Raw genomic sequence first — 45,413 nt, 5'->3', positions numbered from 1 at the left:
CTGGCTTATTATTGTGTTATTTGGATCTGATTTACTGTTTTCAAACAGTACGCTTGTTGTCATATATTACGTATCAATGATGCTCTTCTAACCATTTAAATGACTCTATTAGAAAGGCACGAGCATCCTGGAAAATACATTCTCCATGAGCCAGAATAATTGTTTTTATGTCCCAGCTTAATATTAAATCCAGAGATTGTAGGGCTTGTTGTTTACTACCAAAGGAAAAGCTCAGTCTCCAATCCGCTGGCATTTTGCCATGGGGAGCAAGTACCCCTGTAAATCGGGCAATGGCTCGCTGCCAACGGCTAAAATGATCAGGGTCAAAGTTCTCAATGAGATCTGTTACTATTAACGTTTTAGATGGTTTATGGTAGAAGACAGCTTCTTCCATTGCTGGGCTACCATGAAAGATTGTCTGGTCAATCTCTTGCTGCCAATGTGTTTCTGGAGTATCTGTTAGTTCAGCAGTGAAGCTAATATCATCTCTTTTTTTACAAACTTCATGTGTGCCAAACGTTAATGCTTTGGGATATGCGGCTACCCAGTCAGATAGAAATAAATGGTGTAGTTTATTGGGGGCAATTAAATAACGTACTTCGCCTAATTCTTTTAGTGCTTGTTGTAATGACTCATTTAAACGAATTGGTGAGTGAATCCATAGTTGATTATTGGGCAATCTGATAATAGTCATACGTGTGGAATAAGAAAACCCATAAAAATTAACGTCTTCCCCATCACAAAGCCAAATATTTTCTGCAATAGTAATTAAATTGTCTGAGTTGCTCATTGTTATTCCTCCTTGAACATTAGTGTTTATCTCTTTGGTGAAGGTTTTAGAAAAGGATTATTTGGTATTTGTCACCAAATAATCATGGTAACAGTCAAGTGATGAATACAAAATAGTTTTGTAGGCTACTCTTAGAATTTGAGCTAACTATTTAGAGGCTTTCTCGATATTACTTATACCCTTCACTATGGGTATATTACATCAAATAATACATTAAACGTGTAAAAAAAATGAAAGGATGCTGCATATGAAGGGATATTCAGGTATAGCGATTGTTGCACTATCAACACTTTTTTCTGGATGTTGGAATAATAGTGGAACGCCGGCACCGGCGACACCTCCTGCAGTTTTAGCAAACTGTGGGGCTATGACGGGAACCATGAAGGGGGTTGGAGCCGATGTCACAACAGGTATATCGATGGATGTAAACACAACGTTTTCTTTAACTAATAATCAGTTTGTCAGTATTGACTGGACAGTTAATGGTCAATCTCAACCTAGAGACCCTGTGAGTGGCCGTAAAGGTAGTGGGAGTTTAGTGACAATTAAACCAGGTCCTCCCCCTGAGTTTGATGTAAATGTGACGATACAACAAGATGGTTATTCCATTAACATTACTGGAACCATTGTGGGAGCACCAACATGTACGGGACATGGACGATGGACTGCAACAAAGGATAGCAGAAATGCAGGGAGTGGAACTTGGAGCATTCCATAAGGTGTAGTGTGTAACAGCCTTGCAGATGCTAAGTTGTCTAAAAAACGATAGTGATTGCTATCGTTTTTTATGCTTATAGATTAAGGTTTGAAGCCTCTTAGTTATTTTAAATAAGGTCAGCGGTATTAGCATTAGGATATGGAGCTATGAGTATTTTGGCTTTGAGTGTGTTAGATTGTAGTTAGGTAGTATGAGTCGAGTTGTAATAAATAATGTTAGTAAAAACGCTGTTTAGTTTTATTATAGGTGGCTGTTGTAGTGTGGTTTTAGGGAGTGTGCAAGTAGATAGCACATGTTATGGTACAACAGCAAAAGGACGTTTATTAAAAGGTGTGGCTTTACCTGATGAGGGGAAAAACTATGTAGCCTATAGTGATACAGCTATTGCTTTAGGGCGTACCTATGTCCATTCCACTGTGCGTGATGTAATTTTGGATGCGTATAAAGCACTTTCCCACACATTGCCAAAAACACAATTCAAATATGGTGAAGCAGGTTTTAAAGAGGGTGGGCGTTTTCGACCACATAAAACCCACCAAAATGGCTTATCTGTTGACTTTATGGTGCCTGTGAAAGATAAGTCTGGACAACCTGATATTTTGCCAACCCATATTTTTAATAAGTTTGATAATGCTGGTCGAACAGAAGATTACTATATCGATTTTCCTGCTGTAGCAGCACATTTAAAAGCGTTGCACCAGGCTGCAGCACAGCATGGTATTAAAATCTGGCGGGTAATTTTTGATCCCAAACTACAACCTTATCTTTGGCAAACTGCAGATGGTGCTTATTTACGCAGAAATTTAACGTTTTCCAAACGCCGCTCATGGGTCAGACATGATGAGCACTATCATGTAGATTTCATCGTACCTTGTAAGCCGTTAAGTTCATATGCAGATGATAGTCAGTAGACTATCATCTTTTCTGCTCTTCTTATGATGGTGATTAGGAATACTATTGGAGGATATTAGGCAAGTAACCAGTATCCCAAAATGATTCCAAAGCTTGTGTGTAAGGGGCTAAGTTAAATTGCTGATCCTTCAGCCATTGATCATTGTAATAAGTGTTTAAATAGCGATCACCTGAGTCACAAATTAAGGTGACAATACTTCCATGTACCCCACGTTGTTGCATCTCACTGATTATTTGCAAGGTTCCATAAAAGTTCGTGCCTGTGGAGCCACCTAGCTTCCGTCCCAATATCTTTTCAAGAAAGTGAATACTGGCAAATGACGCTGCATCAGGGATACGTTGCATACGGTCAACTACCGTTGCTATAAAGGAAGGTTCGACACGGGGGCGGCCAATGCCTTCAATGCGGGAGCACTGGTGGCTTGTTAAGCTCGAATCGCCACTGTTGAAGTAGTCAATAAATACAGAGTGCTCAGGGTCTACTACGGCTAACTGAGTATTATGGTGTCGTTGGGGATGATAACGAATGTAACGACCAATCGTTGCTGATGTACCACCAGTGCCAGCACTGACGACAATCCAATTAGGGACTGGATAACGTTCTGCACTCATTTGTCTGAAAATAGAATCGGCAATATTATTATTACCACGCCAGTCTGTGACCCGTTCAGCAAAGGTAAATTGATCCATATAGTGACCATTTAACTCTTGCGCAAGGCGTTCTGATTCAGCATATATTAGGTCAGGTGAAACCAAATGACACTGTCCACCATAAAACTCAATCTGTGCTATTTTTTGGGGTGCTGTGGTTTTAGGAATTACGGCAATAAAAGGAAGACCTAATAGCCGAGCAAAGTAAGCTTCTGAAATGGCTGTACTGCCTGAAGATGCTTCAATGATAGGTGTTCCTTCCTTTATCCAGCCGTTACAAAGGCCATAAAGAAAGAGTGAGCGAGCTAGGCGATGTTTCAGGCTTCCAGAAGGGTGAGTTGATTCATCTTTAAAATAGAGATCAATATTTGGAACGCTTGGAATATCTAGTTTAATCAGGTGAGTATCTGCAGAGCGTTTAAAGTCGGCCTCAATTTTTTGAATTGCAGTATTTACCCAGTGTCGTGCTTCTATTGTCATAATGACTCCAATGTTAGTCTGAGAAAAATACCCTTGGTTTTATAACCTTTACTGTGGTGGTATATCGTATGAGTGCAATCCTTAGCCGTAGGGTTCGCCACCGGTGTTGTAAATATGTATGTGGTGTTGTTTGTCGCCAAAACTCCCCAAAACAGTCAGTATATTGTGAACACTAAAGGTTATTCTATTTTGTTATAACAATATATCTTATTTTACTGTAGTGTGTTGTATAAGCAAAGCCTGAGCAGTTCGAGATATGTATTGATAGAATGGTTGGCAGTTATTATCTTGCCAGTAACACCTAATTTATCGCAAAAGGCACAGTTGGAGTGAGTATATAGGCTATATAGTATCCACTCATTGATTTCTAACAGCTCAATGCAGTCAGTTCGTTGTATAATTTTGATAAACCTTGTTTAGTTGAAGTATTTTTATGCAGATTACCATTACCACGCCAGGCTTATTATTCCCTGCAATATCATTGTTACTACTAGCCTACACGAACCGTTTTTTAGTGATTGCCCAACTCATCAGGGAGTTACGTAAACGCATCGACCAGGGAAAAGCCTGTAATTTAAAACGACAGATAACGAATTTACGAAAAAGGGTTAATCTGATTCGTAGTATGCAGTGGTTTGGGGTCTTTAGTTTCTTGTTATGTACCTTTTCTATGATAGCTATTTTGCTTGAATATTCTGGAACAGGTGAAGTTTTATTTGGGCTGAGTTTAGCATTTATTACATTATCATTATTATTTTCGTTATGGGAGATCCAGATTTCTGGTGAAGCACTCAATATTGAATTGGAAGGCATGGAGTGAGTAACAACGCTGCGAGTCATTTGCTATTGAACTTTATTCCTCCACGACTTAAAGGCAGAGACGCTTACTTAATTGAATTGGATCGACATGTTTTACCTTCACATGACGAGCTTATACATTATCTGACGCCTTCTGAAAAAAAACATGTTTCATCTATAAAGTATGCTCAATCATATGACCGTGTGGTTGTGAGTAGAGCTGTGCTTAGAATATTGTTGGGGTACTATTTATCTTGCTCTCCAAGCTCAGTTGATATTACGGTGGGAGGCCATGGTAAACCTATACTTAAAGAGGAGTCTTTATTTTTTAACGTATCTCACTCTAAAAATAAATATATGTATTTGCTTGCTAGGGAGGTTTCGGTAGGGGTTGATATTGAATACATTAACTCAAGGAAGCATTGGCAGGAAATTGCACGAGATTATTTTCACCCTGATGAATATAGCTTTCTTTCTAATGGTCTTGATCGTTCAGACCTGATTCGGCAGTTTTATCGTATCTGGGTAGGCAAAGAAGCGGTGATGAAATTCTCAGGACTCGGTATGGCATTACCCATTAATAGTTTTTGTATTTTCCCATATAAGGAATTACAAGAGGTTCATTATGAATTTAACAGCGAGCAATCATGTTGTAGTCTTCAATTGATAAATCGGCAAGATTTATTTACGTGTGCGACTGCTAGTCCTGCCAATAAAAAAATTGATATTAAGCATATTATCATTAATGAGTGAATCATCATTCTTATCGTATTTTTTGAAATTGCTCCCTATTATGTGAAATCTTTGTAAAGGTGGTATAATTAACTTTAACTAGGGCCTGTTAATAGACCCTAAAAGAAGGGGATAGCAAAAGGAATAGCGAATACTGAAAACGTTATGAGCAGGGCAGAGAATGATGAAAAAAATAATAGTGATTTTATCAACGTTATTGATGTTTAGTGACCTTACTCATGCAGCGAAGATTAAAGTATTACGTGCAGATTTTCGTGAGCGTCCTCCCCTTATGTTTTTGGTTAACGGCAAGCCAGGAGGGCCTTTAGTGGATGTCCTGAACTTGGTGGCAAAAGAAGGTGGCTATCGAATCACTTGGCGTAAGAGTCCCTTTCAACGGAGTATCAAAGATATTAAGTTTGGATCAGTCGACATTATCCCAAGGGTGTCTTTCAATGAAAAGAGAGCTAAATTTTTACATTTTTTAGGACCTGTGGGGTATCGGCTTGCCAATACGCTTTTTTTAACTGAGTCTGGACTTAAGTCTAAAATATCAAACTATAACAATTTGTATGGGCTAGTCGTAGGAGCAAAACGTGGATCATTCTATTTTAAAGAATTTAATAGTGATGACTCACTCAATAAAAAGCTATATGGGCATTATTCCGCAATGGCGCGAGCACTATCAAGTGGTGAGGTTAATGTATTAGCTGTAATAGAGTCTGACCGTAAAATGCAAGAAAAAGAACTTGGTAGTGCTGTGGGCAGTCAATATGTTTATGCTGATTATGTTCATGTCAGAAAAGAACCTGTATATTATGCGTTGTCCAAGAAGTCTCCTTACGCAGGTCAAAAAGATACATTGAATTCAATCATGCAATCATTAATCAACTCAGGACAGGTTAAAGCAATTTATAGCAGACATAATGTTACATTCACTGCAAAATGATTTCATGACGATAAGGAGTAATTGTTTAGTCAATTAATAGGTTATTTGTTTTTCTTTACAAGTTATTGTCAGCTTTAAGCTATTCTGTATCGCATTTATTCGTTCACACTTCCATACAATCCCTACCTGAAGACAGTAATATTCATATAGTGTATCTTATTATCAAAGCTCACTGATGTTGGGAAGGACGAATTATGCTTAGTTTGGAAAAGAAGCACTGGCATGACCTGACGGATAAAGAGAGTATTGATGCGTTAGAAACGGATGCAATACGTGGTTTAACGAGTGACCAGGTGTATGAACGTCAAAAATGCTTTGGTTTTAATCAGCTTTCAGTGAAGCAACAAAAAAGCAACTTTCGATTATTTTTTAGTCAGTTTAATCAGCCTCTTATTTATATTTTGTTAGCTGCAACCCTTATTACACTATTACTTAAAGAGTGGGTTGATGCTTCGGTTATTTTTGGTGTGGTTTTGGTAAATGCAATTATTGGCTTTATGCAAGAACGTAAGGCTATTAAGGCAATTGCCGCACTTGCTAATGCTATGAATTATGAGGCCACGGTTATTAGGAATGGACAAAAACGACAGATCGCTATCCAGCAGCTTGTTCCTGGAGATCTTGTATTACTACAGTCAGGGGATAAGGTTCCAGCGGATTTACGATTATTACACAGTAGGGATTTATATATCGATGAGTCTTCGCTAACGGGTGAGTCAGTACCCGTTGCTAAAAATACAGCACTTTTACCTACAGAGTCGATGTTGGTTGACCAACATAACATGGCTTTTTCAACATCGCTTGTGACCTATGGTGTTGGTAAGGGCGTTGTCGTGACTACGGGTGATGCGACTGAAATAGGGAAGATAAATGCGTTATTAGCCAGGACAACCAAGCTACAAACTCCGTTATTAAAAAAAATGGAAAAGTTTAGCCAAGCACTGCTTTGGGTAATTTTATTACTGGCTGGCATGACATTTCTATTTGGTATTATGCATGGTGAATCTTGGTTGGATATGTTTATGGCAGCAGTTGCCTTAGCTGTTGGAGCTATACCAGAGGGATTGCCTGCAGCGATGACAATTACATTAGGTATTGGTGTTGCGCGTATGGCTCAACGTAATGCCATTATTCGAAAATTGCCTGCGGTAGAAACATTAGGTAGCACCACTGTTATCTGCTCTGATAAAACAGGGACATTAACCCAGAACCAAATGACTGTAGCTAGAATTGTAGCTGCAGGAATAGAGTATGAAGTAACGGGTGCAGGATATACCCCCCATGGTAAGGTTCATTTTCAGGGTGAAACTGCAGATTTAACTAAAAATAAAGCGTTGTCTCAGTGCTTAAAAGCAGGGGTATTATGTAATGAGGCTAGGCTTTTTCAAAAAGAAAGCAGTTGGTGTATTGAGGGGGATCCGACAGAAGCTGCACTCATCGTATCTGCAAATAAAGGGGGATTAGATCATGAAGTTTTACATTCTGATCATCCTCGTTGTGATGCAATACCTTTTGAGTCTGAGTACCAGTATATGGCTACAGTTCATCACCATGAAAGTGAGGATACACATTTAGTTTATTTAAAGGGCTCTGTTGAAAGTATTTTGTCTCGTTGTCAGTCAATGCTTGATGATAGTGGTCATGAGCAACCATTAAACACTAAGTTAATAGAGCAGCAAATGAAACAGCTAGCTGCACAGGGGATGCGAGTTTTGGCATTTGCGTGTACTGAGCATGAGGTTGCGTTAGGGGCTATAGGCCATGATCATGTCGCTGAACAGTTAGTTTTTCTTGGTTTGCAAGGCATGATAGATCCACCAAGAAAAGAAGTGATCGAATCGATTCAACAGTGCCACACTGCTGGAATTTCAGTAAAAATGATTACAGGAGATCATGGTGTAACGGCATTGGCTATCGCCAAGCAAATTGGTTTATTTACTTCAGTATCACAACATAATGTGATGATGGGGACTGAAATACAACAACTGGATGATCAACAGCTGATAGCAAAAGTACAACAAGTGTCAGTGTTTGCTCGCATTGCTCCAGAACAAAAATTACGTCTCGTTGAAGCATTACAGGCGCAAGGCGAGGTTGTAGCGATGACTGGGGATGGGGTGAACGATGCACCAGCACTAAAGCAGGCCGATATTGGTGTGGCCATGGGACGAGAAGGCACTGAGGTTGCTAAAGAGGCTGCAGACATGGTGCTGACTGATGATAACTTTTCTTCTATCGTCTCTGCAGTACAAGAAGGACGGGGTATTTATGATAACCTGATTAAATTTATCTCATGGACGTTACCCACCAATGTAGGAGAAGGGTTAGTTATATTGATGGCGGTTTTGTTGGGCACCACATTGCCTATATTACCAGTGCAGATTTTATGGATTAATATGACAACAGCGATATGCCTGGGGTTAATGTTGGCATTTGAGCCTAAAGAACAAGGTATTATGATCAGGCCACCAAGGATACCAAATTCGCCTATTTTAGGGAAACAGCTTATTTTACGAATTATTATTGTTTCTGTGTTATTGGTATTAAGTGCCTTTTGGCTCTTTCACCAAACGTTAGCTGATTCAGGTAATGTGGCTAAAGCGCATACGATGGCTGTTAATGTGTTTGTATTTGGTGAGATGTTGTATTTATTTAACTGTCGTAAGCTGTATGTTTCACCTGTCTTTACAACATTACTTGGCAATCCATGGTTGATGTTTGGGGCACTGTTTATGACAGGACTGCAAGTACTTTACACTTATTGGGCACCAATGCAGATGATTTTCCATAGTGCCCCTTTAACATGGCTGGATTGGGGTTATATTATGTGTGCAGCCATAATTATTTTTTTAGCTGTGAGTTTAGAAAAACTATTATATAAGTCTGAAGTGGCAACTAAGTTTTGAAGAATAGACTTACCACTTATGTTGCACACTGGTAACTTTATCTGTCATGGATTGTTCTCGATCAGTTCGAGTACCGACTTTTAATGTTGTTGTGATACGAGGAGCTCCCATGGCATGAATAGTTTCATGGCAAGCTTTGATTGCTTTAAACACGGCATCCCATTCGCCTTCGATAATTGTGCCATATGCATGTAGTTCCCAATTTAGTCCGGCTTGATCAAGAATAGGCTTACAGGCTGCTATATAAGGAGATAATGAAACGCCAACACCTAAGGGAATAATGCAAAGATCAACCATAACTTTCATCATAATGCTCCTATTTATTGAGTTAAGGTGATTAAGCGCTTTTGTAAGCTTAGCAAAAAATTATGAGCATTAGACAGCAAAAGGTAAGTGTGAATTTTAGATTAAGTAAGGGGAATGAGGAAAAGATAGGGAAGTTCAGAGCTCTGTGGAAAGCTGATGATGATAATGTGATTGCTCACTTTTCCTATTTTATAAATGCTTAATTTATTACCATGGTTCTATTTTGTGGTGTTCATTTATTAGAAACACTGCTTCTTATTAGGTAGTTAAACTGAGCAATCACATTATCATTAGATATCACAGATCAATTAAGAGAGACGGAAGTCGTTTTGCTTTGTATTGCTCTAAACTTATCTAACTCTGCTAGTAGCCAGTCTTGAGCTCGTAAGGGGGCATGATTGGGACAAAGTACCTGGTAATCTTTGCCAGTAATAGTGCTGCGAGAGGCTGTCATTTGGATGAAGTCTTCGGTGTTATTGATTTCATCACGAAAATAATCATAGCGCTTCAAAATATGAGATGCAGCTTCGGTAGAGTTATGTTTTGCGCCATTTCGCTCCATGAGACAAGCAGAGTTTCGGACAAAGTCAACAAGATGGTTGATTTCCGTTTGTTGCTCAGGTGGAACGTCTGCGATCCCAGTATTTGCGAATAAAAACACAGTGAAGAAAAGTAACAACTGTTTATGCCAGCAATTTGTAGTGTTTGTGTGCATAGCCTTCCTCACATTTTTTAGTATTTAAGTTTTACTGCCGCTAGTTTGCTCATTCCTTAAACATCAATTTAGGATTATTAGCCTTATTATTATGACTGAGTCTGAGACTTAAAAGCTATGAAGTTAATAACATAACTAGCGGATATATTGACGGCGATGACCACATGTCTAAAAAACACGCTGTAATAGACATTTTGTCAAGAAAATAGTGTATCTATATTAGGATAACTACTTATTCTTGCTGAGTTGTGTGATAAAGCCGATTATAAAAGTGGGCTTTTGCCGTTTTTTTCAAACGGTAAAGTGCTGCTGGACGGTTACTTCCATAGCGTTTTTTCCCTGTATCTTCAAGTAAGTCTTCATGTAAAAAGCGATTTCGAATAGATCGCATTGGAGGAGCTTTTTTCAGAATAGCAGCAAATACGTCGCGTATATCGGCAAGGGTAAACTCTTCGGGTAATAAGTAGACAGGCAAAGAGGTATATTGAATTTTGTTACGAAGTCGTTCTAATGCTTGGGAAATAAGGTGGTTGTGGTCAAATGCTAACTGCTCTGTGACACTGTCTCCAAGTATATTACACCAACGTACATCTTCTGTTTGCTGTTGAATGTCAGTACCTGGTAACAGGGCATAATAGATAACCGTTACTGACCAACCTCGGGGGTCTCGCTGAGGGTTGCCAACGGTTCCAACCTGTTCTAGGTAAGGGGCCTTCATGCCTGTTTTTTCATGAAGTTTTCTATGAGCAGTGGCATCTAAGTCCCTGTCTTGATCAATATCAATAAAACCACCAGGTAGACCAAGTTGCCCTATATGAGGGTGCTGTTTACGTGCACAGGTAAGCACCTGTAACTGTTGATTGTGAAGTCGAAATATCACCACATCGACACTGCAGAGTGGAGTTGTGTAGTGGTTAATATTGTACTGTTGTAAGTATTCTTCTTCACTGATCATAGTGTGATCAATGGGCATCTAACTTCGCCTCCGCCTGTTATCAGCACCGTACAATGGATATTAATCGTGTTAAGCCATGTTTCATGTATATATAGCTTATGCTGTTGATCTGCAAATATTTTTAATTGATTATTCGGATGATACTTACATTAAAACCTGGTTTCTTCGGTTGTCACATCGTTTTTGAGTAGATAAATGGGATTTAACACAAGGCTTATCAGCCGGAGGCCAGTTTACGCTATGTAAGCACTTTAAACAAAGTCGAAAGTTATGAGATAAGCTTGACATGTAAGTGAATTTAGTTCATTAAGGAGGGTGTCATGTTCCTCGGTAAAAAACAGTTTGTCGCTAGTTTTGATGTAGATGCCCAACAAACATTTACCCCATTATGTCCTGATGAGTTACCCATACCTGGTGGACATACTATTGTGAAAGAACTCAATGCTCAGGCACAATTAGCGGGTTGGCGCCTTGGCTCCAAAGATGCACATAGCCCCCATGCCATTTGGGTAGCAGATGAGCATCACCCTCCATTACAGCCAGTTGAAGGCAAGCATGTGGATATACGCTGGCCTGTACATGCTGTACCTGGGACAAAGGGGTTTACGCTGCTATCCGGGTTACCAGAGCCTGCAGCATATGATTATTTTGTTTGGAAAGGGGTTGAGTTGGATATGCATCCTTATGGAGCATGTTTTCACGATTTATCAAATAAACTCAGTACGGGTGTTATCGAGTTCTTACATTTTCGCCAAATTCAATGGATTGTGCTGGGAGGACTGGCATTGGATTATTGTGTCAAAACGACTGCTTTACAACTTAGATCCGCAGGTTTCAAGGTTATTGTCAATTTAGCGGCGACACGAGGACTTGCGGTTGACTCCGTTGCTTGTGCTAAAGCTGAAATGGAAAACGCTGGTGTGATATTTATTACCCATTGTAGTGATTTGAAGGTTGAGTTGTAGAGGAGGGGTAACATGAGAGAACAAATTATTACCTCATTATTAGATACCGATTTATATAAATTCACCATGCAACAGGCTATGTTGCATCAATACCCGAATACTGATGTTGTTGCTAAGTTTAAATGTCGTAGCCCTATTGACTTAAAAGCGTTACTTCCTGAATTACGTGAACAAGTTATGGCTTTAGCAGGATTAACATTTAAACAGGATGAGATACGCTTTTTAAAGCAGTTGCCGTATTTGAAATCTGATTTTGTTGATTTTTTGGCGACCTTTAAATTACAGGCTCACTATATCAATGTGGGTATAGAAGATGATCAGCTTGCGGTTACTGTTGCTGGTCCTTGGGTGCAAGTCACGCATTTTGAGATTTACCTGTTGGCCATTATCAGTGAGTTATATAGTCGTAAGTATTACTCAACAGTATCTATTGATGAAGGTAGACAGAGACTTTATCAAAAAATAAAGCAAATTAAACAAGCGCAACCCGAAGCAGGTCGTTTTGGTTTTAAATTAGTTGACTTCGGAACGCGTAGGCGATTTAGCCGGAATTGGCATTATGAAGTTGTTGACGTGTTAAAGCACGAGTTGCCAGATCTTTTTGTTGGTACAAGTAATGTTTATCTTGCCAGAGAAATGGATATAGTTCCTATTGGCACGATGGCACATGAGTGGATTCAGGCACATCAAGGGTTAGATGTCAGGCTTGTGGATAGTCAAAAAGCAGCGCTTGAAGCATGGGTGAAAGAGTATCGAGGTGAACTCGGTATTGCTTTAACAGACACAATTAGCATGCAGGCTTTTTTACGAGATTTTGATCGTTATTTGGCAAAAGTGTTTGATGGTTTACGGCATGATTCTGGTGATCCAATACTTTGGGGAGAGCAGGCTTTAGCACATTATAAAGCACTTGATATTGATCCTAAAAGTAAACAGTTGGTTTTCAGTGATGGTTTGAATATTACTCAAGCCCTCAATATTTACAAACACTTCAAAGGACGGACACAAACCAGTTTTGGTGTTGGTACTCATTTAAGCCATGATTTAGGCGTACCTGCGATAAATATGGTATTAAAATTAGTGGAGTGTAATGGTCAGCCTGTTGCTAAGCTATCTGATAGTCCTGGAAAAGTTATGTGTCATGATGAGGCATTTGTGACTTATTTAAAACAGGTTTTTGCGGTAGCTGCCTAAAGGAGAATGATGATGAAAGTAACTTTAGCCCAGCTTAATTATCGTATTGGGGATTTGGCAGGAAACTGCAATAAAATTAGTGAAGTAATACAGCAGCAGGGAAATCAAACCGACTTAATTATTTTCTCAGAACTCTGTATTACAGGGTATTACCCCTTAGATTTATTGGATAAGCCTGAATTTATTGCTAATCAGGATGAGCACATCGAACGCATAAAAAAACTGTCTGAGCAATATTCAGCGGGTATTATTATAGGGGTTGTGGACCGTAATGCCTTTACTGGAAAGCCTTATCATAATGCATTGATGTTAATTGAAAAAGGCAATTGTCGTTTTATCTATCATAAGCAACTATTACCTACCTATAATATTTTTTCTGAAGCGCGCCATTTTGAACCTGGAAAAATACCTGGTGTTTGCTTATTTCGTGGACATCGGTTGGGTTTTTTGATTTGTGAAGATGGTTGGAATGATCAAGCGCCTTTTCATTATGATAATAACCCTGTGCAGGATCTTGCGCGGGAAAAACCTGATTTGGTGATTTCACTTAATAGTTCACCTTCAAATACAGGAAAACAGGAAGAGCGGGTTTTACGCTTTACACATATTGCAAAACACTGTCAGGCACCCTTGATTTATGTGAATCAAACAGGGGCTAATGATGATATTGTTTATGATGGTGCCAGTTTTGTGTGTGATGAAAAAGGGCAAGGGGTGCTGCAACTACCAGCATTTGAAGAGCATGTTACTACAATAACAGTGCTTAGTCCTGATGCTAAAAAATCACCTAGTGTTACTTTATTGGCTATGGATAATATCGCACTTTATTATCAGCAGCTTATTATGGGAATCAGAGATTATGTGGCTAAGTGTGGTTTTCCTGGCATTGTAATTGGTTCTTCAGGAGGCATCGATAGTGCTTTGACATTAGCGCTTGCGAAGCAAGCTATTGGTGCAGAAAAAGTAACGGCTATCACTATGCCATCGCGATTTTCTTCAGAGGGCAGTCGACACGACTCGGAAGCGCTTTGTTATAACTTAGGTGTTAAACTTTATACGTACTCTATTGATGATGAGTTTGCCTCATCTTTGCAATCTTTTTCGGGTGTTTTTAAAGAGCCAGCAAGAGGGATTACTGCTGAAAATATACAGGCTAGAATTCGTGGTCGTGTGTTAATGGAGTACAGTAATCAGACAGGCTATTTAGTGTTATCAACAGGTAATAAAAGTGAGCTTAGTGTTGGTTATGCCACCTTATATGGTGACATGTGTGGTGGATTAAATGTCTTGGGTGATTTATATAAAACACAAGTTTATGCGTTAGCAAACTATTATAACGAGCTTCACCCTGCAGCGGTTATTCCGCAGGAAATTATTGATAAAGCACCTTCTGCTGAGTTAGCTGAAGATCAAAAAGACAGTGACTCGTTACCAGACTATCCTGTCTTAGATGCCATTTTACAGCAATACATTGAAGGCGATTTAATTTCAGAACATGAGCGTCAACAGGCTAGTGCCATCTTACAGCGGGTGTCGACTGAAGTGATTGCTGAAGTTAAAAAGTTAGTTGACCGTACAGAGTTCAAACGCCGCCAGGCTCCACCTATCATACGTGTACAGCGTCGATCCTTTGGGGCTGGACGTCAGCTGCCTATTAGTGGGAGCTATGAGTATTGTTGAAAGTGTTTGCAGCTGCTTCATAATCAGTAGCTTAGGCAGGAAACGCGGTAAACAAAATTTGGGTATACAGTTGTTTAATTGAAGCCAGCTACTACCTGGTGAACGGAGGTAACTGGCTTTTAGGGTTGGTTAAATACCAAGTAAAGGCTTAACCTGCACTTTTATACTGTGTGCTTATTCTGCGTAATTCTTAGCCGCAAATTCCCAGTTTACCAAAGCCCAGAATGCTTTCAGGTAGTCAGGGCGAGAGTTACGATAGTCGATGTAGTAGGCATGTTCCCACAAATCAACCGTTAGCAGAGGTTTTTGGCTAGTTATCAAAGGGGTAGCGGCATTACTCGTGTTCACAATTTCTACGCTACCATCTTCATTTTTTACCAGCCATGTCCAGGAAGAACCAAAGTTATTAGCAGCGCGATCATTCCACTGTGCTTTGAACTCTTCAAATGAACCAAATGCTTTGTTGATTGCATCAGCCAGCTCACCTGTTGGCTCACCACCACCATTTGGGCTTAAGCAATGCCAGTAGAAAGTGTGGTTCCAAATTTGTGCTGCATTGTTGAACATACCGCCTTCAGCATGCTTAACAATGTATTCCAGATCTTTACCTTCTAGAGCTGTGCCTGGCAATAAACCGTTTAATTTATCAACATAAGTTTTATGGTGTTTACCATAATGGTAGTTGAGGGTTTCCTCAGAAATGTGAGGCTCAAGTGCATTGCGCTCATAAGGTAAAGCAGGTAGTTCGATAGCCATATGCTACTCCAATTATCTCATCATTAGGTGCTAATCAATTACGGATTGCCAAAACAGCAACAAAAATACGTTAACTGTAGTTTAGGCAATGAGGTTTTCCCTTTGAGAAAGTTATTATAGAGAGGTATTTTTATATTCCTCTTTACTCAGATACGTGTACACCTTTGCTTTGGGTATATTGTCGTATAGAAGGTCACATGATGTTACCCATAAAACATTCACTTAGGGAGTCAGTTTTTATGCAAACTTGTGTTGTTACTAATACCCCCTGGTTTGTGGGTATTAGTTAAAACGCTAAAGGCTAAGTTCAATATAATTGCTAAAAAAACCTATATTGTCTGAAAAATACACATTAAGCAGTACATTATAGTTTATGCAGCAATCTTAGCATTTTGCCTATTGCCTATCTACGTGATTCGTGTGTGGTTATTTGTACGCATCATTAAGTATTTCCCTGTCTGTTGGTATGGGGTTTAACATGCAATTTTTCAAGATAATGAATGAGTAGTAATACGAATATTTGAAGTATTGGGAAGACTTTCTACACAGTTTCGTCCCATAAGTTGTGAGGGGGTGAAATACCCTCCATCACCCGCATAATTCAATAGAAACTGCAGTGCGAGTAATACCCCTGCGACAGTTAAATCATAACCATCAGCTGCTTTCAACGATGCCCGCTTAACCAGCCCGGATGAGTTCTTAACCTCACCCCAGAAATAAGTGGCACTTTGCTGGCGTTCTATAGGGGTAGGTGTTTGAAAACGTGAAGATATAAGCAAATAAGCAAGTTTTTTAAGCCAAGGCAACTTGAGTAGCCCTCTAAACCAGCGTAAACGTTTCAACCAAGGCAGATGCTCAGGGTCGATAGGGTAAAGACACTCAATGTTAGGGATTTGGGTACTGAAATACGCTGAAGCTAAATCTCCCCATGGAATGGCTGTTACCATTTTTTCGCTTTGTTTCTCATCAAAGTGGCGCATATGATAGCCAAATGGTACTGGGGTAAGCAGGCCATTTTGTCTTATCTGGCAGCCATTAGCGACAACATTGTAAAGCGTTTTAACAGAGCCTGGGCTTAGTTTTCCATGTACTTCAAAACCTAAGGATAAGGAAACTGCATCAGGTAACGCATGCTTTAAGGTTGCAGCAATACAGTCGGTGGGGATGACATCAAAGCCAACACCAGGGCATAAGACAACACCTGTTTCCTGGGCTTTGGTATGAAAGCGTTGCACATTGACAAGTGTCGCTAAGTCTCCATTGATATCTAAATAATGTACAGTATTTGCCAGGCAGCTTTGGATTATTGCAGTAGTATCTTGTGGAAATGGACCTGCACAGTTGATTAAAACATCAACATCATTAAGTTGTTCACAGGCTTCTTCAGCTTTTAATATATTGAAAATACGATAAGAGCAGCCAAGTTCAGTGGCTAAAGGCACGATAAACTGCTCTTGTCGCCCGGCAAGAATGGGTGTTAATCCAAGTGCATGCGCTTTACGGGCCACTAAAGTTCCTGTATAGCCATTTGCTCCATACAACAAACACTTTCTACCACTCAGTAGTTCCTTAAAGTCGCTGTGCGACAATTGTTCCAGAGATTTTCGGAACACTGTGAAATCTCCTAAATTATCTTGTTGTGTCAGCTTGGAGCGAGTGCAAGCTTATGATTAATTTTGCTTTTCATCTTGGCACGTTACCAAGGATTCATTATCAAAGGTTTAGACAGCTAACGCCAGTACTTGGGTTAAGTACTGCATTACACTACAATCAGCGGTACAGTATTTATTGAGTAACTATTGAGCATCAACTGTATGAGTAGACACCTTGAAGACATCGATGACGATCTGCCAAGTATGGCAATTGCTAGGGACGATATTGCTGACCGTGCAATTCATCGACGCTCACCAGGTAAGGTTAATCAACCTGAGGTTAAGACACGCACCAATCCTTTTTGGGTATTACTCTTACTAGTATTAGTCGTGGTTGTATCAGGTGGTGGATTTTTGGGTTACCAGCAGCTGACACTATTGCAAGCTGAGTTGAGTACCACAAAGCAAGCTTATGACAAAGCGCTTCAGCAGTTGCAGGATGTTACAGGTAAAGTATCAGAGACTGATGCATCTATCACTGAGTCTGGCAGCAAAATTCAGCAGGCCATTGATAAAATTCAAATTGATTTAAAGCTTGCTCATTCAGAAATTCGTAAGCTATGGGACTTATCAAATAAGCTAAATAAGCCTGCTATTGCAAAAGTGACTGAGCAGCTGGCTCAGCAAGAAAAAAGCTTAGCAGAACTCAAGCCTGTATCAAATAAGCTAAAACAAACCAACAAGTCTTTGCAAACCTTGGAAAAACGCTATAAACAAATTTCTGCAGATGCCCAACAAGCTAAAAAGAGTGTTCAGCAGGTACAAGCTTTGCGAAAAACGCTTTCCAAACTGGAGCGTCAGTTGCAATCATTGTCTAGCCAAGTGTCTGTTGCCAGTACTGAGCAATTAGCAACCCAAGCGGCTTTACAAGAACAACTTGCTCAGCTCGACAAGCAGGTTTCTGGCAAGCAGTTACAGTCTGATGTAGCCGCCAAATTGAAAAGTGTAGATGAATCGATTCGCTCGATTGATGCTTTCCGCCGCCAGGTTAATAGTCAGTTGTTGGCACTCAAAAATGAAGTGCGACAGTTACGTAATCGTTAAAAGGGTCTGCATAAGGCCTTCTTTATAAGGGGGCCGTTAGCATATCGTCTTATTTTTTCTCATTATACCCTTCGTTATGGGTATATCTCGTGTTTTTCATTTGTACTATTTCTGACGTCTAGAAACTTGAAGTACTAAAATGCTAAATCAAGTCACAGTTCTTAGTCATAAGACATCACAGCATATCAATCGGATAGCGATATAATCCTCTGATAGCTCTATCACGCCAAGAGAGTCAACTTAAAGTGAATAGGGTAAGATCGAAGTTTTTAAGAAAAATGATAGAGTAACCCAGTGATAACGTTACAGTTTGCTAGTATTTTAGTGACAGAAAACAGTTTTCACTGGTAATTAGCTAACGGCACCAAGCGGTGTTGTATTATCCGGGGTAACAAGTTGCTAATTTTAGTGTTGCTGAGCAAGGTTGCTTGGGTATAGCGAAATGAATTGCTGTGCCTACAGCTTCATCAGTCATGAAGCAACATTCTGCTTCTTGTTGTATTAGCAGTAAATAATGAATGCTATTTGAGAGTGTGTTGCAATGCTGAAGTTGTCACAGAGTTGTTTGTTACTGCTGAGTGTGTTGTTGGTAGGGTGTGGCACACAAGGTACACGTTCTGGAGGTGGATTTTCCTCTGTGAGTCCTGAAGATGCCCCCTTTGATTATAAAGGTGATGATTACGCAAAACGCTTAGGTGCCTATGAAGCACAGTTTAAGCGACCTCATCAGTGGTTGACAGGGGAGAATGGCCAATATTACTTTGCTTTCTTTGATGCTGCAGGTCAACCAACAGGTTTAACATCCACACAACTGAGTCAAGCCAGTAGAGTTGTTAAGTCGCAACTTATTGCTAAGCCTTATGCTGTTGCTACTTTTTTCATACCATCTGGTGATCATCAGCTCATTAAACGTTTGTTAAAGCAGCAAAAAGGATTATTGACTCCAGCTTATAAATTAACCGATGAGCTGGAAATAATTCCTGATATTGACCGCACTACACGTTTATTTCACGAGTATAGAAATAATTACGGCTTACGGTTGGCATCCTTAAAAAATACCTTGAAATATCACGTTAGATTTGTTGCAAGTGTGGAAAGTCAGTGCCCTACACGAGAGTCCCAAGGCATTACCAGCTGTGTTATGCAAAGCTGGATGATGTCAAATAGTTTAAGTAATGTTTTTAATACAGATAACCCTTATAATGTTACATTGTTGAACCGACTGTTAAATCAAGAATGGCCTAAATTAGGTTACATTCTACTTAATGATCAACCTGTCGTAGAGTCACCTGCAGTGGTTAACATGAAGTTTGCAAACAGTTCCAAATCAATGAAGCAGACTATACCTGCTAAGCGTGCTCAAGAAATAAAACCTTATTGGAATCGAAGCCGTTGGGACATAGTTATTGTTAAAAACTCTGACCAGAGTAGGCGAGAACTTGCGGAAAAAATGACTGAAGAAAGTGCTTATTGTGAGGTTAAACTCCTCCCATTAGAAGCGCTTGATCAATATAATCCTGCTACAGCTCCCAACATTCATGTGCGAGAAAAAGCTAAGGAATTTACTGACAATATTGCACAGCAGTTTTGTGGTAAAGTGATTCAGCAGCTGGCTCGATAACATAAGAAAGGAATATGTGCTTGACTATCGTTTTAGCTCAAGCACAAGCCTAAAGCCAATTTGTTCATCCTTGTAAGCGGGAGTTCGCTTTGCTCTTCGAGCAATGCGTAGGTTTTCAATAGAATCAGTGAAACTGCCACCACGAATGACGCGATGACTGCAATGGGCTTTGTTTACTGGGCGACCATCGGCAGGGTGTTGACGATATGAGTTTTGGTAACAGTCTTGTGTCCACTCTGCAACGTTGCCAGCCATGTCAAATAACTGAAAGTCATTTGCTGAGTATTGCCCTACAGACATAGTTTGTGAACCTTTCAGTAAGCCTTTCAAGGGATTTGCCCAACATCCTTCTAAACAGTTAGCTTTGTTAGTACGAGGCTGGTTTCCCCAAACAAAGCGAGTGTATCCACCTGCTCTGGCGGCATATTCCCATTCTGCTTCACTGGGAAGGCGATATGTGTATCCTGTTTGTTTACTGATCCACTGAGCATACGCTTGCGCATCATGCCAAGATGTGTGGGTTATAGGCTTATGATGTTCTTTTTTGCTGATCTTTTCATGAAATTTGCTGATCTTTTCATGAAATACGTAACCTGTTTCTTCAATAAATTGGGCAAAATCTGCCTGTGTGATTTCGTATTGACTCATAGCAAAGTCGTCGGCGAAATTTACCCAATGCAGCGGCTTTTCACTTGCTGAACCCATGCCATCATTATCTCCCATCCTAAAACGACCATTGGGTATTACAACCATTTTCGGCCCGTAACCACCTTTTGCTAAAGGGTGTTGAAGAATTTTTCCTTGCTTCATAGCGGGAGACAGGCTGATGGTTTGCTCAATTGCAGAGGATGTTATTTCTAGCCATTGGCGTTTAGCTTGATAACCTGGGTGAGAAACCTCAACAAGGTAACGTCCGGGAGATAACTGCAAATTTTTTGTGTACTTGGGTTTTATGTTAATAATACGAATGGTGCTGCCTGGAGGATGAGCTTTTATATGTACAGAATAAAGAGCAGGAGAGAGCGTAAGGTTTAACTGGGTCGGTATTTGCTGATTATGGTGTATATTGACCTGTTGAGATTGATAACCAGATTTGGTGATGCTTAGAGAATAGTGACCAGGTGCAAGTAACATCCCTTGATGAAATGAATGGGCAGAGTGATTAAATTGGATAGTCGCATCTTTGGGGGTGACATTAATTATCAAAGGCATACTGATGGCGATATCACTAGTTTGATTCATCACTGAGCGTTCTTGCTCATTTGAACTATAGGGGGTATCGGACTTTAGCCCATTGTTATTAAGCAGTAATATGCTTGGAATTGTTAAGACCAGGCCTGCAATCAAATAGGATTTTCCCGCAGATTGTTTTTGAGGCTCATTGGGGGATGATAGTGCGTTGGCAACTATATAAGGGTTGGAAGCATTGTTCTCCGGGGGGGCTGCACGAAGGTGACCGTGTTCAAGAAATTGATACTGTAGCTGGCGTAAGGCAAATGAAACCTCTTTTGCAGTTTGAAAGCGATGTTGTGGATTTTTTGCTAATAACTGGTTAAGAAAAAGTTGTAATCCACGGTATTTTTCAGGGAGTTGAGGGATAGCTGAATTTAAATGTTTTAAGCTAATCCTAAGCGGGGTATCTCCTCGAAAAGGGGGAAAACCCAAAAGCATTTCATAACAGATAATACCCAGGCTGTATAAGTCGCTTCGAGTATCAAACGACACACGCCTTGCTTGCTCGGGGCTCATATATTCAGGGGTATAGCTACACGAAAAAAATGCTGCAGACTGTTGCTTTGTGATCGTATTGAGTGAGGTATTGTTAAAATCAGTGAGTACCACAGAGCCGTCACTACGAAATAAAATATTATTGGGTTTTAATTGACCATGAATAATATGTGCTTTATGAACAAAGGTAAGTGCATTAGCAATTTGTTGCAGTATTTGTAGCGTTTTGTCTAATGTTAAGCCTTCTTGAATTTTATCTGTGAGACTACCATTTTCACAGTATTCCATTGCTAAATAAGGGAAGTCACTAGAGGTAAGACCATAATCATAAATACTGATGATATGAGGGTGGATCAGATCTGATGTGAGTGCAGCATTTTTTTTAAATAATGTCGTATCTAATTTACTTTGATTACCATTTGCAGGGTTAATAATTTTAACGATAACATAACGTTGCTTTAAACGATCAATAGCATAATAAGCTTTTTTTCTATCGTTACCTGCAATAAGAGATAGTAAAGTGTAGTTATTTAGCTTGAGCATTCTGTAGATAGTATTAATAGACTGGAATATATCCTTTACGAATCACTTTTAGGCTTTGTTGTCGGTATTCTTGACCACCAAGGATGGTGGGAATGTAGTTTATGCAGGAGCATTTAACTGTTACCCCAGCCACTTAATAGTTATAAAACTCTTGGGACTTCATCACTTGACGGCCCAGCTAGCGCTTTTAAAACAACGATTGTTGCTATTGCTTGTCTTAACAGACCTGACTAGCCCCACTAAAAATACTTCGTTATGGGTATAGTCAGCGATTTATCAATAATGTCTAGAACTTTTGCAGGTTTTACTGTAAATGAACTATTATGACGCCAGCTTTGTTAACTGTTAAGTGCGTGTTTAGCAGACTGAGAAAAAAGTGGTGTTATTTATACTCTTCGCGATGAGTACCTGTTAAGAGCATACTTTTACTGAAGGCTAAACATCCTTCGTTGGAAAATCTATTCATGTTAAAACTGGGCTATAAATATCATACAAAACAATCGATGTGGCTGGTTTCCCAGCGCGTAACAATAGGCAGTCATGGTGATTGTGACTTTGTGATTAAAGACCCAAGTATTTTACCGGAACATGTCGACTTAATTGTTAAAGATAATCGTGTGACACTCGTTGAATTAACTCAACGGGGCACCACTTGGGTAAATGATGTACCTGTTGTATCAAGCTGTCAGCTGAATGTGGGCGATACAATTAGGTTGGGTCATGTAGAGTTGTTACTCAGTGATCCAAAACATATTCAACCTCCCATTGAACTTCCCAAAAAAGCGGTTAGTGGCTGGTTTTTAAAGGTCGTGGATCGCTCCTTACCTGAAAAGACATATCCTGTAAATGATACTTTACTTATTGGGCGTGCGATTGATTGTGATATTAAAATTAACTCTCCTTACTTATCTCGTCGTCATGCAGAATTATGCTTGTTGGAGGACGTCCTTTTTATTAAGGATCTTTCATCAATAAATGGTACTTTTGTCAATGATGAGCCTGTTGCTGAACAACGTTTGAAGTCAGGGGATCGCATTAGGCTGGATCAGTTAGAGTTCATGATAATTGGTCCACCAGATAATCAGCATAACACGCTAAGAAGATCACAAATTAAAATTGAACATAATCATAAAATGCAGGCATGTGGAGCTAACGAGGTCATCAGTCAAGAGGGTAATTATCAAGAGAAACGGCTTGGACAGCCCCAAAGTATACCTGTTGTTAAGATTGATCATAGACTAAAGAAAAGTGAAGTTAAAAATAATAGAGCATCAGGCTGGTCGATAGTGACTGTTATTATTGTTGGGGGTATTTTGGGTTATTGGTTTTTTAACTTAGTAAAACCATTTGTAGTGAGGTTTTTACATAGTTAGCTGTAAACTTTATCATAAATGCATTTGTGATAGTTCTTACTTTTTTAACACCTAACAACACGTGCTTAATATATTTATAGTGCCAAGCTTTAACTATACTCAAAGCGAAGGGTATATAACATGAATTCAACACAGTCTTTTAATAACTGAAGCTTTTATTTGTGTACGAGAGTTTTAGTGCTGGCCTGTTCAGGCCAGTGAAGATGACTTGGTGTTTTAAAAAAATCGCTATTTTTAGAGGTATACCCTTCACGAATCATTTTTATGGTTTGTTGTCAGCGTTCTTCACCCCAGTCACTTATTAATATAAGCTCCTGGGGCTTCATCACTTGACGGCCGCCCCTAAAAACCCTTCGTTATGGGTATATACTTTAGTTTGCTATTTCTTTGTGACTTGTTTTTGGTTTTATTAGTAGGTCACACCGCATTTTTTCAATTAATTTTTTTGTGATGTTTCCGTAGATAGCTTGTTGCCAGTGGCTATGTGAGTGATAGCCCAGTAGACAAATGTCTATGCTAAATTCTTCTGCCAGTTTAGGGATTACAATATCTGGTATCCCTTGCAGCATATGACACCTGCCGTGATTTACAATGGAAAACTGTTGTTGCAGTTTGGTAAGTGCTTCTTGCCGTTGTTGGAGTATATTTTCTGTATGCTTTTTGTATTCTGAAACAAGATCAGTTTCTAGCATAATTGCTTCAGGTAAGGGCGAATACGTATGTACGATATGAAAATGTACCGGTAAGTTATTAAAATAAGACTCAGCATACTCAATGAGTGTGCTATCAAAAGAAAACACATCATTATCAGGTAACGGATCTACACAAATGAGAACATTTAAGACTGACTGAATAGTTACTTCAGGCTCTTCTTCAAATGTTGATGTATCACAAATATAAATTGGGACCCTACACGTATTAAGTAGGTAGATGTCATTGTGATTCAGTACGTTGGCTTTCTGTTCATGGTAAGACGTTGGCTTTATATAAAGATCAACGTGCTGCTTTTGAATAAAGTCAATGAGTGCTTCTAGCGAATGTGCGTGTTCTCCGTAAATAATATGATGATGGTATTGATGCTGAATACACCAGTTTAGGATCGGTTTAATGTGTTGCTCAAGCTGTACTTTCCATTGTTGGTGCAGCTTTGTTTGAAGTGAGTCTGGTAGAAAGTGATTCACAAAAAAGTGATGTTGATAGTATTCCAAAAATAGAGTGACTTGTTTTATATTTTTTTTGGGAATGAGTGATAGCTTTGCTGTTGTAGATGCAATATTTGTATGTAAATCAATGAATAACAGCACATGCTGTGTTGTATGTTGCATTAAGTATTCTTGGGACACAGGCGTTCCATTCCTTAAACTGTAGTTTTAACTGTTGTAGTTTTTTTTTACAAAGTTTACGTTGTGTAAATTTAAGAAAAAAGTCTAATTATTACCATCAGGTTACATTATTTCACTGTTATTGTGCAGATTGATTAAATATAATTTTCCACAGAAACGTGATAGTACTGGAGAAGTTTTAAGCTTATGAAAAAATTATCCCTGTTTGCTACAGGCGTTATTTTTGCGCTAGCAAGCCACTCTGTTATGGCTGAAGAGGAAGTTGTTCCACATGCTTATGTAGCGCCTTCATTCGGAAAATATTTCTTTGATAATGACCGTGATATCGAAGATGACTACCTTTACAGCTTAGACTTTGGTTATCAAATTAATTCCAACCTGGCTGTTCAATTGGGGTTTGGTAAAATTAATAATACTGAAAACCCTGGACTAGATAACAATATTGATGCCAAGTGGTATCATTTAGACAGCATGTATTACATTGCACCTGTCGGTAAATGGAAACCTTATGCACTAGCCAGTGCTGCTCACATGCGTATTGACCCCAGCGATGCGGGCACAGATGATGAGACATTACTTGGCTTAGGTGTTGGTGTTGAGCGTGAGCTGACAGATCGTGTAGCATTGCGTGCTGATGTACGTGATTACTATAGCCTTGACAATGAAACACATGACCAGGCTGTAATGCTGTCAGTGAAGTTGGCACTAGGTGAAACTAAACGAGCCATTGTTCGCAAAGAGCCACCACCACCAGCACCACAACCAAAAGAAATCTATGTAGATAAGCCCGTCAGTATTCGTTTAAATATTGAGTTTGACTTTGATAAGTCCGTTATTAAACCAGAGTACTACCCTGAACTGGAAAAAGTTGCTTCTTTCTTGCAACGTTACTCAAATATCCATGTGACCATAGAAGGGCATACAGACTCTGTGGGTAATGATGCATATAACCTTATGTTATCTCAGTCTCGTTCAGATGCCGTTCGTCAAGCATTGATTGAGCAATATAACATCCAACCAGGGCGTTTGACTGCAATTGGTAAAGGTGAGTCTGAGCCTGTAGCTGATAATGGTTCACCAGAAGGTCGTCAGCGTAATCGTCGTGTTATGGCGAATATTAAAGCTGTCGAAAAAGTCAAAAAAGTGATAACTGAATAGTCATTTTTTATAAGGCTGGTACCTGAGCTTTTGGGTGCCAGCTTGCTCCTTCCTTTTTGATTTCCTCTTCTAATATTTTTCCTTGTTTACATCTACAGAGATACGAGCCAGCCTCCTAGGTTATAGCCATCTATAAGCCTATGTCTAACCAAAGATACTAAAGTTTTTGCACTATACTCCGATAATGCCTATAACAGTCTTGGTTTTGATGGGAATGGTGGTTGACTATGAGGTTGTTGCTAGCACGAGGTTATAAATGGTGTAGCATTGTGGCTGTTGTTTGTTTTACATCGGCTTGTACTACACATCGTATTAGCAACCAGTTAGATATGGCGTATGAGCATTATTATAACGGTGACTGTGTTGCGACATTGCATTCATTAAGTCGTGTTGATCGGTTAATCCGTGCTCGACGTTATTTTCAGCCAGAGGTCTCTTTTTTACGAGGATTATGCTTGGAAAGACAAGGTTATCTCATGGATGCTGTAGAGACTTATCGTTATATTGTGAAAGTTTATCCTGAATCTGAATATGCATTCCGGGCAAGAGCAAGACTGAAAGTGCTAGGTGGTGCTCAAAGCCCTCTGAAATAAAATACCTACCTTAAAATATACCCTTATTAAGGGGCATTCTTTAATAGTACGTTTGTTGAAATAGTGTTATTAACGAATTAAAGCAGTTGCACTTTTGGCAATTTGGTCGATAGTATATTTTATGCGTCATTAATATTTAACTAAATTGTCTTATACCTTAAATTAACGAAAATATACATTCTTGAGTTTTTATCCAGTAATCTATCCCACGATAAGGGATAGATATTAAAAAATACGCATTTAGATTGAGAGTTAATGCATATTTTTTTTGGGTGAACGTTCGCATATTTTTGTATATATTTGAGGTGGGCTATATTACCTTGGTATTGGGCGACGATGGGTAAAGCATATCCTTCTAGAGAACAGCGTGCTATTACACGCCACCAGTTAAATGCTTATTTAACAATATATAATCGTTTCACTGATCGTCCGATTGGGTATATAGGTAATATTTCTGCTCAAGGACTTATGTTGATTAGTGAAATTCCTATCATGGTGGGGGAGGCTTTTGAAATGCGGATTAAAATTCCTCATGAAGTTAGCCCTACAGAAGTATATATTGATTTTAAAGCAGTCAGTCAGTGGAGTAAGCCAGATGTAGATCAGCGTTATTTTGATTCTGGTTTTGAAATTGTTGAAGCTGACCAGGGTATTATCAATCTTGCATCTTCTCTTAGAGAGTTTTTTAGCTTTCGTTAGTCTGAAAAGATTTCTATCTTTTTTTGGGGGGAGATATAGCGTGAATATTAATAAAAACATTTATTAATATTTTTTGTTATTTTATTTGACTACCCACAATTCTTTCGTCTAATAATTGAACACTTTATTTTTCCAGTAGCTATACCCTTCACAAAGGGTATAGCTTGGTTTTCTTTAATATCTCTCCCAGCTACTGGACCCAAAAGTACATTTTATTAATTAGCTTCAGTCGCTTAATAATGATTTTTTGTTAAATATTAGGCTGATGTTGTTGTCGCTTATTAAAAATAGTCATTCTTTTATCAAAGCAAGGCTTCGCTGTAGAGTGGGATTCAGATCGTAAAGCGCTCATAAGAACAAGATTGGTGATTGGTAGAGAGGAGATAAAAAATAGTGTTAAGATGATGCTTACATGTTGGACAATGTAGTAAAGGAGTGGAAGACGGAATGAAGCACTATGAGTGGATTTTGTTCGATGCGGATGAAACCTTGTTTCACTTTGATGCATTCGGTGGGCTACAGCGTATGTTTGCTCAATTTAATGTTGAGTTTTCGACTGATGACTACCAAGCCTATCAGGACGTTAATAAGCCTCTTTGGGTCGATTATCAGAACGGTGATATTACTGCACAGCAGCTACAGCATCAGCGTTTTGCTACCTGGTCAGATAAGTTAAAGGTTTCAGCTAAAGACTTAAATAGTGCTTTTTTATCAGCAATGGCTGATATTTGTAAACCTTTGGAAGGTGCGAATAGTTTAGTCAGTGCGCTTTATGGCAAGGTAAAACTGGGCATAATCACCAATGGATTCTCTGAGTTGCAACAAATTCGTTTAGAGCGGCTGGGACTTAGAGAATACTTTGATATACTCGTTATTTCTGAGCAGGTAGGTTTTGCTAAACCTCATCAAGCAATTTTTGAACATGCCCTATCTGTCATGGGACAGCCAGAACGAAATAAAGTGTTAATGGTAGGTGATAACCCCGATACTGATATTTTAGGGGGGATAAACGCTGGGTTTGAAACCTGTTGGTTAAATGTGAATGAGAACCCGACACCTGAGGCTATTATGCCAGGGTATCAGGTTTCTTCCTTGACAGAGCTAGAGCAGCGATTGTTCTCTGATCAGGGCTTGACTGTAAGCATGTGATAAGCTCTTCAGTTTGTGCCTATCGTAAATCATATTCAGGTTTAGCAAAGAAAATTCCCACAGCAAAGCCTAAAGTTTATGCGTGAAGAGTACACATTATTTATCGTATAATTCTTCATAAAGAAAAGGGGCCATGGCGAGAATTAGTGCTTCAGTATATGTACTTTCTCGTGTGGCCTGTCCGTTGGTTAGTAAGCCAATGGCTCCTCCCTGTTGTTTGATATTTTGTGTGTTAAATAATCTATCCATGACATGACCTAGTTCTTCACCTTGTTGTAATGCTTGGTAAACGGATATAGGAAGCGGCAAAATTGCACTGCGACCTATTGAAAGTCGACAGTGATTTGCAATAACAACATAGGCAAATGTTGCTGGTCCATATTCAAAAATATCTACACCGCCTTCAAGGGCAACATAGAAATCAGCTTCTATCTGTTGCTGGCAAAATCGTACCCGATTTTCTGCACCTTCACGGGTTTGCTTTGCCGTCATGGGCTGGTCAGGTACCTTTGATGGTGCATATATACCAGTGCACTCAACGGTACTATTAGGATAGAGTGAAGCAATGGCGTTGCGTACTGCATTGATTTTTACAGGATTCTGCGAGCCAACGACAATTTTGATACAATCTTGATTCATAATGGATAACAACTGTTTTTTTGAAAAACATTATTATACTCAACTTAACGTTTTTTGAGGGAGTTACCTGAGTACATGTCGCGGGGAGAAAAAGTTCCAAATAGTTATTTAGTACCTGCTGAGCCAGTGATGACTGAACTCGTCATTAAAAAAAGCCGTTTTATTTGTTGGATTTATCCAGTTGAAAATCGTCAGCAGGCGTTAGCCCAAGTGGCGACTTTAACGGAACAGTATTCAGATGCACGCCATCATTGTTGGGCTTATATTGCAGGGCCTCCAGAGGGGGCTACTCAAATTGCTTGGAGTGATGCGGGAGAGCCACAAGGTACAGCAGGTAAGCCGATTCTAAATGTATTGCAACACCATGGTGTGGGAAATATTTTAGCCGTAGTGGTTCGTTACTTTGGCGGGATTAAGCTTGGGGCTGGCGGTCTAGTCCGTGCATACTCAGGGGCTACGCAAGCTGCAATGGAAGCATTAAAAACAACACCTAAAGTGGCAACAGAGGTGTTTGTTATTGAGTTAGGGTATGACCAAGAATCCCGAATTAAAATGCTGATGCAGGAGTATGGTGTGGAGCTTATGGAAAGCACATATGGTGTGTTAGTATGTTATACCCTATCTGTTCCTGTAAATGAATTAAAGTCATTTGCTGAGCATGTAACGAGCTTTTCTAAAGGCAAGTTGCGGCTTAAGCCCGTTACATAAGCTACCCAATAAGTGATGTATATCCTTCGCAATATAGGTATTGAAGGGGGATATCTGAGGTTTGTTAGTTATTGAACTAACTCAAAGTATCTTGGTCCCCCTATAGTTGTATCTTGCCACTTAATGATTCCTACATCTTTTGCAAAGAATATGTTTTCAACTCCTGTATCATAGCAACGCCGAGGGCCAGTGAAAAAATGGATTTCGGTAACATCAAAAAAAGTACCAGAAGAAATAGTTAACTCTTTGTAAAAATTTTTAACTACAGTTCCTGCAGAGCACATTATTCCTGAATGGCTGTTTGTAGTACCTACTTTAACATTGAAGTTAACATAGACATTAGCTTCTTTTGTTTTATCATTCCACATATAGAGCTTTCCATCCTGGCTGGGACGAATCCAGACTTTTTTACCCATTAAGCCAGGGAAACCTTCGAATAAATACCAGCCATTTCTTTCTTTGGCGACTGAAATATTTACATGTTCGCCAGTGTGTCCATGATTAACATATTCCATTCTCATGCCTGAGAATGCAGGCAGATAGTTTTCTGCGATACTGGTACTTGGCTGAATAATGAAGCTGAGTATTGATACCACGGTTAGAATTAGGAATTTTGCCATCCGTAACATTTTTATCCCTCCCTTACATAACATAATTATTATTTTTGATTAAACGTTACTATTATAAATCAATAGGCGTATTAAATCTTGAGGTGAATCAAACGTTCATAATGGTATTATTGCTGAGGGAACTATAAGTTTTAATAATACCTATATAGAAGCTGTTAATGTTATGTAGATTGATTTTTACATAAGAATAAAAATTATCGATATTGGATAGTTAAATAGGATATTTACAAATTATATTTATAACTTAGGGAAAGCTATAAGTGCTCAAAAAGTCGCTCGTGGCTGAGCGACTATGAGACTATGGCTGGGTAAAAGAGTCTACAGTATTATTACTTAGCTTTCATAGGAAAGCTGATTTGCAAAAGTGCTTTGCCAGTGTTCATTAAACTCGTCTACGGCAATGTTTACTGCTGGGTGAGTATACATTGCCTGCATAATATCACAGGGTAACGTAATTGCTTTTACGCCTTCCTCCAATACAGATACTACTTGTTGAACACTTTTAAAACTGGCTGCCAGTATTTTACAGTTTATATTTGCTGTCGTAATGAGTTTTTGCAGTTTAGAGACTACGCCAATGCCATCTCCCCCCATTTGTGCTATGCGATTAACATAGGGTGCTATGTAATCTGCACCATTATGTGCAGCAAGAAAACCTTGTGCGGTGGTATAAATAGCTGTTGCAAGTACAGAAATATTATCCTTTTTGAGTGCTTTGATAGCAGCCAATCCAGCTTCAGTAGCAGGAACTTTTACCACAATGTTATAAGGCAGGGAATGAAGCTTTTTTGCTTCTGAGATAATTCCTTCAACGGTGGTGCTGATAGTTTGTACAAAAAAGCGGCAGGGAGGTTCCAGTTGGGTATTTAAGGTAGACAGTAAATGATTCACTCCACAGTTGGACTTGGCAAGAATTGATGGGTTAGTGGTAACACCTGATAATTTAACCTTCGTGTGTAAACTGAGTATGTCATCAATATCTGCGCTATCAAGGTAAAGCTCTACCATAATACTAACTCCGTTGGTTGATTCATTAAACTATACTCCACTTCTCATTACAAAGGTTGATATAAATCAATACTGCTTTCGAACAAAAGCAATCTACTTTTGTTAAGTGAAATATTGGTTTGGAAATGAAAATGTCAGCTTCTCTCTTTTTTGATATCCAGCGCTTTTCAACTCACGATGGTGAAGGGATTAGAACCGTTTTGTTCTTAAAGGGATGCCCTCTGTCCTGTGTCTGGTGTCAAAATCCCGAAAGTCGAAGCCGCAATTTTGATCTTATGTATGATGCAGCCTTTTGTATTGATGGATGTACCTTATGCCAGGATTGTTGCAGTGCAATCACACGGGATGGACCTGCTGATTTATTAATAGATCATCAACAAATTGATGCGTTTGATATAAATAATTTAAAAACATGCTGTCCTGCCAAAGCCCTTAGAGTAATGGGAGAACCTGTTGATATTCATGCTATCTGTGAACAATTAAAACGTGATAAACCTTTTTATAAAACATCGGGTGGTGGTGTGACCTTTTCTGGAGGGGAACCACTCATACATTCAGACTGTGTTAACACGATTGCGCAAAAAATGCAGGAAGAAAATATTGATGTAGCCATTGAAACGACATTGCATGTCAGTTGGCGGAAAATTGAGAAAAATATTCCTGTCATTAATCAATGGCTGGTTGATTTAAAGCACATGGATGACAACAAGTTTAAACGTTGGACTGGGGGCACGTTATCACTCGTCAAAAATAACCTGATTAAACTAGCTGGTCAAGTTAAAGACTTAATAATTCGTGTCCCAGTGATACCTGATTTTAATGACACCGTGGAAGAATTGGCATTAATTACTGATTTTTCTGTAACACTACCAAATTGTAAGGTAATCCATTTTTTACCATACCATACGCTAGGTATTCAGAAATATAAAATGTTGGGATTACGCTATCAAGGAAAAGATAAATCACTGGATAATCCTGGGCTTTTACAAAAAGCGTGTGAGTATGCTGAGCATCATCCTTTAAAACCACTTCAAACATCAGTGAGAGGGTAGTTATGAATCTTGACTATTTGCCTTTGCGTATACAAAAACATAAAGATGCATTAATTAATATTATTAAACCGCCGATTTGTACTGAACGGGCTGTGGCATATACGCGGATTTATCAACAGAATCCAGCACTGCCTATTATGATGAAGCGAGCCTTAGCATTGGCTGAACATCTTGAGACAAGAAAAATCTGGATTGATAATGATGAGTTAATTATTGGTAATCAGGCAAGTTATTTACGCGCAGCACCTATTTTTCCAGAATATACAGTTACCTGGCTAGTGAATGAAATTGATACACTTGCTGATCGACCTGGTGCAGGGTTTTCATTGTCAGAAGTGAATAAAAATGCTTTAAAAGATGTCATTTCTTTTTGGCAGGGTAAAACTGTACAAGATCAGTCTTATGCAGAATATAGTGATGAACAAAAGGCCATATTAGATTCAGGTATTATTAAAGCCGAAGGTAATATGACTTCTGGTGATGCACACCTTGCGATAAATAATGAAAAACTATTAGCAAAAGGCCTAGATGGGTTGCTGGCAGATGTTAAACTGCAAAAGCAGTTAGTCACTCATAATGCTCATGATGAGAGTCTAGAGTGCACACATTTTTTAGAAGCGGTACATATTGTCATTGAGGCAGTACAAAACCATATTGAACGATATGCAAAACTGGCTGCTGAGATGGCTCATCAGGAAACCCGTGCATTTAGAAAGCGTGAATTGAAAATTATAGCAGAAAATTGTTACCACATTGCCCATAAAAAACCTGAATCGTTTTGGCAAGCACTGCAGCTGTGCTACTTTGTACAACTTATTTTACAAATTGAGTCCAATGGTCACTCTGTTTCTTTTGGCCGAATGGATCAATATTTATATCCCTTTTATAAAAAGGATGTTGAACAAACAAATCGACTAACCCATGGTTTTGCATTAGAACTGCTGCAAAGCTGTTGGTTAAAATTATTGGAAGTGAATAAAATTCGTTCTGGAACACATTCTAAGGCTTCGGCTGGAAGTCCCTTATATCAAAATGTCACTATTGGTGGTCAGCAGCTTGATCAACAGGGTTACCCCATTGATGCCGTGAATAGTTTATCGTTTGCCATCTTAGAATCCTGTGGGCAGCTACGCTCAACACAACCCAATTTAAGTGTACGTTACCACCAAAATATCAGTCAGGATTTTCTTCTTAGTTGTTTGGCCGTCGTTAAGTGTGGGTTTGGGATGCCTGCATTTAATAATGATGAAATTGTTATCCCCGCATTTGTGGACTTGGGCGTAAGCCGTGAAGATGCTTACAACTATGCGGCTATTGGTTGTATTGAAACTGCAGTACCGGGTAAATGGGGCTATCGTTGTACTGGAATGAGTTTTTTGAATTTTGCGCGTGTTTTATTGGCAGCCCTAGATGAAGGAAAGGATGCCACTACCCAGCAGGTATTTTTACCCCATGAAAAATCCCTTCATAAAGGCAACTTTAATAATCTTGATGAGGTGATGAGTGCCTGGCAGCAGCAGGTTAAGTATTTTACACGTCATTCGATTGCTATTGATGCAGTCGTTGATACAGCATTGGAACAGTTAGCGCCTGATATCTTTTGTTCAGCATTGGTTGATGACTGCATTAGTCGCGCTAAATCTATTAAAGCAGGTGGTGCAGTATATGATTGGGTGTCAGGATTACAAGTGGGCATTGCGAATTTAGGCAACAGTTTAGCGGTATTAAAACAGCTTGTATTTGAACAGGGAAAAGTTTCACAGCAAAGTTTAGCTAAAGCACTGGCAGATAATTTTAGTGGTATTGAAGGTGAGCAGCTACGCCAAGTGTTGATTAATTATGCTAGTAAATACGGTAATGATGACTGTGAAGTAGATAAGTTATTGGTTCAAGCTTATGAAATGTATATTAATGAGTTAAAGCATCATAAAAACACTCGCTTTGGTCGGGGACCCATTGGGGGGGGATATTATGCGGGAACTTCAAGCATCTCAGCAAATGTCCCCTTTGGGGCCAACACCATGGCGACGCCTGATGGCCGTAAAGCTTATACGCCACTTGCGGAAGGTGCGAGTCCTGCTTCAGGAACGGATATTCATGGTCCTACTGCAGTGTATAGTTCGATTGCCAAACTGCCAACGGATAAGATTTTAGGTGGGGTATTACTCAATCAAAAATTAACTCCAGGCACTTTGGACACGGCTCAGGATTTTCATAAGTTATCCATGTTGATACGTACTTTTTTTGATGTCTATAAAGGGTGGCATGTTCAGTATAATATCGTTTCTCGAGAAACGCTGTTAGCGGCGCAGGCTAATCCACAGGAGTATCGTGATTTAGTGGTGCGAGTTGCAGGCTATTCAGCATTTTTTACAGCATTATCGGTGGAAGCTCAAAATGATATCATTGCCCGTACTGAGCATAGTTTGTAAGATAGCCTTTATTGTTTAGTACGCTAAATACCGTATAGATAAATCATTTTTAGATAGTGTTATAGGTAGTAATATAGATAGCATTAAGGAGCACTGTGAACGCGAGACACCTGGAAATTATCCACTTAGTTAATGAGCATAAACGTTTAACTGTCAGTGAGCTGGCAGTACACACAGGTGTTTCTGAGGTCACTATTCGTAGTGATCTCTCTTACCTTGAGCAACAGGAGCACTTAACACGCGTTCATGGTGGTGCTATTTCGATACAGACCGATGATGTTAATGAACGGCTGACGATTCATTTTGATGTAAAACAACGACTGGTAGCGCATGCGGCTGACTTGGTATTACCAGGGGAAACAGTGTTAATTGAAGGAGGAAGTGCTAATGCTCTGTTAGCCCAAGCATTAGCACAGCGTGGTGATGTTTCTATCATTACTCCCAGTGCCTATATAGCGCACTCACTTAAAAATGATCATGTAGATGTTATTTTGTTGGGAGGTGTTTATCAGTCGCAAAGTGAGAGTTTAGTTGGGCCGTTAACAAAATTGTGTATTGAACATATTAATTTCAGTACTGCATTTATTGGTGTTGATGGTTTTCATCAAGATTCAGGCTTTACCAGTCGAGACATGATGCGTGCTGATGTAGTTCATACCATTTTAAAGAAAAAGCAACGTAATATTATTCTGACTGATGCCAGTAAATTCGGAAAAATATGCCCAACAACGCTAGGAACCATAGATGATTTTGCCGCAGTGATAACGAACCAGGGAATTACAGAAAGTGATTTAGCATGGCTAAAAAAACAAAATATTCAATTGGTTTTAGTCTGATAGGGCAATACTGTTAGACACTCGTATTGCCTTTTGGGTTTTTGCAGGTTAAATGCGTCCAAACTAAGTTTATTTTTAAGTTAAATAAATTTTACGACACAACTAAAAATATTAGCTGGCTATTATGGGGATAGTTTTTTTCAGCAGTTACCAGTGATCAGACTGGTTTTGGCTAGTGTCATCACTACGCATCTTATCAAACACGAAAACCTCTTTGCCACTTTCATCTATTTCTATTTGTCCAGCGCCTTTGGCACATAGATATTGAAGTATTTCTGTCACTTGCTCAATAGTCATAGTATGACTAGAGGCTAATTCAAAAGCGGTTACTCGGTAGCCCCGGTCTTTTATCATATTGAGAATAATTCGCTCATTTTGTTCTTTTTGAGCGGCTTTGGTTTGGTTATAGGTTTTCCAGCTGAAAAAAGCACCACCAGCGACCATACTACCACCGATTAATAGCATAGGAATACTGGCATAGCCCAGTAATGTAACAACACCGCCCATAGAGGCAATGCCATAACCTAGATAAGGGTGTTTTGGTAGTTGTGTGCTGGGGGGGGTGGCTGTTCCTATACTAGCGGTTGGTTGGGGAGTTTGGGGAAGGGGGCGATGACCCGTTGTTTGAGGCTTTCTTTGTTTGGGAGCAGTAAAGCCATATTTTTCAGCAGTTTTTTTGATACCCTCTGCATGGCCCTGTCCAATACCTCGCACTCGCCACTCACCTCGATAGCGATAAATTTCAAATAGTATTGCACTATTGTAGTTTTTTGCTGCAGTTTCAAAAATAAATTTACAAATTGGCTGACCAGTAATGGCACTGACTAAGCGTGTTTCAATGTAGTCGACACTAGATAAGCGCTTAGTATCTGGCGTACGACTCACTATCAGTTCTAGCTTGGCAATATCTGCAGGTATTTGTTCCAGGTTAATTTGACCTTCATTGCCTTTAAGCACAACCCCTTTGCCACGTAGTGAAGGATTTGCTGGATACAAGAAATCTTTAATATTTTTGACTTTATTTTCAGGATCAACAGCTACTAGGTTTAGCTCAATATCATCTAGCTTCGGTACACTACGAGCCTGCCACAATAGATTTTTACAATGAGCAAAATGCTCTGTGAGCGATAAATTCTCTCCTGGAGATAGCTCAGCACCTTCACTTAGAGAAATGCCATCATCTGGTTTTAGTGTTGAAGGTAAGCTGAAGCCAAATTGCTCTGCTAAAGAGCTAAGATCTCCAAGACCTTCGTAGCCAATAAAGCGAAGCTTCCACTGGCCCTTATGACGATAAATTTCCAGTAAGGTAAGCGACTTGGTTTCAGGAGTGCAAGAAGGGATATTGATACGTGTTAACTGCCCATTGTTGATCCTTACCTGTATATTTTGTATTTGGTAGAAGTTATGAGGACTATCCACTGGTAATGATAAGATAATACGTAATCTATCATAGGGAGTGGCTAGTACAGGCAAGTTGAGATCAAATTGTTTACCCTGTGGGTGGCGTGTAACGAGTTCTGGAATTTCAGGGTTAGCCTCCCATAAAAAATGACTAGGGGACGTTACTTGCTTGTGTTCATTAATTGCAAACCCGTAGGCCTCCAGAGCTAGGCCCGATGTGAGGCTACGCCAGCCGATATCAATACGTAAGGGCTTTTTTGAATCTAAAGAAATATTTTGACCCCTGATTAATTCCATAGCGCTCTATATTCACCTATTAGACACAAAATCAGAGTGTACTTCGGCTGACTGACTGTCGCAAATCCTCTGTTAATAATCTAGTACTAGGGAGTCTATAAGGAAGTTAGTCTCGGATTTAAATTGCGCCACTTCTCGCACCAAGACTGGTTGATCTTCCCCTCATAACGATTAACTGTGGTCACTTTGGCGCAAAACCTAACATTATTGAATTACTAATGAACATCATTCCCCTGCAGACGTTACACTTAGCTTGATTGAATACAGAGCTTTCTATAGGGATATAGAAGAGGCATATCTTATAATTGATTACTCCGTTTAATATCCAAGTAGCGATTCACTATCGCGGGTGGCAGCTTTTCAGGCAGGCTATCCAGGGTAAAAATTGACTGGCTGATTAACTGATCATGTAATGCCTTGCGCTGTTTTAAATAAACTTCACTGGCGGCATGATTTAATGCACCGTTAAAATCTTCAATCGGTTGGGCATGCAACGTATCTAGAATATGCTCCCTAAGGTTAGCCAGTAACACCAAATGGCGATGACGAAGCAACTTTAATGCGGGAACTAAGTCATCCGCATTTTCATCTCGCACATTAGATAACATAATGATTAATGAGCGCTTTGGTTGATACTGCATTAAGTGTTTGGCGGCTGATGAATAATCACTGGCTTGTGTCGTTGCTTGCAAGTCGTAGATTTGGTTGAGTAAGTGGTTAATGGTATGCAGGCCTTTTGTGGGGGGATACCAACGGTGTTGCCCACTGAAGGTAATGAGGCCCACAGCATCTCCTTGTTTTAGTGCAACATACGCCAGCAGTAGCATAGCATTTAGGCAGTGGTCGAAATGACTCAGGTCACCATCTTGCGTGCGCATGCGTTGTCCGCAGTCAAGCATAAAGATAATTTGCTGGTCACGTTCATCCTGATATTCTCTGGAAATCAATTTGCGTTTCCGCGCACTGGATTTCCAGTCAATTTGACGCATGCTGTCACCCTCACGGTATTCCCGCAATTGGTGAAACTCCAATCCTTCTCCTCGTCTAGGTTTTTGACGAATGCCCATCTGGCTAACGTGATTATCTGTGGCCAGTAATAAGTAATGACTGATGGTGGCAAAGTTAGGATAGACACGCGTTTTAGTTGTTGGCCCTATACGAAACTGGCGTTGCCATAGTCCCATAAGGCTGAAGATATTAATGTAGCAGGGTGCAAAGCTGTATTCGCCACGATGTAAAGGGCGTAACTCGTAGTGTATTACCAGCCGCTTTGACGATGGAATGGTGATAGCTTGAGGGAGGTCTTTAACTTCATACCCCTGAGGGTAACCATCAATAACACTTAACTGTCGTGGGCTATCTTCACTATTGGTTATGGTTAATTTTATTTTATGCCATTCTCCTAGCGACATTGAGACAGGCGCTTCGCGCTCAATGTGTAAGACAGGCGATTTGATTAATGTGAGGCTATCGATAAGTAGAAGTATAACAATAGCCGCAAAAATATAGTGTCCATAGGCTTCTAAAACATTGAGGTTGTAACCAAAAAGGTTACCAGTAAAAATAAGACAGGTGACTACAGTAATGCCACCTGAAATAAAAAGTAAGTGCTTACTTGGTGTCATGATCTCGGTGCAGCAACACTGTCTAGTAGGTTTTTCAACACTTCCTCTACAGAAAGCCCCTCAATTTCAAGCTCTGCCGCTAACCCCAGTCGATGACGTAAGGCTGCAGGTGCAACGGCTTTTACATCATCTGGTGTGACAAAGTGCTGTCCTCTGAGTAAAGCTCGAGCCCGTGCCACTCGAATTAAAGCAATACCACCTCGTGGCCCCGCGCCGTGATTTAAGCCTTGCCAAGCACGTGTGGCATGAATAATACGAATGGCATAATCCAATACCTGGTCATCCACTTCAACTTGTGCTGTAACTCGTTGTAGCTGAATAACCCCTTCGGGTGAGACAACTTGCTGTAATTCAGAGACATCCAATACATCAGATAATTTATTGGTTGTTACCAAAGAAACTAGGTTTTTTTCGGCTTCCAGAGAAGGATAGTCAATACTTACTTTCAACATAAAGCGGTCTAGCTCTGCCTCAGGTAATGGGTAAGTACCTTCTTGCTCAATAGGGTTCTGAGTAGCGAGTACCATAAAAGGCGGTTGAAGGGGTAATGGACGACCTTCAATGGTTATTTGCTTTTCCTGCATGACTTCTAATAAGGCTGCTTGGGTTTTTGCGGGTGCCCGGTTAATTTCATCGGCAAGTAATAAGTTAGTAAAGGCAGGTCCACGACGTATTTTAAATTCTTCACTTTTCATGTCGTATATGGCATGTCCGGTGACATCGCTGGGCATAAGATCTGGGGTAAACTGAATACGGCCAAATTTACAACCAAAGCAGGCGGCTAATGCTCTCACCAGTAGTGTTTTCCCTAACCCTGGAACGCCTTCGATCAGTACATGACCTGAGGCAAGCAGCGTCATAAGTACTTGGTCAACAACAGATGCTTGACCAACAACCGCTTTATTTATTTCAGTACGGATGGCATTAACTTGTTCCGAGGCCTTGCTGAATATTTCTGGATTAAGGCTACTCATAGCTGGTTCCTGATATGTTGCAGGTTTCTGGTAACACGAATAAATTCAATTTCATTTTGTAGGGTGTCCTGGGACATCGTCCACTGAACTTCCTCAACGGGTAAGCCACTTAATGTGGCTAATAGCTGAAATTGTTTCGCTTGAGACAATTCACTGTACTGCTTATGATGCAGTCGAATACGCTGTTCAACCTGTTGCCTTAAGGTGTTAATGAGATAGCCTGACTGCTTATTGCGCCAAAAGAAGCTAGCGACGGCTTGTAAGTGTTCGAGTAACTGTCGCCGTTCCGGGCTGGCTTCAGGCTTCGTTGGTCCAAAACGTTTTGCATAGTACCAGCAGAAAAGAAGAATAAATGCCCCCAGTGAAACCAGTATAGGCAACGCATGTTGTACTAATAACTGCCATAGGGATGGGTATTCTAGCCCATATAACCACCAGACAGATGAGTGATCCTCCAGTAATAAACGCAACAGGTAGGCGTGATCATAATCGCCAATTTCATCATTTTGCCAAATGCCCATATACGTCAGTACGGTAACACGACCATCACCGATGGCTTTTTGAATAAGTTGATAAGGTGGTTCCAAGCTGTTTTTTAACAGTAGTTCACCTTTAGTGTTGACTAAGCCAAAGTCTGTACGTAAATCAATGGCTAGTGGCTCTTTTTCTGTAGGCCAGGTTAGTGTATTAGGTAAGCGGACAGGTGTTTCACATTGCACAGCGTCTTCCGCTTTCTTGTCTTTTTCAGATTTGCTGGATGTTTTTTTTCCATATAACGCATCAAGCTCATCCTCTTGGAGGTAGACTGCTTTTATTCCCCAGGACGCTAATAGAGGATCAAGCACTTGGTCGTCAAACAACCAGGGTTCACTATAACTGACTAACAGATGCCCCCCTTGGCGTACCCAAGTATCTAACTGCTGACGACGCTGTTCTGATAAAGAAGCTCTTGAACTACTTAATATAATGGCATCACTTGTCTTAGGAAGATGATCAAGCAGTTTTAAGTTTTTGTGGCTTTTAATATGAATGTTATTACGTTGAATAAAACGCTCGGCTGCCAGGTATTCATTTAGCCTGGCTTCGGTGGAAGGAGGTACCCACTCAGTGTCGTCATAAGGTTCTAGCAGTAACCAGAAAAGGAGTGCAAAGAGTAAAATAATGCCTAAAACGATGACAATTGGCCAATTGACTTCAAATGATGCTTTACGGGTCATTGGTCACCCTGCATAAATAACTGTTGCCATTGCTGGCAAAGCGCCAAAAGTGTGGTTCGATCAGGTAGTTCATGTCCATACGCGGTTGTTGTCCAGCACAGGGTTAGCTGGTGGAAAAAATCACTGAACTGAGGTGAATCCTGCTCAACAAGCTGGCAGCATTCACCTTCAGTATGGGCAGATTGAAAGCGAATTTGATAGTTGTGAAGCAGCCTGCTTAGCGTACCACGGTATAACAGGCTTAAAGCTTCACGCGGATTATGGTTGCTGAGTGTACGAACATGTGCCAACAAGTCATCAGGTAAGTGCGACTGTCGTATATCTAGCCCCATTATTTCAGTAATGGGTTGTTCTTTTACTGCTTTCTTCCAGCGCCACTGTTTAGGCACTAAATAATTAACCCAGCGGCGATAGCGGTAGAGCAAAAAGACAACCAGCGCAATCGCTAATCCCCACAGTAAAATTTCAATCAGTTGCGCAAAGGTTTTAATAAATGAATCTACGCCAGAGAAATCAAGATCAGGTTCTGGTTCTGGAATATCTTTTTTTAAATTGAAATCAGGAAGCCGGTAGTTGGTGACTGTTTTATGGTAGCCAAAGTCGTGATCAGCGAGAATCTCATTGATTTGCTGTTTGGCTTCAATTTTAGGCCTATTTGGCTCAGTATGAGCTGATGCCTGTGCCCAGCTAGCGTTAGGCAAGCTCAAACAGGTCATAAGTAGCAGGCTTAATCCCCAGGTGAGAATACTCGCAAGTCTAGTGGTGGCAGAGAGTCGCTGCTGATGGCGAGCCAGTAGACGACGAAATGCAATTTCGGTATCCCAGGCTTCCAAGTGAGTACGGCCGTTGATGTATAAAGAAAAACCACAGGCAATGTAAAAGGGGTTAAATAAAAGAATAAAGACATACATCAGAGTACAGCCTAGCCAAAGAGCTATGTCTGTCGAAAAAAGGCCAAAAAATTCTGCGCGGTCTTGGTGTTGAACAACTTCATCGGGAATCATTATATTAATAAACGCGACGCTGGCGACTAAAAAAAGCCAAAGTAACCCATGCATAATAAGCGTTAATAAAATTGAGGCACCACCACGAATATGCAGAATCTGCAAGCGTCTGCGGCGTTTTGAACCATTTAATTCTTCCAGCACACTGACGGGTAAATTGAATGAGCGGTGAGGGCTGAGTCGTCGCCAAAGCAGCGAAGAAAACCACTGAATACGACAGGTTTTACCCGCAGCAGAAAGTAGTTGCCGATAACTTAATGACTCGCCAAAAAGTAGACGGCTGTAGTAAAAAAGCGTTGGTTTTTCCCAAATGCCCTGGAGCCACCAAATAATAACCACAGCCCAATAAGGTTCATCACTAAAGAACCAGCAAAGGAGTAAGAATACAGGAAGTGTCGTCGTTAAGCTGACCACTAACGGCGGCCAGAACCAGCGTTTAGTCATTGCCAGCCCTAAGTCGACTGCTTGCCAGCTGCTACGCGGACGGACAGTAACTGTAATTTTACTCAGATCCATGTGGCCTCCGACCAACCCCTAAAAAATAGCAGATGACGATCGTCCATAACCCGACAGCAACCCAGTATTTTGTGTATGCAGGAAATAGAGTGGATGAAGACCAGAATGCTTCAATAAATGCGGCAATCACCAGCATGCCAATAACGCCATAAATGAGCTTGATACATATTTGAGAGGCACTCATCAGTGCGGCTTTACGGCTGAGGTTCCCTGGACTTATCAGCGCCCACCCCAGCTTTAAGCCGGCGCAACCAGCAATAGCGATAGCGGTTAACTCAAAAGAGCCATGCCCACAGACAAAGGAATAAAAGGTTTCAACGTAACCAATATTAATCATATGGGCGCCAAGACCACCCAAAATAAGCCCATTAAAAACAAGAATAATTAAACTACCGATACCCGCTAACAGACCGCCAGCAAAGGTTCGAAAGCCAACGGTGATGTTATTTTTAATATAGTGGCCAAACATCGCGAAGTCGCCAGCAGAGTCTCGCTCAAAACCAATGACTTTACGCGAGGGCTCGTACATTGACTCAAAACTGACAACCGTTTCTCGGTCTATAAAGCTGTATAACACATCCGGTGACATCCATACTGCTAAACCAAAGAGCAATGCAGGTAAATACAGTGCAATGGTTGCAAGCCAGAAAAAACGCCACTCTTGACGTATGAGCTGTGGAAACTCATACAAAAATAAACGACCAAGCTTGCTCCAAAAGCCTATTCGTTGTCGATAAAGGCATTGATGACCCAGAAGCGAGAGTTGATTAAGGTACTCTGTTAAAAAGCGGCTATATTGACGCTGTCGAGCCAACGCTAAGTGATTACAAGTTTGTCGATAGAGTGTAATAAACTCTTCCGCCTCTTCAGTACTGAGTGACTTTGGGAAAACCTTAGTGACTTGTTTGGCGAGTGTTTGCAGGCGGTCCCACTGAGCTTGATAGTATCGTTCAAAATCTTGCTGCTTCATTGTGATGACAACAAACCCTTAGCTAATTGGTGTAAATAGGTGACAGCTGAGGTACCTTCACGTTTGAAAACAGGCTCAATAATATTGGCAAGCTCTTCAGCTCGTGCATTCGATATTGTTCGGTAGCGTTCTGCGAAATTAATAATGGCACGTTGTTCTTCAATTGCCAGTGGGATAGGAAGTTTAACGGGCGTCACATCTGGCAGTGTATTCAACTTTGGTGTTGGTTCATTATAAACGACAAGTGTGCCAGCGGCTAAATCACCTAACCGTTTGAAATCATGTCGCAACGCCATGGTAATTAATCCTGTTACATAAAAGAGTGGCAGCCAGTCGACATAGCGAATTAAGTTGCGAAGGAACGCTCGGGAGAAACTGACAGGCGTGAAGTTTTCATTAATCACTTGAATATTCATGGCCCGCTTGCCCGGAGTTTGACCATTATAAAAGGCTTCGAATAAAGCACCGTAAAAGGTATCGATAACAAACGCAAAAATTAAGAATAATCCATAACCTAAGTAGCCAAAAACTATCAGGGTAAACCAAAGTATTAGAAAGAAAACAGCTCGAATGACAAAGTCAATCAGAAACGCGGCCACTCTAACCAGTGGACCTGCGACGTCTAATTCAAGCCGAATACCTTCAGGCGTTTCATAAGTCTTGCCGGTGTCTAACATTTAATCAAAAACCGTTAAAGTCTACTGCAAATGCTATAGAAGATAGCACAGATATGACGGCTAATACATTGGAAGCCCCTGGGAAGTTATTTAGAACAACGATACTGATACTAAGCGTAAGCAGGACTTTGATGAGGCTGTTGCAACAAATAATGCCATGAAATTACACTTATACGCAGTTCAGTTATTCATTCACTGAGGTTCCTAAAATGCAAGTTGTAGAGCGAATAAAGCTATTTTTGGCTGTATTACAGTCTTTGTAAATCATTGTTTGTTAAAATACCTTCATTGAAGAGCATATGTGACTACTTTAGGGATCGTTAGAAAAAACATGAACGAATGGCCTACTGACAAAAAGCTGATCTTGCTGCCGGGCCTTGATGGGACAGGGTTATTGTTCAAGGACTTGATTACTGAACTACCCACAAACTGTATTATCCAAACAATATGCTACCCATCTTCACAAGTACAAACATTTGAAGAGCATGTTCAGTATGTTTTAGGTCGGTTACCTAATAATGAACCATTTACTTTATTGGCAGAATCTTTTTCTGGTCCAGTTGCAATTGAAGTATTAAAAGCAAGAAACCATCAAATTGAGAAAGTTATTTTTGTTGCTTCTTTTGCTAAATCTCCTCGTCCATTATTGCTTAGGCTTGCTTCTAGATTACCTTTCTCAACGCTTCTCAAATGGCATATCCCTAAGTTTCTTATTCGTTATTTTTGTCTGGGGAAAAACGCATCTAGTGAACTCATTAGGCATTTCAGGAAAACTATAACAGTCATTGATCCAAAGGTGCTGGCTCAACGGATTAAAATTATTTCAGATATTGATAAGACTAAGGAATTACAGAATATCATTATACCGTGTTGTTACATTCAAGCTACCCATGACAGACTTGTACATTCTTCTGCATTGAAGGTTTTTCAGTATGGCTTAAAAAGCCTAACTGTCAAAAAAATACAAGGGCCTCATTTTATTTTACAAGCAGCTCCAAAAGAAGTTGCAAAGGTCATT

Annotated in this window: 40 protein-coding genes (1 of these 40 only partly in view); 21 read left to right on the top strand and 19 right to left on the bottom strand. The window is 40.0% G+C overall.

The features are described 5' to 3' along the window. Nucleotides 1-73 precede the first annotated feature (73 nt). Complete coding sequence (locus KCG35_RS08185) at nt 74-790, bottom strand: DUF4336 domain-containing protein (protein ID WP_215819196.1); 717 nt, start codon at nt 788-790, stop codon at nt 74-76. 247 nt (nt 791-1,037) lie between these two features. On the opposite strand from KCG35_RS08185, the gene KCG35_RS08180 reads away from it, so the two are divergent. Beyond that, entirely contained in the window at nt 1,038-1,508 is a 471-nt protein-coding gene (locus KCG35_RS08180) for a hypothetical protein (RefSeq protein ID WP_215819195.1), read from the top strand. A gap of 212 nt (nt 1,509-1,720) precedes the next feature. Next, entirely contained in the window at nt 1,721-2,419 is a 699-nt protein-coding gene (locus KCG35_RS08175; protein WP_215819194.1) for a penicillin-insensitive murein endopeptidase, read from the top strand. Between the two features lie 43 nt (nt 2,420-2,462). Here the strand turns inward: KCG35_RS08175 and KCG35_RS08170 are convergent, their stop codons facing one another. Beyond that, nucleotides 2,463-3,551, bottom strand: a complete 1,089-nt coding sequence (locus KCG35_RS08170; RefSeq protein WP_215819193.1) for a PLP-dependent cysteine synthase family protein — start codon at nt 3,549-3,551, stop codon at nt 2,463-2,465. Nucleotides 3,552-3,984: 433 nt separating this feature from the next. On the opposite strand from KCG35_RS08170, the gene KCG35_RS08165 reads away from it, so the two are divergent. The 4 genes from KCG35_RS08165 (at nt 3,985) to KCG35_RS08150 (ending at nt 8,936) form a co-directional block, all read left to right on the top strand. Beyond that, on the top strand, nt 3,985-4,371 hold the full coding sequence (locus KCG35_RS08165) for a DUF2721 domain-containing protein (protein ID WP_215819192.1): 387 nt from the start codon (nt 3,985-3,987) through the stop codon (nt 4,369-4,371). Next, entirely contained in the window at nt 4,368-5,102 is a 735-nt protein-coding gene (locus tag KCG35_RS26920; protein WP_215819191.1) for a 4'-phosphopantetheinyl transferase family protein, read from the top strand. The genes KCG35_RS08165 and KCG35_RS26920 overlap by 4 nt, the downstream gene beginning before the upstream one ends. A gap of 160 nt (nt 5,103-5,262) precedes the next feature. Continuing rightward, on the top strand, nt 5,263-6,030 hold the full coding sequence (locus KCG35_RS08155; RefSeq protein WP_215819190.1) for a substrate-binding periplasmic protein: 768 nt from the start codon (nt 5,263-5,265) through the stop codon (nt 6,028-6,030). Between the two features lie 194 nt (nt 6,031-6,224). Further along, nucleotides 6,225-8,936 carry a cation-transporting P-type ATPase gene (locus KCG35_RS08150; RefSeq protein ID WP_215819189.1) on the top strand — a complete coding sequence of 904 codons (2,712 nt, stop codon included), beginning with the start codon at nt 6,225-6,227 and terminating at the stop codon, nt 8,934-8,936. Nucleotides 8,937-8,945: 9 nt separating this feature from the next. Here KCG35_RS08150 and KCG35_RS08145 read toward each other — a convergent pair whose 3' ends face one another. The 3 genes from KCG35_RS08145 to KCG35_RS08130 all read right to left on the bottom strand — a co-directional run bounded on the left by KCG35_RS08145 (nt 8,946) and on the right by KCG35_RS08130 (nt 10,930). Then, nucleotides 8,946-9,242 (bottom strand): MTH1187 family thiamine-binding protein, encoded by a 297-nt coding sequence (locus KCG35_RS08145; protein ID WP_215819200.1) that lies wholly within the window; start codon nt 9,240-9,242, stop codon nt 8,946-8,948. 304 nt (nt 9,243-9,546) lie between these two features. Then, the gene (locus KCG35_RS08135) at nt 9,547-9,957 is read right to left on the bottom strand and encodes a DUF5329 family protein (protein ID WP_215819187.1); all 411 of its coding nucleotides are present in this window, start codon (nt 9,955-9,957) and stop codon (nt 9,547-9,549) included. Nucleotides 9,958-10,189: 232 nt separating this feature from the next. Next, nucleotides 10,190-10,930: an NUDIX hydrolase gene (locus KCG35_RS08130; protein WP_230409084.1), complete on the bottom strand. Its 741-nt coding sequence runs from the start codon at nt 10,928-10,930 to the stop codon at nt 10,190-10,192. Between the two features lie 302 nt (nt 10,931-11,232). On the opposite strand from KCG35_RS08130, the gene KCG35_RS08125 reads away from it, so the two are divergent. From KCG35_RS08125 to KCG35_RS08115, 3 genes are read left to right on the top strand one after another with little or no spacing between them, the layout of a single operon-like run. Beyond that, the gene (locus KCG35_RS08125) at nt 11,233-11,877 is read left to right on the top strand and encodes an isochorismatase family protein (protein WP_215819186.1); all 645 of its coding nucleotides are present in this window, start codon (nt 11,233-11,235) and stop codon (nt 11,875-11,877) included. A gap of 12 nt (nt 11,878-11,889) precedes the next feature. Next, the gene (gene pncB, locus KCG35_RS08120) at nt 11,890-13,071 is read left to right on the top strand and encodes a nicotinate phosphoribosyltransferase (RefSeq protein WP_215819185.1); all 1,182 of its coding nucleotides are present in this window, start codon (nt 11,890-11,892) and stop codon (nt 13,069-13,071) included. Between the two features lie 12 nt (nt 13,072-13,083). Beyond that, the gene (locus tag KCG35_RS08115; RefSeq protein ID WP_215819184.1) at nt 13,084-14,751 is read left to right on the top strand and encodes an NAD+ synthase; all 1,668 of its coding nucleotides are present in this window, start codon (nt 13,084-13,086) and stop codon (nt 14,749-14,751) included. Between the two features lie 174 nt (nt 14,752-14,925). Here KCG35_RS08115 and KCG35_RS08110 read toward each other — a convergent pair whose 3' ends face one another. Then, complete coding sequence (locus tag KCG35_RS08110) at nt 14,926-15,507, bottom strand: Fe-Mn family superoxide dismutase (RefSeq protein WP_215819183.1); 582 nt, start codon at nt 15,505-15,507, stop codon at nt 14,926-14,928. A gap of 488 nt (nt 15,508-15,995) precedes the next feature. Next, nucleotides 15,996-17,120 carry a saccharopine dehydrogenase family protein gene (locus KCG35_RS08105; RefSeq protein WP_215819182.1) on the bottom strand — a complete coding sequence of 375 codons (1,125 nt, stop codon included), beginning with the start codon at nt 17,118-17,120 and terminating at the stop codon, nt 15,996-15,998. 201 nt (nt 17,121-17,321) lie between these two features. Here KCG35_RS08105 and KCG35_RS08100 point away from each other — a divergent pair, with 201 nt between their 5' ends. Both KCG35_RS08100 and KCG35_RS08095 read left to right on the top strand, forming a co-directional pair. Next, a complete protein-coding gene (locus KCG35_RS08100; protein WP_215819181.1) occupies nt 17,322-18,203 on the top strand; it encodes a hypothetical protein in 882 nt (293 codons plus the stop codon). Between the two features lie 541 nt (nt 18,204-18,744). Further along, on the top strand, nt 18,745-19,824 hold the full coding sequence (locus KCG35_RS08095) for a hypothetical protein (RefSeq protein ID WP_215819180.1): 1,080 nt from the start codon (nt 18,745-18,747) through the stop codon (nt 19,822-19,824). 24 nt (nt 19,825-19,848) lie between these two features. Here KCG35_RS08095 and KCG35_RS08090 read toward each other — a convergent pair whose 3' ends face one another. Then, the gene (locus KCG35_RS08090; protein ID WP_215819179.1) at nt 19,849-22,095 is read right to left on the bottom strand and encodes a bifunctional serine/threonine-protein kinase/formylglycine-generating enzyme family protein; all 2,247 of its coding nucleotides are present in this window, start codon (nt 22,093-22,095) and stop codon (nt 19,849-19,851) included. A 464-nt stretch (nt 22,096-22,559) separates the two neighbouring features. On the opposite strand from KCG35_RS08090, the gene KCG35_RS08085 reads away from it, so the two are divergent. Further along, nucleotides 22,560-23,468, top strand: a complete 909-nt coding sequence (locus KCG35_RS08085) for an FHA domain-containing protein (protein ID WP_215819178.1) — start codon at nt 22,560-22,562, stop codon at nt 23,466-23,468. 371 nt (nt 23,469-23,839) lie between these two features. Here the strand turns inward: KCG35_RS08085 and KCG35_RS26670 are convergent, their stop codons facing one another. Next, on the bottom strand, nt 23,840-24,811 hold the full coding sequence (locus KCG35_RS26670; protein ID WP_215819177.1) for a universal stress protein: 972 nt from the start codon (nt 24,809-24,811) through the stop codon (nt 23,840-23,842). Nucleotides 24,812-24,997: 186 nt separating this feature from the next. On the opposite strand from KCG35_RS26670, the gene KCG35_RS08075 reads away from it, so the two are divergent. From KCG35_RS08075 to yjjG, 4 genes are all read left to right on the top strand, one after another. After that, on the top strand, nt 24,998-25,969 hold the full coding sequence (locus KCG35_RS08075) for an OmpA family protein (RefSeq protein WP_215819176.1): 972 nt from the start codon (nt 24,998-25,000) through the stop codon (nt 25,967-25,969). A gap of 227 nt (nt 25,970-26,196) precedes the next feature. After that, nucleotides 26,197-26,562 (top strand): outer membrane protein assembly factor BamD, encoded by a 366-nt coding sequence (locus KCG35_RS08070; protein WP_215819175.1) that lies wholly within the window; start codon nt 26,197-26,199, stop codon nt 26,560-26,562. A gap of 336 nt (nt 26,563-26,898) precedes the next feature. Further along, on the top strand, nt 26,899-27,261 hold the full coding sequence (locus KCG35_RS08065) for a PilZ domain-containing protein (RefSeq protein WP_215819174.1): 363 nt from the start codon (nt 26,899-26,901) through the stop codon (nt 27,259-27,261). A 447-nt stretch (nt 27,262-27,708) separates the two neighbouring features. Beyond that, nucleotides 27,709-28,410, top strand: coding sequence for a pyrimidine 5'-nucleotidase (yjjG, locus tag KCG35_RS08060; RefSeq protein WP_215819173.1), 702 nt, complete (start codon nt 27,709-27,711; stop codon nt 28,408-28,410). 96 nt (nt 28,411-28,506) lie between these two features. Here yjjG and yjjX read toward each other — a convergent pair whose 3' ends face one another. Further along, entirely contained in the window at nt 28,507-29,049 is a 543-nt protein-coding gene (gene yjjX, locus KCG35_RS08055) for an inosine/xanthosine triphosphatase (protein ID WP_215819172.1), read from the bottom strand. 75 nt (nt 29,050-29,124) lie between these two features. On the opposite strand from yjjX, the gene KCG35_RS08050 reads away from it, so the two are divergent. Continuing rightward, nucleotides 29,125-29,757 carry a YigZ family protein gene (locus KCG35_RS08050; RefSeq protein ID WP_215819171.1) on the top strand — a complete coding sequence of 211 codons (633 nt, stop codon included), beginning with the start codon at nt 29,125-29,127 and terminating at the stop codon, nt 29,755-29,757. Between the two features lie 68 nt (nt 29,758-29,825). Here KCG35_RS08050 and KCG35_RS08045 read toward each other — a convergent pair whose 3' ends face one another. Together KCG35_RS08045 and KCG35_RS08040 are read right to left on the bottom strand one after the other, a co-directional pair. After that, the gene (locus KCG35_RS08045) at nt 29,826-30,386 is read right to left on the bottom strand and encodes a hypothetical protein (RefSeq protein WP_215819170.1); all 561 of its coding nucleotides are present in this window, start codon (nt 30,384-30,386) and stop codon (nt 29,826-29,828) included. A 333-nt stretch (nt 30,387-30,719) separates the two neighbouring features. After that, nucleotides 30,720-31,394 carry a transaldolase family protein gene (locus KCG35_RS08040; RefSeq protein WP_215819169.1) on the bottom strand — a complete coding sequence of 225 codons (675 nt, stop codon included), beginning with the start codon at nt 31,392-31,394 and terminating at the stop codon, nt 30,720-30,722. A gap of 125 nt (nt 31,395-31,519) precedes the next feature. Here KCG35_RS08040 and KCG35_RS08035 point away from each other — a divergent pair, with 125 nt between their 5' ends. The 3 genes from KCG35_RS08035 (at nt 31,520) to KCG35_RS08025 (ending at nt 35,714) form a co-directional block, all read left to right on the top strand. Next, entirely contained in the window at nt 31,520-32,446 is a 927-nt protein-coding gene (locus tag KCG35_RS08035; RefSeq protein ID WP_215819168.1) for a glycyl-radical enzyme activating protein, read from the top strand. Nucleotides 32,447-32,448: 2 nt separating this feature from the next. Beyond that, nucleotides 32,449-34,878 carry a formate C-acetyltransferase/glycerol dehydratase family glycyl radical enzyme gene (locus tag KCG35_RS08030; protein ID WP_215819167.1) on the top strand — a complete coding sequence of 810 codons (2,430 nt, stop codon included), beginning with the start codon at nt 32,449-32,451 and terminating at the stop codon, nt 34,876-34,878. A gap of 95 nt (nt 34,879-34,973) precedes the next feature. Continuing rightward, complete coding sequence (locus tag KCG35_RS08025; RefSeq protein WP_215819166.1) at nt 34,974-35,714, top strand: DeoR/GlpR family DNA-binding transcription regulator; 741 nt, start codon at nt 34,974-34,976, stop codon at nt 35,712-35,714. Nucleotides 35,715-35,861: 147 nt separating this feature from the next. On the opposite strand, the gene KCG35_RS08020 is transcribed toward KCG35_RS08025, so the two are convergent. From KCG35_RS08020 to KCG35_RS07990, 7 genes are all read right to left on the bottom strand, one after another. Beyond that, entirely contained in the window at nt 35,862-37,412 is a 1,551-nt protein-coding gene (locus KCG35_RS08020) for a TerD family protein (RefSeq protein WP_215819165.1), read from the bottom strand. A gap of 299 nt (nt 37,413-37,711) precedes the next feature. After that, on the bottom strand, nt 37,712-39,037 hold the full coding sequence (locus tag KCG35_RS08015; RefSeq protein WP_215819164.1) for a DUF58 domain-containing protein: 1,326 nt from the start codon (nt 39,035-39,037) through the stop codon (nt 37,712-37,714). Then, nucleotides 39,034-40,011: an AAA family ATPase gene (locus KCG35_RS08010; RefSeq protein WP_215819163.1), complete on the bottom strand. Its 978-nt coding sequence runs from the start codon at nt 40,009-40,011 to the stop codon at nt 39,034-39,036. The genes KCG35_RS08015 and KCG35_RS08010 overlap by 4 nt, the downstream gene beginning before the upstream one ends. Then, a complete protein-coding gene (locus KCG35_RS08005; RefSeq protein WP_215819162.1) occupies nt 40,008-41,228 on the bottom strand; it encodes a DUF4350 domain-containing protein in 1,221 nt (406 codons plus the stop codon). The genes KCG35_RS08010 and KCG35_RS08005 overlap by 4 nt, the downstream gene beginning before the upstream one ends. After that, on the bottom strand, nt 41,225-42,748 hold the full coding sequence (locus KCG35_RS08000; RefSeq protein WP_215819161.1) for a DUF4129 domain-containing protein: 1,524 nt from the start codon (nt 42,746-42,748) through the stop codon (nt 41,225-41,227). Before KCG35_RS08000 ends, KCG35_RS08005 begins: the two co-directional genes overlap by 4 nt. After that, the gene (locus KCG35_RS07995; protein ID WP_215819160.1) at nt 42,735-43,718 is read right to left on the bottom strand and encodes a stage II sporulation protein M; all 984 of its coding nucleotides are present in this window, start codon (nt 43,716-43,718) and stop codon (nt 42,735-42,737) included. Before KCG35_RS07995 ends, KCG35_RS08000 begins: the two co-directional genes overlap by 14 nt. Further along, nucleotides 43,715-44,395, bottom strand: coding sequence for an RDD family protein (locus tag KCG35_RS07990; RefSeq protein WP_215819159.1), 681 nt, complete (start codon nt 44,393-44,395; stop codon nt 43,715-43,717). Before KCG35_RS07990 ends, KCG35_RS07995 begins: the two co-directional genes overlap by 4 nt. Before the next feature lie 301 nt (nt 44,396-44,696). Here KCG35_RS07990 and KCG35_RS07985 point away from each other — a divergent pair, with 301 nt between their 5' ends. After that, nucleotides 44,697-45,413, top strand: partial view of an alpha/beta fold hydrolase gene (locus KCG35_RS07985; protein ID WP_215819158.1) — the 5' portion only. The gene runs 18 nt beyond the window's last position; only the first 717 of its 735 coding nucleotides appear in the window; its start codon is at nt 44,697-44,699; the stop codon falls past the right edge of the window.

This window comes from Zooshikella harenae, from assembly GCF_018837975.1.
GTDB lineage: Bacteria > Pseudomonadota > Gammaproteobacteria > Pseudomonadales > Zooshikellaceae > Zooshikella > Zooshikella harenae.
The sequence above is the reverse complement of the archived record's forward strand: the minus strand, read 5'-3'. Positions and strand labels throughout refer to the sequence as shown.

What these genes read in the sequence shown, in the direction of transcription:
- KCG35_RS08185 (WP_215819196.1), bottom strand. Translation starts at nt 790, where the DNA reads ATGAGCAACTCAGACAATTTAATTACTATTGCAGAAAATATTTGGCTT.
- KCG35_RS08180 (WP_215819195.1), top strand. Translation starts at nt 1,038, where the DNA reads ATGAAGGGATATTCAGGTATAGCGATTGTTGCACTATCAACACTTTTT.
- KCG35_RS08175 (WP_215819194.1), top strand. Translation starts at nt 1,721, where the DNA reads ATGTTAGTAAAAACGCTGTTTAGTTTTATTATAGGTGGCTGTTGTAGT.
- KCG35_RS08170 (WP_215819193.1), bottom strand. Translation starts at nt 3,551, where the DNA reads ATGACAATAGAAGCACGACACTGGGTAAATACTGCAATTCAAAAAATT.
- KCG35_RS08165 (WP_215819192.1), top strand. Translation starts at nt 3,985, where the DNA reads ATGCAGATTACCATTACCACGCCAGGCTTATTATTCCCTGCAATATCA.
- KCG35_RS08155 (WP_215819190.1), top strand. Translation starts at nt 5,263, where the DNA reads ATGATGAAAAAAATAATAGTGATTTTATCAACGTTATTGATGTTTAGT.
- KCG35_RS08150 (WP_215819189.1), top strand. Translation starts at nt 6,225, where the DNA reads ATGCTTAGTTTGGAAAAGAAGCACTGGCATGACCTGACGGATAAAGAG.
- KCG35_RS08145 (WP_215819200.1), bottom strand. Translation starts at nt 9,242, where the DNA reads ATGAAAGTTATGGTTGATCTTTGCATTATTCCCTTAGGTGTTGGCGTT.
- KCG35_RS08135 (WP_215819187.1), bottom strand. Translation starts at nt 9,957, where the DNA reads ATGCACACAAACACTACAAATTGCTGGCATAAACAGTTGTTACTTTTC.
- KCG35_RS08130 (WP_230409084.1), bottom strand. Translation starts at nt 10,930, where the DNA reads ATGCCCATTGATCACACTATGATCAGTGAAGAAGAATACTTACAACAG.
- KCG35_RS08125 (WP_215819186.1), top strand. Translation starts at nt 11,233, where the DNA reads ATGTTCCTCGGTAAAAAACAGTTTGTCGCTAGTTTTGATGTAGATGCC.
- pncB (WP_215819185.1), top strand. Translation starts at nt 11,890, where the DNA reads ATGAGAGAACAAATTATTACCTCATTATTAGATACCGATTTATATAAA.
- KCG35_RS08115 (WP_215819184.1), top strand. Translation starts at nt 13,084, where the DNA reads ATGAAAGTAACTTTAGCCCAGCTTAATTATCGTATTGGGGATTTGGCA.
- KCG35_RS08110 (WP_215819183.1), bottom strand. Translation starts at nt 15,507, where the DNA reads ATGGCTATCGAACTACCTGCTTTACCTTATGAGCGCAATGCACTTGAG.
- KCG35_RS08100 (WP_215819181.1), top strand. Translation starts at nt 17,322, where the DNA reads ATGAGTAGACACCTTGAAGACATCGATGACGATCTGCCAAGTATGGCA.
- KCG35_RS08095 (WP_215819180.1), top strand. Translation starts at nt 18,745, where the DNA reads ATGCTGAAGTTGTCACAGAGTTGTTTGTTACTGCTGAGTGTGTTGTTG.
- KCG35_RS08090 (WP_215819179.1), bottom strand. Translation starts at nt 22,095, where the DNA reads ATGCTCAAGCTAAATAACTACACTTTACTATCTCTTATTGCAGGTAAC.
- KCG35_RS08085 (WP_215819178.1), top strand. Translation starts at nt 22,560, where the DNA reads ATGTTAAAACTGGGCTATAAATATCATACAAAACAATCGATGTGGCTG.
- KCG35_RS08075 (WP_215819176.1), top strand. Translation starts at nt 24,998, where the DNA reads ATGAAAAAATTATCCCTGTTTGCTACAGGCGTTATTTTTGCGCTAGCA.
- KCG35_RS08070 (WP_215819175.1), top strand. Translation starts at nt 26,197, where the DNA reads ATGAGGTTGTTGCTAGCACGAGGTTATAAATGGTGTAGCATTGTGGCT.
- KCG35_RS08065 (WP_215819174.1), top strand. Translation starts at nt 26,899, where the DNA reads ATGGGTAAAGCATATCCTTCTAGAGAACAGCGTGCTATTACACGCCAC.
- yjjG (WP_215819173.1), top strand. Translation starts at nt 27,709, where the DNA reads ATGAAGCACTATGAGTGGATTTTGTTCGATGCGGATGAAACCTTGTTT.
- yjjX (WP_215819172.1), bottom strand. Translation starts at nt 29,049, where the DNA reads ATGAATCAAGATTGTATCAAAATTGTCGTTGGCTCGCAGAATCCTGTA.
- KCG35_RS08050 (WP_215819171.1), top strand. Translation starts at nt 29,125, where the DNA reads ATGTCGCGGGGAGAAAAAGTTCCAAATAGTTATTTAGTACCTGCTGAG.
- KCG35_RS08045 (WP_215819170.1), bottom strand. Translation starts at nt 30,386, where the DNA reads ATGTTACGGATGGCAAAATTCCTAATTCTAACCGTGGTATCAATACTC.
- KCG35_RS08040 (WP_215819169.1), bottom strand. Translation starts at nt 31,394, where the DNA reads ATGGTAGAGCTTTACCTTGATAGCGCAGATATTGATGACATACTCAGT.
- KCG35_RS08035 (WP_215819168.1), top strand. Translation starts at nt 31,520, where the DNA reads ATGAAAATGTCAGCTTCTCTCTTTTTTGATATCCAGCGCTTTTCAACT.
- KCG35_RS08030 (WP_215819167.1), top strand. Translation starts at nt 32,449, where the DNA reads ATGAATCTTGACTATTTGCCTTTGCGTATACAAAAACATAAAGATGCA.
- KCG35_RS08020 (WP_215819165.1), bottom strand. Translation starts at nt 37,412, where the DNA reads ATGGAATTAATCAGGGGTCAAAATATTTCTTTAGATTCAAAAAAGCCC.
- KCG35_RS08015 (WP_215819164.1), bottom strand. Translation starts at nt 39,037, where the DNA reads ATGACACCAAGTAAGCACTTACTTTTTATTTCAGGTGGCATTACTGTA.
- KCG35_RS08010 (WP_215819163.1), bottom strand. Translation starts at nt 40,011, where the DNA reads ATGAGTAGCCTTAATCCAGAAATATTCAGCAAGGCCTCGGAACAAGTT.
- KCG35_RS08005 (WP_215819162.1), bottom strand. Translation starts at nt 41,228, where the DNA reads ATGACCCGTAAAGCATCATTTGAAGTCAATTGGCCAATTGTCATCGTT.
- KCG35_RS08000 (WP_215819161.1), bottom strand. Translation starts at nt 42,748, where the DNA reads ATGGATCTGAGTAAAATTACAGTTACTGTCCGTCCGCGTAGCAGCTGG.
- KCG35_RS07995 (WP_215819160.1), bottom strand. Translation starts at nt 43,718, where the DNA reads ATGAAGCAGCAAGATTTTGAACGATACTATCAAGCTCAGTGGGACCGC.
- KCG35_RS07990 (WP_215819159.1), bottom strand. Translation starts at nt 44,395, where the DNA reads ATGTTAGACACCGGCAAGACTTATGAAACGCCTGAAGGTATTCGGCTT.